This is a genomic window from Actinocorallia aurea (genome assembly GCF_054783995.1).
The window spans coordinates 896,116-952,470 of the sequence record NZ_BAAGPQ010000012.1; the positions used below are offsets into that span (position 1 = coordinate 896,116).

General features: G+C 72.5%; 48 protein-coding genes (2 of these 48 cut by a window edge). 18 read left to right on the top strand and 30 right to left on the bottom strand.

All coding sequences use genetic code 11. From position 1 onward, the window contains the following. The 3 genes in view from ACYVOM_RS16720 to ACYVOM_RS16730 are tightly spaced (at most 5 nt apart) and all read right to left on the bottom strand, a layout consistent with a single transcriptional unit that may run on beyond the window. Positions 1 to 2,787, bottom strand: partial view of an indolepyruvate ferredoxin oxidoreductase family protein gene (locus ACYVOM_RS16720; RefSeq protein ID WP_460304290.1) — the 5' portion only. Its footprint begins 603 nt before the window's first position; only the first 2,787 of its 3,390 coding nucleotides appear in the window; its start codon is at positions 2,785 to 2,787; its stop codon lies beyond the left edge, outside the window. Beyond that, positions 2,784 to 4,031: an amidohydrolase family protein gene (locus ACYVOM_RS16725; RefSeq protein ID WP_460304291.1), complete on the bottom strand. Its 1,248-nt coding sequence runs from the start codon at positions 4,029 to 4,031 to the stop codon at positions 2,784 to 2,786. Before ACYVOM_RS16725 ends, ACYVOM_RS16720 begins: the two co-directional genes overlap by 4 nt. Before the next feature lie 5 nt (positions 4,032 to 4,036). Next, positions 4,037 to 5,281: a cytochrome P450 gene (locus tag ACYVOM_RS16730; protein WP_460304292.1), complete on the bottom strand. Its 1,245-nt coding sequence runs from the start codon at positions 5,279 to 5,281 to the stop codon at positions 4,037 to 4,039. Between the two features lie 165 nt (positions 5,282 to 5,446). On the opposite strand from ACYVOM_RS16730, the gene ACYVOM_RS16735 reads away from it, so the two are divergent. Next, positions 5,447 to 6,934, top strand: coding sequence for an aldehyde dehydrogenase family protein (locus tag ACYVOM_RS16735; protein ID WP_460304293.1), 1,488 nt, complete (start codon positions 5,447 to 5,449; stop codon positions 6,932 to 6,934). A gap of 40 nt (positions 6,935 to 6,974) precedes the next feature. Here the strand turns inward: ACYVOM_RS16735 and ACYVOM_RS16740 are convergent, their stop codons facing one another. Further along, positions 6,975 to 8,135 carry an aromatic ring-hydroxylating oxygenase subunit alpha gene (locus ACYVOM_RS16740; RefSeq protein WP_460304294.1) on the bottom strand — a complete coding sequence of 387 codons (1,161 nt, stop codon included), beginning with the start codon at positions 8,133 to 8,135 and terminating at the stop codon, positions 6,975 to 6,977. A gap of 96 nt (positions 8,136 to 8,231) precedes the next feature. On the opposite strand from ACYVOM_RS16740, the gene ACYVOM_RS16745 reads away from it, so the two are divergent. From ACYVOM_RS16745 to ACYVOM_RS16760, 4 genes are all read left to right on the top strand, one after another. Further along, a complete protein-coding gene (locus ACYVOM_RS16745; protein WP_460304295.1) occupies positions 8,232 to 9,410 on the top strand; it encodes an amidohydrolase family protein in 1,179 nt (392 codons plus the stop codon). Between the two features lie 184 nt (positions 9,411 to 9,594). Further along, positions 9,595 to 10,869, top strand: a complete 1,275-nt coding sequence (gene fxlM / locus ACYVOM_RS16750) for a methyltransferase, FxLD system (protein WP_460304296.1) — start codon at positions 9,595 to 9,597, stop codon at positions 10,867 to 10,869. Positions 10,870 to 10,919: 50 nt separating this feature from the next. Beyond that, complete coding sequence (locus ACYVOM_RS16755; RefSeq protein WP_460304297.1) at positions 10,920 to 11,510, top strand: NUDIX hydrolase; 591 nt, start codon at positions 10,920 to 10,922, stop codon at positions 11,508 to 11,510. A gap of 2 nt (positions 11,511 to 11,512) precedes the next feature. After that, on the top strand, positions 11,513 to 12,508 hold the full coding sequence (locus tag ACYVOM_RS16760; protein ID WP_460304298.1) for a zinc-dependent alcohol dehydrogenase family protein: 996 nt from the start codon (positions 11,513 to 11,515) through the stop codon (positions 12,506 to 12,508). A 56-nt stretch (positions 12,509 to 12,564) separates the two neighbouring features. Here ACYVOM_RS16760 and ACYVOM_RS16765 read toward each other — a convergent pair whose 3' ends face one another. From ACYVOM_RS16765 to ACYVOM_RS16780, 4 genes are all read right to left on the bottom strand, one after another. After that, complete coding sequence (locus ACYVOM_RS16765) at positions 12,565 to 14,730, bottom strand: galactose oxidase-like domain-containing protein (RefSeq protein WP_460304299.1); 2,166 nt, start codon at positions 14,728 to 14,730, stop codon at positions 12,565 to 12,567. 32 nt (positions 14,731 to 14,762) lie between these two features. After that, positions 14,763 to 15,233, bottom strand: coding sequence for a hypothetical protein (locus tag ACYVOM_RS16770; protein ID WP_460304300.1), 471 nt, complete (start codon positions 15,231 to 15,233; stop codon positions 14,763 to 14,765). 276 nt (positions 15,234 to 15,509) lie between these two features. After that, positions 15,510 to 16,949, bottom strand: coding sequence for a glucose-6-phosphate dehydrogenase (locus ACYVOM_RS16775; protein WP_460304301.1), 1,440 nt, complete (start codon positions 16,947 to 16,949; stop codon positions 15,510 to 15,512). Positions 16,950 to 17,061: 112 nt separating this feature from the next. Continuing rightward, positions 17,062 to 17,619 (bottom strand): helix-turn-helix domain-containing protein, encoded by a 558-nt coding sequence (locus tag ACYVOM_RS16780; RefSeq protein ID WP_460304302.1) that lies wholly within the window; start codon positions 17,617 to 17,619, stop codon positions 17,062 to 17,064. Between the two features lie 47 nt (positions 17,620 to 17,666). Between ACYVOM_RS16780 and ACYVOM_RS16785 the strand changes: the two genes are divergently transcribed. Then, positions 17,667 to 18,539 carry a class I SAM-dependent methyltransferase gene (locus ACYVOM_RS16785; protein WP_460304303.1) on the top strand — a complete coding sequence of 291 codons (873 nt, stop codon included), beginning with the start codon at positions 17,667 to 17,669 and terminating at the stop codon, positions 18,537 to 18,539. A gap of 76 nt (positions 18,540 to 18,615) precedes the next feature. Further along, positions 18,616 to 18,795 carry a hypothetical protein gene (locus ACYVOM_RS16790; protein ID WP_460304304.1) on the top strand — a complete coding sequence of 60 codons (180 nt, stop codon included), beginning with the start codon at positions 18,616 to 18,618 and terminating at the stop codon, positions 18,793 to 18,795. Positions 18,796 to 18,915: 120 nt separating this feature from the next. On the opposite strand, the gene ACYVOM_RS16795 is transcribed toward ACYVOM_RS16790, so the two are convergent. Beyond that, positions 18,916 to 20,010 (bottom strand): NAD(P)-dependent alcohol dehydrogenase, encoded by a 1,095-nt coding sequence (locus ACYVOM_RS16795; RefSeq protein ID WP_460304305.1) that lies wholly within the window; start codon positions 20,008 to 20,010, stop codon positions 18,916 to 18,918. Between the two features lie 201 nt (positions 20,011 to 20,211). After that, the gene (locus ACYVOM_RS16800) at positions 20,212 to 21,675 is read right to left on the bottom strand and encodes a pectinesterase family protein (RefSeq protein WP_460304306.1); all 1,464 of its coding nucleotides are present in this window, start codon (positions 21,673 to 21,675) and stop codon (positions 20,212 to 20,214) included. 307 nt (positions 21,676 to 21,982) lie between these two features. Here ACYVOM_RS16800 and ACYVOM_RS16805 point away from each other — a divergent pair, with 307 nt between their 5' ends. After that, entirely contained in the window at positions 21,983 to 24,214 is a 2,232-nt protein-coding gene (locus ACYVOM_RS16805; protein WP_460304307.1) for a sigma-70 family RNA polymerase sigma factor, read from the top strand. Positions 24,215 to 24,259: 45 nt separating this feature from the next. Here the strand turns inward: ACYVOM_RS16805 and ACYVOM_RS16810 are convergent, their stop codons facing one another. The 11 genes from ACYVOM_RS16810 to ACYVOM_RS16860 all read right to left on the bottom strand — a co-directional run bounded on the left by ACYVOM_RS16810 (position 24,260) and on the right by ACYVOM_RS16860 (position 37,099). Beyond that, positions 24,260 to 25,930, bottom strand: a complete 1,671-nt coding sequence (locus ACYVOM_RS16810; RefSeq protein ID WP_460304308.1) for a thiolase C-terminal domain-containing protein — start codon at positions 25,928 to 25,930, stop codon at positions 24,260 to 24,262. Positions 25,931 to 26,029: 99 nt separating this feature from the next. Continuing rightward, entirely contained in the window at positions 26,030 to 27,397 is a 1,368-nt protein-coding gene (locus tag ACYVOM_RS16815) for a cytochrome P450 (protein WP_460304309.1), read from the bottom strand. 31 nt (positions 27,398 to 27,428) lie between these two features. After that, a complete protein-coding gene (locus ACYVOM_RS16820) occupies positions 27,429 to 27,620 on the bottom strand; it encodes a ferredoxin (protein WP_460304310.1) in 192 nt (63 codons plus the stop codon). Positions 27,621 to 27,659: 39 nt separating this feature from the next. After that, entirely contained in the window at positions 27,660 to 28,523 is an 864-nt protein-coding gene (locus ACYVOM_RS16825; protein ID WP_460304311.1) for a mycofactocin-coupled SDR family oxidoreductase, read from the bottom strand. Between the two features lie 39 nt (positions 28,524 to 28,562). Continuing rightward, entirely contained in the window at positions 28,563 to 30,029 is a 1,467-nt protein-coding gene (locus ACYVOM_RS16830) for an aldehyde dehydrogenase family protein (RefSeq protein ID WP_460304312.1), read from the bottom strand. Positions 30,030 to 30,058: 29 nt separating this feature from the next. Further along, positions 30,059 to 30,874, bottom strand: coding sequence for an NAD(P)-dependent oxidoreductase (locus ACYVOM_RS16835; protein WP_460304313.1), 816 nt, complete (start codon positions 30,872 to 30,874; stop codon positions 30,059 to 30,061). After that, positions 30,871 to 31,692 carry an NAD(P)-dependent oxidoreductase gene (locus tag ACYVOM_RS16840; protein ID WP_460304314.1) on the bottom strand — a complete coding sequence of 274 codons (822 nt, stop codon included), beginning with the start codon at positions 31,690 to 31,692 and terminating at the stop codon, positions 30,871 to 30,873. Before ACYVOM_RS16840 ends, ACYVOM_RS16835 begins: the two co-directional genes overlap by 4 nt. Next, positions 31,689 to 32,909 (bottom strand): CaiB/BaiF CoA transferase family protein, encoded by a 1,221-nt coding sequence (locus ACYVOM_RS16845; RefSeq protein ID WP_460304315.1) that lies wholly within the window; start codon positions 32,907 to 32,909, stop codon positions 31,689 to 31,691. Before ACYVOM_RS16845 ends, ACYVOM_RS16840 begins: the two co-directional genes overlap by 4 nt. A gap of 284 nt (positions 32,910 to 33,193) precedes the next feature. Beyond that, the gene (locus ACYVOM_RS16850) at positions 33,194 to 34,693 is read right to left on the bottom strand and encodes a class I adenylate-forming enzyme family protein (RefSeq protein WP_460304316.1); all 1,500 of its coding nucleotides are present in this window, start codon (positions 34,691 to 34,693) and stop codon (positions 33,194 to 33,196) included. A 13-nt stretch (positions 34,694 to 34,706) separates the two neighbouring features. After that, positions 34,707 to 35,960 carry an acyl-CoA dehydrogenase family protein gene (locus tag ACYVOM_RS16855; RefSeq protein WP_460304317.1) on the bottom strand — a complete coding sequence of 418 codons (1,254 nt, stop codon included), beginning with the start codon at positions 35,958 to 35,960 and terminating at the stop codon, positions 34,707 to 34,709. A 5-nt stretch (positions 35,961 to 35,965) separates the two neighbouring features. Further along, positions 35,966 to 37,099: an acyl-CoA dehydrogenase family protein gene (locus ACYVOM_RS16860; RefSeq protein WP_460304318.1), complete on the bottom strand. Its 1,134-nt coding sequence runs from the start codon at positions 37,097 to 37,099 to the stop codon at positions 35,966 to 35,968. Positions 37,100 to 37,386: 287 nt separating this feature from the next. Here ACYVOM_RS16860 and ACYVOM_RS16865 point away from each other — a divergent pair, with 287 nt between their 5' ends. Both ACYVOM_RS16865 and ACYVOM_RS16870 read left to right on the top strand, forming a co-directional pair. Next, on the top strand, positions 37,387 to 37,785 hold the full coding sequence (locus ACYVOM_RS16865) for an ArsR/SmtB family transcription factor (protein WP_460304319.1): 399 nt from the start codon (positions 37,387 to 37,389) through the stop codon (positions 37,783 to 37,785). A 48-nt stretch (positions 37,786 to 37,833) separates the two neighbouring features. Beyond that, complete coding sequence (locus tag ACYVOM_RS16870) at positions 37,834 to 38,631, top strand: enoyl-CoA hydratase/isomerase family protein (RefSeq protein ID WP_460304320.1); 798 nt, start codon at positions 37,834 to 37,836, stop codon at positions 38,629 to 38,631. Positions 38,632 to 38,634: 3 nt separating this feature from the next. On the opposite strand, the gene ACYVOM_RS16875 is transcribed toward ACYVOM_RS16870, so the two are convergent. Both ACYVOM_RS16875 and ACYVOM_RS16880 read right to left on the bottom strand, forming a co-directional pair. After that, complete coding sequence (locus tag ACYVOM_RS16875; RefSeq protein WP_460304321.1) at positions 38,635 to 39,468, bottom strand: hypothetical protein; 834 nt, start codon at positions 39,466 to 39,468, stop codon at positions 38,635 to 38,637. 157 nt (positions 39,469 to 39,625) lie between these two features. Continuing rightward, positions 39,626 to 40,651: a LacI family DNA-binding transcriptional regulator gene (locus ACYVOM_RS16880; RefSeq protein WP_460304322.1), complete on the bottom strand. Its 1,026-nt coding sequence runs from the start codon at positions 40,649 to 40,651 to the stop codon at positions 39,626 to 39,628. A 241-nt stretch (positions 40,652 to 40,892) separates the two neighbouring features. Here ACYVOM_RS16880 and ACYVOM_RS16885 point away from each other — a divergent pair, with 241 nt between their 5' ends. From ACYVOM_RS16885 to ACYVOM_RS16905, 5 genes are all read left to right on the top strand, one after another. Continuing rightward, on the top strand, positions 40,893 to 42,056 hold the full coding sequence (locus ACYVOM_RS16885; RefSeq protein ID WP_460304323.1) for a thiolase family protein: 1,164 nt from the start codon (positions 40,893 to 40,895) through the stop codon (positions 42,054 to 42,056). Between the two features lie 99 nt (positions 42,057 to 42,155). Further along, on the top strand, positions 42,156 to 43,010 hold the full coding sequence (locus tag ACYVOM_RS16890) for a 3-hydroxyacyl-CoA dehydrogenase family protein (RefSeq protein ID WP_460304324.1): 855 nt from the start codon (positions 42,156 to 42,158) through the stop codon (positions 43,008 to 43,010). Continuing rightward, the gene (locus tag ACYVOM_RS16895) at positions 43,000 to 44,433 is read left to right on the top strand and encodes a carboxyl transferase domain-containing protein (protein ID WP_460304325.1); all 1,434 of its coding nucleotides are present in this window, start codon (positions 43,000 to 43,002) and stop codon (positions 44,431 to 44,433) included. The genes ACYVOM_RS16890 and ACYVOM_RS16895 overlap by 11 nt, the downstream gene beginning before the upstream one ends. A 43-nt stretch (positions 44,434 to 44,476) precedes the next feature. After that, positions 44,477 to 44,818 carry a hypothetical protein gene (locus tag ACYVOM_RS16900; protein WP_460304326.1) on the top strand — a complete coding sequence of 114 codons (342 nt, stop codon included), beginning with the start codon at positions 44,477 to 44,479 and terminating at the stop codon, positions 44,816 to 44,818. After that, positions 44,815 to 45,750, top strand: a complete 936-nt coding sequence (locus tag ACYVOM_RS16905) for a VOC family protein (RefSeq protein WP_460304327.1) — start codon at positions 44,815 to 44,817, stop codon at positions 45,748 to 45,750. Before ACYVOM_RS16900 ends, ACYVOM_RS16905 begins: the two co-directional genes overlap by 4 nt. Positions 45,751 to 45,853: 103 nt before the next feature. Here the strand turns inward: ACYVOM_RS16905 and ACYVOM_RS16910 are convergent, their stop codons facing one another. Next, positions 45,854 to 46,282 carry a MaoC family dehydratase gene (locus tag ACYVOM_RS16910; RefSeq protein ID WP_460304328.1) on the bottom strand — a complete coding sequence of 143 codons (429 nt, stop codon included), beginning with the start codon at positions 46,280 to 46,282 and terminating at the stop codon, positions 45,854 to 45,856. Positions 46,283 to 46,299: 17 nt separating this feature from the next. Beyond that, entirely contained in the window at positions 46,300 to 46,833 is a 534-nt protein-coding gene (locus ACYVOM_RS16915) for an FAS1-like dehydratase domain-containing protein (RefSeq protein WP_460304329.1), read from the bottom strand. Between the two features lie 116 nt (positions 46,834 to 46,949). Here ACYVOM_RS16915 and ACYVOM_RS16920 point away from each other — a divergent pair, with 116 nt between their 5' ends. Then, positions 46,950 to 47,726, top strand: coding sequence for an SDR family NAD(P)-dependent oxidoreductase (locus tag ACYVOM_RS16920; RefSeq protein ID WP_460304330.1), 777 nt, complete (start codon positions 46,950 to 46,952; stop codon positions 47,724 to 47,726). A gap of 44 nt (positions 47,727 to 47,770) precedes the next feature. Here ACYVOM_RS16920 and ACYVOM_RS16925 read toward each other — a convergent pair whose 3' ends face one another. Continuing rightward, on the bottom strand, positions 47,771 to 49,030 hold the full coding sequence (locus ACYVOM_RS16925) for an amidohydrolase family protein (RefSeq protein WP_460304331.1): 1,260 nt from the start codon (positions 49,028 to 49,030) through the stop codon (positions 47,771 to 47,773). A gap of 58 nt (positions 49,031 to 49,088) precedes the next feature. Further along, complete coding sequence (locus tag ACYVOM_RS16930) at positions 49,089 to 49,958, bottom strand: LLM class F420-dependent oxidoreductase (protein WP_460304332.1); 870 nt, start codon at positions 49,956 to 49,958, stop codon at positions 49,089 to 49,091. Between the two features lie 236 nt (positions 49,959 to 50,194). Between ACYVOM_RS16930 and ACYVOM_RS16935 the strand changes: the two genes are divergently transcribed. Then, positions 50,195 to 51,529, top strand: coding sequence for an MFS transporter (locus ACYVOM_RS16935; protein WP_460304333.1), 1,335 nt, complete (start codon positions 50,195 to 50,197; stop codon positions 51,527 to 51,529). Positions 51,530 to 51,799: 270 nt separating this feature from the next. On the opposite strand, the gene ACYVOM_RS16940 is transcribed toward ACYVOM_RS16935, so the two are convergent. Next, positions 51,800 to 53,077: a TetR/AcrR family transcriptional regulator gene (locus tag ACYVOM_RS16940; RefSeq protein ID WP_460304334.1), complete on the bottom strand. Its 1,278-nt coding sequence runs from the start codon at positions 53,075 to 53,077 to the stop codon at positions 51,800 to 51,802. Positions 53,078 to 53,151: 74 nt separating this feature from the next. Here ACYVOM_RS16940 and ACYVOM_RS16945 point away from each other — a divergent pair, with 74 nt between their 5' ends. Next, positions 53,152 to 53,976: an SDR family oxidoreductase gene (locus ACYVOM_RS16945; protein WP_460304335.1), complete on the top strand. Its 825-nt coding sequence runs from the start codon at positions 53,152 to 53,154 to the stop codon at positions 53,974 to 53,976. 177 nt (positions 53,977 to 54,153) lie between these two features. On the opposite strand, the gene ACYVOM_RS16950 is transcribed toward ACYVOM_RS16945, so the two are convergent. Both ACYVOM_RS16950 and ACYVOM_RS16955 read right to left on the bottom strand, forming a co-directional pair. Further along, the gene (locus tag ACYVOM_RS16950; RefSeq protein WP_460304336.1) at positions 54,154 to 55,302 is read right to left on the bottom strand and encodes a magnesium and cobalt transport protein CorA; all 1,149 of its coding nucleotides are present in this window, start codon (positions 55,300 to 55,302) and stop codon (positions 54,154 to 54,156) included. 88 nt (positions 55,303 to 55,390) lie between these two features. Then, positions 55,391 to 56,355, bottom strand: the 3' portion of a protein-coding gene (locus ACYVOM_RS16955) for an N-acyl-D-amino-acid deacylase family protein (protein ID WP_460304337.1). 805 nt of this gene lie beyond the right edge of the window; only the last 965 of its 1,770 coding nucleotides appear in the window; the start codon falls outside the window, past its right edge; it ends in the stop codon at positions 55,391 to 55,393.

The window sequence follows — 56,355 nt, forward strand, 5'->3', positions numbered from 1 at the left end:
GGACTCTTCGAGCAGGACCCGGGCCGTCGCCTGCGCCTTGGCCGACGGGTCGGTGAGCCCGCCGCGCGGCGCGCCCGCCGCCAGGGCCGCCTCGACGGCCGCCGGATCGTGGACGGCCCAGCGGCCCCAGGCGAAGGCCGCGAGGCTCGCCTCGCCGGCCCGCCCCGCGCCGAGCGCGGCTTCGAGCGCGGTGAGCGGGACGGGCAGGCCGCCGCGCTGGAAGGCCGCGCCGAGCAGGACGATGTTGGCGGGAAGGTGGTCGGCGAAGACCCTTTCGGCGATCCGCCTGGCCGCCACGAGCACCGTCCGGTCCGCGCCCGTCCGCGCGGTGAGCGCGTCGCATAGGTCGGCGGCGGCGGGGGCGTCGCCGCGCTGGAGCATCGCCGCGGTGGGGGTCAGGGAGGGGTCGGCGACGGCGAGGGTCCGGCCGGGCGCGGTCTTGGCGAGGTGGGCGGGCGATGCCGCCTGGAGGATGTCCCCGGACAGGTACAGGTCGGCGCCGCCCTCGCTGACGGCCGCCGCGGCGAGCGCGCGCCGGTCCGTCGCCAGGTGCAGATGGGAGACGACGGCGCCCGCCTTCTGGGAGAGCCCCGTCTGGTCCATTCCGCCGACGGCCATGCCCGCGCTCTCGGCGGCGCGGGCCAGCGCCCGGACCGCGGTGATCACCCCGGTTCCGCCGATCCCGGTGAAGTAGACGCCGAACCTTCCGTCGATCGGGGCGGGCTCGGGCGTCGGGAGGCCGCCGGAGGGCAGGACGGGGCGGGCGTCCTTGCGCGCGCGCCGCCGCCCGCGCCGCACGGGCCGGAGAGTGACGAACGAGGGGCAGTCGCCGTCCAGGCAGGTGTAGTCGCGGTTGCAGGACGAATCGTGGATCTGCCGTTTCGTGCCGAACTCGGTCTCGACGGGCAGCACGGACAGGCAGTTGCTCTTCGCGGAGCAGTCGCCGCAGCCTTCGCACACCGCCTCGTTGATGGCGACGCGGCGCGGCGGCGTCGGCAGCAGCCCGCGCTTGCGCAGCCGGCGCGCCTCGGCGGCGCAGCGCTGGTCGTAGACGATCACGGTGACGCCGGGCTCGCGGCGCAGCCGCTCCTGGGTCGCGGCGAGCGCGTCCCGGTGCAGCACCTCGACGCCGCGCGCCCACCGAGCCCGCCGCCCGTACCGGCCGGGCTCCTCCGCGCACACCACGATCTTCCCGACGCCTTCGGCCTCCAGCGCGCGGGTGAGCGCGGGCACGTCCAGCAGCCCGGTCACGTCCTGGCCGCCGGTCATCGCCACCGCCGCGTTGTAGAGGATCTTGAAGGTGACGGGTGCGTCCGCGGCGACGGCGGCCCGGATCGCGAGGGTCCCTGAGTGGCTGAGGGTGCCGTCGCCGAGGTTCTGGATGAGGTGCGGTTCGGCGACGAAGGGGGCGAGCCCTATCCACGGCACGCCTTCGGCGCCCATGGGCGTCGGCGGTAGCCGCCGCAGGGACTCCTGCCGGGCCTCGAAGTAGAGGATGCCGTGGCAGCCCACGCCGCCTCCGGCGAGCGCCCCTTCGGGCACGACGGTCGAGCGGTTGTGCGGGCAGCCGCTGCAGTAGCCGGGCGCCCGGGCCGCGATCTGGAGCAGGGGCAGCGCCGGCCTTCGCGCGGGCTCGCGCGCCGCGTCCGGCAGCAGCCGCACGAGGACCGCCGCGACGGACCCCGCGTCCAGCTCCCCTGCGACGGGCACGAGCGGCACGCCCGAGGCATCCCTTTTGCCCCGCACGGGCACGGTGAGCCCTGCCTCATGCAGGATCGCCCGCACCTGGGTCTCCACGAACTGCCGCTTCTCCTCGACGACGGCCACTTCCGCGACGGACCCCGCGAACTCCAGCACGGTCTCGGCGACGAGCGGGAACACCATCCCGAGCTTGAGGATCCGCAGCCCGAGCCGCTCCGGCGTCGTGCCGAGGTCGCCGCACGCCTGGAGCACGTCGAAGTAGGTCTTCCCCGAGCAGATCACCCCGAGGCGGGCGCCGGGCGCCGCGCCGGTGACGCGGTCGAGCCCGTTGTGCCGGGCGTAGGCCCGCGCCGCGCTCAGCCGGTGCTCGGCGATCAGCGCCTCCTGGCCGGGCACCGCGTGCGGCCCGATCGTCCGCTGCGGCACGTGCCGCCACGGTGCTCCGTCGACGACGATGTCCTCGGGATCACGCGGCGTGTGCCTTCCGGGCTCGGGGTCGACGGTGCCGACCCCGTCCGCCACCGCGGTGACGACGCGCAGCCCGACCCACGCGCCCGCGTACCGCGACATCCGGAACGCGTGGACGCCGAGGTCGAGGACGTCCTGCTGGTCGCCGGGCACGAGGACGGGCACGCATGCGTCCTGGAACGCCCACTGGCTGTCGCAGGCGAGGGTGGAGGACTTCGCGGCGGGGTCGTCGCCGCAGAACAGGACCGCTCCCCCGTGCGGGCCCGCGCCCATCGCGTTGGCGTGTTTGAGGGAGTCGCCGCTGCGGTCCAGGCCCGGCCCCTTGCCGTACCAGACGCCCGCGACGCCGTCGACTCCGTCGTAAGGGACCGCCGCGCCCATCTGGCTGCCCCAGACGATCGCGGCGGCGAGTTCCTCGTTGAGGCCGGGACGGTGCGTGATCCGGTTCTCGGCGAGGGCGGGGCCGAGGCCGTCGAGGGCGAGGTCGAACGTGCCGAGCGGCGAGCCCGGGTAGCCGGAGACCATGGTCGCGGTCTTGAGTCCGTCGCGCTCGTCCAGGAGGCGGCGCAGGACGAGCAGGCGCACGAGGGCGTCGACCCCCGAGAGCACCGCCGTCACGGATACAGCCCGGGGTTGAGCCAGGCGAAGGCCCCGTCTTTCAGCACGGCCCTGCGCCGCGCCGGGTCGAGCAGCACGCCGACGTCGGTGGTCGGGTCGCCGTCGACGACGAGGAGGTCGGCCAGGAACCCTTCGCGGACCTGCCCGAGGGGGAGGCCGGAGACCGCGCCCATGGTGCGGGTCGCGGTGTGGATCGCCTCGGCCGGCGTCATCCCGGCGAACTCCACGTACCGCTGCAACTCGGCCGCGTAGGTGCCGTGCCGGGTCCACTGGTGGCCGAAGTCCCCGCCGGAGAGGATCGCGACGCCCGCCTCCCGCAGCCGGTGCAGGCCCTCGACCTGGGAGGCGAACTCCCGGTGGTAGCCGGACGCCTCGATCTTCTCCGGCGGCATCCCGTAGGGTTCGGCGTGCCCGTTGACCATCGCGTACAGGTAGTGCAGACCGGGACAGACCCACACGTCGCCGCGCCGCGCTTCGAGCGCCTTGACCGCGGCGTCGTCGAGGAAGCAGGCGTGGTGGACGATCCGGACGCCCGTCCGCGCCGCCATCGCGACGCTCGCCGAGCCGCGCGCGTGGACGGTGAGGAACGCCCCGTGCCTGTCGGCCTCCGCCACGGCGGCCTCCAGCATCGCGTCGTCCATGTAGACGTCCTCGGAGGGGAACTCGGGCACCACCCCGTCGCCGGAGATGAAGAGCTTGAGCGCGCGCACGCCCTGGTCGCACTGCCGGGCGACGATCTCGCGCAGGCCCGCGGCGTCGGCGGCGACCTGCATCATCTCGCCGTCGCCGCCGAGCCCGTCGAGCGCGGCGATCATCGGCCCGCTCGGCACGATCCGCGGGCCCGGGACGAGGCCGCGCCGGATCGCGTCGTCGATGAGGAGGTCGTCGCGCGGCTGGGTGGTGCCCGCGCCGATGACGAACGTGTAGCCGCTCTCCAGGAAGGTGCGGACGACGGCGGCGACGTCCAGCATGTGCTCGCCGGGCGGGGCCTTCGCGATCGCCGCGTGGTCGAACACGAAGTCCAGCGGCCAGCTCAGGTGGACGTGCGCGTCGCCGAGGCCGGGCAGGACCGTCGCGCCGCGCAGGTCGACGACCCGGGCCGCACCGGGATCGAGGAGGATCCCCGGCGCGACCCGGGAGACGCGGTCGCCCTCGATGAGGACGTCGGCGGCGAAGGGACGCTCGTCGGGGCCGCCGGTGCAGGCGAGGACCCGGGCGTTGGTGAGGAGGATGCGCTCGGCCATGGCGGTCAGGAGGCCGGACTGAGGCGGGGACCGGGGGTGAAGGTGATGGGCAGCGTGTCCGGAGAGCGGGTGAGGCCGCGGTGGTACTTCACCTTCGTGCCTTCCTCGTGGCGTAGGTCGTGCAGCCGTTCCAGCACCCTTTCCAGGGCGACCTTCAGGTTCATCCGGGCGAGGTTCGACCCGGCGCAGCGGTGCGGGCCCGCACCGAAGCTGAGGTGGCGGTTGCGCTCGCGGGCGGGGTCGAAGGAGTCGGCGTCGGGGAACTCGCCGGAGTCGCGGTTCGCCGACGCCCAGTGGATGAGCACCCTGTCGCCCGCCTTCACCGGGCAGCCTCCGAGGTCGGCGTCGCGCATCGCGGTGCGGCCGACCGCGACGAACGACGGGTCGAGGCGCAGCAGCTCCAGCGACGCCACCGGGATCAGCTCGGGCCGCTCGCGCAGCAGCGCGGGGATCGACGGGTCGGCGCAGAACCTGTCGACCATCAGCCCGAGCGCGCCGGCGGTGGTCTCCAGCCCGCCCAGGATGAGGAGCTGGACGGTGCCGATGACCTCCTCCTCGGTGATCGGCCTGCCGTCGACCTCGGCGTGCACGACCGCGTCGACGACGTCGCCGAGCGGCGGCGCGGCCTTGCGGGCCCGGGTGAAGTCGCGGATCCAGGCGTAGAGGCCCTGCCAGCACTCGCGCGCCTCGGGGTCGTCCGGTGTGGACGACTTCGACGCCATATAGGCGACCTTCTCCAGGTCGGCTTCGGGGGCGTTGATGGCGAGCTGGAAGAAGGAGAGGCTGGGGAAGGGCCGCGCGAACTCGTTCATGAACTCGCACCGGCCCGACTCGACGAAGGAGTCGATGAGGCGGTCGGCCAGCGCGCGGGTGGCCGCCTCCCAGGGCGCGACGGCCGCGGGGGTGAAGAAGGGGTTGATGAGCCGCTTGAAGATCCGCTGCTCGGGCGGGTCGGCCTGGACGGGCAGGTTCCGCACCACGAGCGGGGCGCGGGGGATGCCGAGCCCGTGCGCGGAGCTGTACACCTCCCAGTCCTGCGCGACGGCCAGGGCCTCCTCGTATCCGCTGACGACCCAGAACCCTCCGTGCTCCTCGCTGCGCGCGACCGGGTGCAGCGCCCGCATCCGGGCCATCGTCGCGGGCATGGTGGCGGCGAGTTCCGGGGAGAGATGGTCGAAGTGCCGCGAGCACCACTCGTCGGACATCGCGGTGGCGTGCGCGGCGGTGGGAGGCGGGGTGAGCTTCTCCATTCTCGCAACATAACAGGGTGAGCGATCACTTTCTAGGGACTGCCCAAGCCATGACGCTGACCTCTGGTGTGAGACTCGGAGAGACGGTATCTAGTAAGTGAGCATTCTTTTATCTTCGCTCCCGATACCACCCCACCGGCCCGTTCTCCCCGCTAAGGAGCCCCCATGCCGGCACCCGCACCCGCCGATCTCGTCGGCGGCCCGCCCAAGAAGCTGCTCATCGGCGGCCGCTGGGAGGAGGCCGCCTCCGGCCGCACCTTCCCCAGCGTCAACCCGTCCAACGGCGCGGTGATCGCCGCGCTCGCCGAGGCCGACGCGGCGGACGCCGACCGCGCCGTCGCCGCCGCCCGCGCCGCGCTGGACGGGCCGTGGGGCCGGGCCAAGCCGCGCGACAGGCAGGCGCTGCTGCTGCGGATCGCCGACCTCGTCGACGCCCACTACGACGAGCTGCGGCTGCTGGAGTCCCTCGACATGGGCTCCCCCATCGGCAGGCCGCGCTCGGGCCGCAGTCCCGCGTGGGAGGCGGAGGTGCTGCGCTACTTCGCGGGCTGGGCGACGAAGCTGCACGGCGAGACCATCCCGAACTCGCTGCCCGGCCACGTGTTCAGCTACACGCTGCGCGAGCCCGTCGGGGTCGTCGCGGCGATCGTGCCGTGGAACCGGCCGGTGAGCAACGCGATCTGGAAGCTCGCCCCGGCGCTCGCCACCGGCTGCGCGGTGATCCTCAAGCCCGCCGAGGAGGCGTGCCTGGCGGCCGTCAGGATCGGCGAACTGCTGGCCGAGGCGGGCGTGCCCGACGGGGTCGTGGGCGTCCTCACCGGATTCGGCGAGACCGTCGGGGCCGCGCTCGTCGCCCATCCCGGCGTCGACAAGGTCGCGTTCACCGGGTCCACGGCGGTCGGGCAGGAGATCGTCCGGGCGTCGGCGGGCAACCTCAAACGGCTGTCGCTGGAGCTCGGAGGCAAGTCCCCCGACATCGTCTTCGCCGACGCCGACCTGGACAAGGCGGTCCCGGGCGCTGCGTGGGGCGTCTTCTCCAACTCGGGCCAGATCTGCTGCGCCGGCACCCGCGTCTACGTCGAGCGGCCCGTCTACGACGAGTTCGTGGCGGGCATGTCGGAGTTCGCCGCGCGGCTGAAGGTCGGCGACAGCCTCGACCCCGCGACGAAGATCGGCCCGCTGGTCTCCGCCGAGCAGCTCAAGCGCGTCACCGGCTACCTCGACCTCGGCCGCGAGGAGGGCGCCAGGACCGCCTCCGGCGGCGCCCGCCTGGAGGACGGCGCCCTGGCCGACGGGTACTTCGTCGCGCCGACGGTCTTCGCCGACGTCCGCGACGACATGCGGATCGCCCGCGAGGAGATCTTCGGCCCCGTCGCGGCGGTCCTGCCCTTCGACACGATCGAGGAGGCCACCGCGCGCGCGAACGACTCCTCCTACGGCCTGTCGGGGGGCGTCTGGACCCGCGACGTCGGCAAGGCCCACCGGATGGCCCGCGACCTGCGCACCGGCACCGTCTGGGTCAACACCATGCTCCTGTTCGACCCCGCCGTGCCGTTCGGCGGCCAGAAGATGAGCGGCTACGGCCGCGAGATGGGCGCGCACGCCCTGGAGGAGTACCTCGACACCAAGTCCGTCTGGATCGACACCGCCTGACGCCGACGGCGCCCGCGCCGAAGCCCGCCGCGAGCGGGCTTCAGCGCGGTTCCCGGGCCTCCCGCAGTGCCTCTTCGAAGCCCTGGTGGAGGTGCTGGGGGGCGGGTTCGTTGCGGCCGAAGACAACGGTGCCGAGCAGGCCGGTCCGCACGCCCGGCTCGGTGCGGCCCGCGACCCAGAAGTCCTCGCCGTCGACGACGGTCTCGCAGATCCACGGGGCCATCTCGGCGGCCTTCGCCAGCTCTGCCTCGGGCAGGTCGGGCCGGAAGTAGGAGGTGTGGACGACCTCGGAGGTCGCCTCGTCGACGGGAAGGATCTGCCACAGCTCGGCGTGGCGGGCGTCGAGGGTGAGGCTGGTGTTGGGGAACAGGGCGTACTGGTAGCTGAAGTGCTGCCCGACGTCTCCCCACCACTCCTCGGGGACGTCCTTGAGCGCGTCGATCGAGCGCAGCGCCGAGCAGTTGCGCAGGTGGCGGCCGAACGCGTCGAAGGTGAGGACGCCGCCGTAGGCGTAGGTCGCGAGGGTGTTCTTGTGCAGATAGTCGAAGTGGTAGTTCTCGCGGAAGGTGTCGAGGGTGACCTTCCAGTTGGCCCGCACCTTGTGCACGTGGGGTTCGCCGTGCGGGAGCCACGTCGCGAAGTCGAGCATCGCCAGTTCGTCGGCGAGGCCGGGGCCGAGGAACGCCTCCACCTCCGGGAGCGGGCCCGGCGTGAGCCGGCCGATGACGAGCCCGTGCCCTTCGGCCACGGGCAGCTCGACGAGGCCCTTGTCCTCCTTGCACAGGCCGTCGAAGGCCGCCGCGGAGGGCATCCTGAGGAGGTCGCCCTTGAGGTTGTAGGTCCAGGCGTGGAACGGGCAGGTGAACCTGACCGCCTCCCCCGCCCCGTCGGCGACCCGGACGCCCCGATGCCGGCACGCGTTCAGCAAGGCGTGCACGCGCCCGTCGGCGTCCCTCGTCAGCAGGATCGGGGTGCCGAGGAGGTCGACGGTCCGGAAGCAGCCCGGTTCGGGCAGGGCGCCGGACAGGCACAGCACGAGGGGCTGGTCGCGGAAGAGGACCGCGACCTCCTCGGCGTGCCGTTCCGGCGCGTAGATGTCGGCGGGGAGTTCCACCACCGCGTCGGCGAGGTCGGTGGTGCGCTGCGCGATGTGGTCCAGCAGGCGGCGGACGAGACCGCGCTCCAGGGCTTCCCTATCCACACCTCCGACGCTAACAAGTAATCACTCACTCTACAAGGCCGCGCACTTTGTGAGTGAACGCTTGCTTCTCTAGCAGGAGAAGCTTATTTTCGTCTCATGCCGAAGACTGAAACGCCCCCTTCCAGGGACTACGTGGTAGACGCGGACTCGCACTGGTGTGAGCGCCCCGACCTGTTCACCAGCATCGCCCCGCCCGCATACCGCGACCGGGTCCCCCGGGTGGAGGACGTCGACGGCCGGCTCATGTGGGTCTTCGACGGTGTTCCGTCCGGCAACTTCAGCGCCGGCGGCGTCGTCGCCCGCGACGGCTCCAAGGAGGAGTCGGAGATCGCGCTGCACGAGTGGACCATCGACCAGATCCACGAGGGCGCCTACGACCCGAAGGTCCGCCTCGGCGTCATGGACGACCAGGGCATCGACGCCCAGGTCATCTTCCCCAGCACGATCGGCCTCGGCGGCCAGGGCCTGGCCGGGACCACCGACGAGAAGCTGCGCCGCCTCACTATCGAGCTGTACAACGACCGGCAGGCGCAGATCCAGGCCGAGTCGAGCAACCGGCTGCTCCCCCTGCCGCTCATGCCCGCCTGGGACGTCGCCGCCTGCGTGCACGAGGCCAAGCGGGTCGCCGCGCTCGGCGCGCGCGGCGTCAACATGACCTCGGACCCGAACGACCTCGGCGCGCCCGACCTCGCCGACCGCGCCTGGGACCCGTTCTGGGAGGCGTGCGCCGAAGCGCAACTCCCGGTGCACTTCCACATCGGGGCGAGTGTCACGAACATGACGTTCTACGGCAAGTACCCCTGGCCGTCGCACCCGCCGAGCACCCGTCTGGCCATCGGCGGCACCCTGCTGTTCATCGGCAACGCCCGCGTCGTCGCCAACGTGCTCGTCTCCGGCATCTTCGACCGCCACCCCGACCTCAAGATGGTGTCGGTGGAGAGCGGCTGCGGCTGGATCCCCTTCATCCTCGAAGCGCTCGACTACGAGATGACCGAGAACGCGCCGAGCGACCTCGCCAAGCTGGGCCGTCTGCCGTCGGAGTACTTCAGGACGAACATGTACGCCACCTACTGGTTCGAGAGCAGCCAGGCGAAGCTGCCCGCGCTCGTGGAGTCCGTCGGCGAGGACAGCATCCTGTTCGAGACCGACTTCCCGCACCCGACGTGCCTGTACCCCAACCCGGTCGAGCGGGCCACCGAGACCATGAAGTCGCTGTCCGACACCGTCCGGCGCAAGATCCTCGGCGAGAACGCCCGCGGCCTGTACCGGTTGTGAACCCGCCCGCCTGAGCCCGCGAGGCGCGCCCCGGCGCGCCTTCGCGGCGGCGCCGCACCCGTGCGACTTGGGGGCGGTGCGCGCGAGCGTCTTCGCCGACCGTGTGCCCCGGTGGGGCACCCGGAAACCGGCCGATCCGGCGAGTCCAGTGTCACACGTCGTGTCGTTAGGTAACGTCACCGTAGTGGGCATCAGCACAGACTCCGGAAGTCCGGCGGCCATGCGCGGCACCCTCGTCGACGCGCTGCGCAGGCACGGGATGGTCCGAAGCGAGCCGGTGGAGCGGGCGCTTCGCGCGGTACCGAGGCATCTCTTCGTGCCGGGCGTCCCCCTCGCGCGCGCCTACGGCCACGAGGCCGTCGTGACCTACCGGGACGAATCCGGCGCGGCGCTCAGTTCGCTGTCCGAGCCCGGCCTGGTCGCCGCGATGCTGGAGCAGCTCGACGTGCAACCCGGGCACCGCGTCCTGGAGATCGGGACGGGCACCGGGTACAACGCGGCCCTCCTCCGGCACCTCGTCGCGCCCGGCGGGCACGTCACGTCCGTCGACATCCTGCCCGGCGCCGTCGCGGTGGCGCGCCGGGGCCTCGCCCGCGCCGGCTACCCCGACGGACCGGGCACCCGGCTGGAGACCGTCGTCGCCGACGGGCTCCGCGGGCATCCCGCAGGCGCGCCGTACGACCGCGTCATCGTCACCGGCGGCGCCTGGGACCTGCCTCCGGCGTGGGCCGAGCAGCTCGCGCCCGACGGCCTCCTCGTCGTCCCGCTCCGGCTGCGCGGCGTCACCCGGTCGGTCGCGTTCACCCGCCGCGAAGGGGTGTGGACCGGGACGGGGCCGGTGCTCAGCTGTGGTTTCGTCCCGCTGCGCGGCGAAGGCGAGGTCGCCGAGCACCAGGTCGCCCTCGGCGAGCCGCCGGTCCTGCGGCTCCGCGCCGACGAGGACCGCGCCCTCGACCCGCAAGCGCTCCAGCGTGCCCTGGACCGGTCCGAGACCCTCGTCTGGACGGGGGTCCGGCCGCCCGGCGGCGAGAACCACCTCGACTTCGGGCTCGCCGCGCTGCCCGCGTGCTGCCGCGTCATGCCCGACCTCGACGCGGTCCGCTCCGGCACGCTCACCGCGGCCCTCTACCCGTGGGGCAGCATGGGCGCGGCCACCGGCGACACCTTCGCCTACCTCACCCGGCGCGGCATCGGCGAGACCGCCGAGATCGGCGTCAGCGCCCGCGGCCCGGCCGCCGCCGAGCTCGCCGGCACGCTGGCCGGCGTCGTCGCCGCCTGGGACCGCACCCGCCACCACGTCCTGCGGATCGACGCCCACCCCGTGGACGCCGCCCCGTCCGACGCGACCTGGACCATGCCGAAGCGGCACACCGCCGTGGCCGTCCACCTCGACCCGCCCGCGCCGACGCCGCTCCCGCCGGCCCGCGCCCTCATCCCGCCGGCCCGCGACGCGCGGTGACCCCGCGCCGCCCGCACCGGCCCGACTCCCGCCGACAGGAGGCGAGCAGCATGACCCCCGACACCGACCCCCGCGAGAACATCAGGGCCCTCATCCGGGCCATCCCGCCCGGCGACGACACCGAGGCCGCCGACATCGCCCGGACCCTGGCCTGGATCGACTCCGGCGCTCCCCTCTTCCGCACGGCCTGGCCCGCGACGCCGCCCAAGCACCTGGTCGTGTACTCGGCCCTCCTCGACGAGTCCGCGGGCACGCTCCTGCTGGTCGACCACGTCAGGTCGGGCCTGTGGCTTCCGCCCGGCGGGCACGTCGACGACGACGAGGACCCGCGCCTCGCCGTGCTGCGGGAGCTGCGCGAGGAGCTGGGCCTGCGCCCGCGCTTCCACCCCGCCGCGGGCGCCGCGCCGTTCTTCCTCGCCATCAACGAACGGGTCCCGCCGCACGCGCACACCGACGTCTGCCTGTGGTTCCTGTTCGTCGGCGACGAGCGGGCCCCGGTCGTCCCCGACCCGTCCGAGATCTGCACGACCCACTGGTTCCCCGTCGCCGACGCCGCCGGATGGGCCACGGACTCCGACCCGGCGGTCGAGCGGTTCCTCGCCAAGGTCGCGGCCGTCGGCGCCGCCTCGACGGGACGGTGACGATGCGGGCGTGGAGCGTGCGGAGCCCGGGGCCGATGGCCTCCGGGCCGCTGGCCTGGATCGAGCGGGACGTCCCCGAGCCCGGACCTGGCGAACTGCTCCTGCGGGTGCGGGCGTGCGGGGTCTGCCGGACCGACCTGCACGTCGCGGAAGGGGATCTGCCCGTGCACCTGGCCGGCGTGACGCCGGGACACGAGATCGTCGGGGACGTCGTCCGGGCCGGGCCCGGCGCGCACCACGCGATCGGCGCGAGGGTGGGAGCCGCCTGGCTGCGCTCGACCTGCGGGAGGTGCGCGTACTGCCGGCGCGGCGCGGAGAACCTGTGCCCGAAGTCGCGCTACACCGGGTGGGACGCGCACGGCGGCTACGCCGAGTACGCGCTGGCCGAGGACGCCTACGTGTACGCGCTTCCGCACGGGCTCGGCGACGTCGAGGCGGCCCCTCTGCTGTGCGCGGGGATCATCGGCTACCGGGCGCTGAAGCTCGCGGCGCTGCCTCCCGGCGGACGGCTCGGGATCTGGGGGTTCGGCGGCTCGGCCCATCTCGCCGCCCAGATCGCCCTCGCCCAAGGCGCCCGCGTGCACGTCTTCACCCGCGCCGAGGCCGCCCGGCGGCTGGCCATGGACCTGGGCACCGACTCGGCGGCCGGCTCCTTCGACCCCTCCCCCGAACCGCTGGACTCCGCGATCATCTTCGCGCCCGCGGGCGACCTCGTCCCCTCCGCGCTGGAGCGCCTCGACCGCGGCGGCACCCTGGCCATCGCGGGCATCCACCTCAGCGACATCCCGGCGCTCGACTACCAGCGCCACCTCTTCCAGGAACGCCGCGTCACCTCGGTCACCTCCAACACCCGCGCCGACGGCGAGGAGTTCCTCCGCTTGGCCGGCCGCCTCCCCCTCCGCGTCGAGACGACCGCCTACCCCCTCGCCGAGGCCGACCGGGCCCTCGGCGACCTCGCCGCCGACCGCGTCAACGGCGCGGCGGTCCTCACCGTGTGACGCGAAGAGGCCGCCTCCGGAAATCGGGGGCGGCCTCTTCGACGTGCGGGCGGCGGTCAGCCGATGTGCACCCACTTCGCGACGGAGGGGACGCCGTTGGCGTCGGTCGCGAACAGCATGTAGTAGCCGGGCGGGGCCACGTTCGGGTTGTTGGTCAGCTTGAACTTCACGGAGTTCCCCGTGACCGTCAGCTTCTGCGGGGCGACCGCGCGCTGGTTCGGGTCGGAGGAGTGCGTGACGGCGATCGGACGGATCAGCCACGCCGACGCGATCTGGCGGCTGGTCTTGAAGGTGTGCGTCGAGCCGTAGGCCCAGTTCTTGGAGTCCAGACCGGAGATCTTAGGCCGCGGCCCCTTGAAGAGGTACGGCGGGGAGTAGACCGACAGCCGCGTCTCGTAGAACGAGTTGGCCGGGTTGGAGCCCGCGGTCAGGACCCTGCCGTCCGGCAGGAGCACCGCGGTGGCATGGTAGGTCCGGCCGACCGGGTCGGGGGCCATGGCCGTCCACTCGTTCGGCTTCTTCGGGTCGAACACGGCGGCCTCGTACACGTAGCCCGCCCGGTCGCCCACCGAGCCTCCCGTCTCGAAGACCGTGCCGTCCGGCAGCAGGACCGCCGAGACGTACGCCTTCGCTGCGTTGAGATCGGGTCCCGGCTTGTACGCCGGCGTCGCCTTGTTCAGGTCGACGATGTCGGTGTGCGCGTGGGCCTCGCTGGGCTTCTCGTCGAAGTCCATGCCGCCCATGATCATCACCTTCTGGCGCTGCGCGGGCGGCAGCAGCACCGAGGCCGCCTGGTCACGGGCGAATTTCTCCGTCAGCCCGCCCACCGGCCGGAAGTCGTCGGTCTTCGTGTGGTCGAGGACTCCCGGGCCGAGGAAGGCGTTGTCGTTCTGCCCGTAGTTGCTCTGGTCGGACTTGCCGACGGGGTGGCCGAAGACGCTGCTGCCGGTATAGAAGAGCCTGCCGTTCTGCATCAGGATCAGCGACGGGTAGGTCGCCCAGTTGATGCCGGTCTGCGGGACCTTGTTCTTCGGCTGCCAGGCGCCGCCGTAAGGCGACTTCTTGCTGTACTTGAACAGCTCGGCGACCCGGGAGACCACCTGGTTCTGCTCGGCGTTGTAGTTCTTGGCGTAGCCGCCGACCGAGTACACGTCGCCGTTGCCGAGGACCGTCGCCGACGGGTACCAGTGCCCGTCGCTCATCGCGGTCTTGACCTGCGTGTACTTGTTGGTCGCCGGGTCGAAGACATAGGACTTGTCATCGCCCTGCCAGCCGAGGTAAGCGCCGCCGTTGTCGGCGTACTTCAGGGTGCCGCCGAGGACCAGGACGCGGCCGTCGGAGAGCTGGACATGCCCGGCGCAGAACATGTCGTTCGGGGTGTCGATCTTGGTGTACTTCCCGTTCTTCGGGTTGTAGACCATGCTCTTGAAGTACCCGGCCTGGAAGAGCTCCTTGTTGTTGCCGGAGCCCGCGATGAGCAGGACCTTGCCGTTCTTCAGCAGGACGGTGTGCATGGCGCGCACACCCTTCTTCTCCCGCACGTCCGCGCCGTCGCCGTAGTCGGCGTTCACCTCCTCGGGCAGAGCGTCGCCGAAGTCCCGGACCTTCCACTCGCCTTCGGCGCAGCCCACCTCGTCGGTGCACGTGGCCGACGCGCCGGCCGCGGCGGTGAGCACGTAGTCGTCCGTCGTGATGGCGCCCTTGCCCGAGATCGCCACGCCGAACCGCACCGCCCGGGTGCCCGCCGGGACCGGAGCCGTCTTGACGGACCGCTTGTGCCAGGCCGCGTTCTTGCCCCCCGCGCCGTACTCCGCCCACTTCGTCCAGGCGCCGTCGGCCTTCTGGCGGTAGAACTGGACCGAGATCTTCGCCGTCGTCGCCTTCAGGTAGAACGACAGCGACAGGCGCTGGCCCGGCTTCACCTTCCTGATCGCGCACGCCTTGGTCTGCACCAGCGCACGCGCGCCCGTGACGCGCATCGTCTGCTTGATCTGCACCGCGCGCTTGGAGACGCGGCCGGCGACGACCTTCGCCGAGCCCTCGTTGCGCCCGGTGGCCTCGACGGCCCAGCACTTGGGCAGCTTGCCCGCCGGCGTCTCCAGCTTGGGGTTGGGCACCAGGTTGGGAGCGGCGTGAGCGGGCACGGACCCCTGGACCACGGCGGTCGTCAGGAGCGCCGAGCCGACCAGGATCGAGCGGATCCTCGGCCTGCGGAACCTCATGGGGGGAACTCCTCGGGGGGTGTGCGGCGGGCTCAGCCGTCGCATGCGATCTTGTTTCCGTCGGGGTCGAGGCGCTGCGGGTCGCCGCCCTTGACCGCGACCGCGTCGCCGAACCCGTTGACCTCCAGCCAGAGGCACTTGTCGGCGTACTCGGTGATCCCGTCGGGGAACACCGCGGGGACGCACTGCGTCGACTCGCCGTAGTGGCGGTCGCAGGCGCCGGAGTCGAGCGCTCCGTCGCCCTGGGCCGGCGCCTCGTCGAGGTCGACGGGGTCGAGGCCCTCGGCCTGCGGCGTCACTTCCGGGGTCTCGCTCGGGACGGTGTCCGGCGGGATGGGCGGCGCGCTGGGCGGGTCGGTCTCCAGCGTGGGGACGTCGGGATTCGCCGCGGAGTGCTCCGGCTCTCCGCCACGGGCGAGCAGCACCCCCGCGACGACGGCGATCACCACCACCGCGGCGGCGATGCCGACCCACAGGGCTCTGCGCCCACCGGGGAACGACATGTGCGGACTTCACCTGCTTCGTGTTTCATGGATCGGCTCCGGACCGGAAGGCCGCGAGGCGGTCCGGTGAGGGGCCGACGTGAGGGGCGCCCCTCGCCGGCGGAATCACGAAGATCGCGCCCTGCGCCGGAGCGAGCCCGAACCTACCAAGGGTCATCACACGGTGTTAAGAGATCGCCGGTAACGGTTTTCCGGCGGCACTCCGCGTGACGGGAGGTCTTCGCGCGGCCGCGTCGATGCACCGTGAGAATGACGGCGGGCGCTCACGCGATCCGCTCAGGGCACCAGGGGAACGTGCCAGGAATCGTCGCTCGTCAGGCGGACCGATTCCGGCGGGCCCCACGTGCCTGGCGCGTACGAGATCGGGGCGAAGGGGGCGGGGAGCAGGTCGGAGACGACGCGCCAGCACTCGGTTATGGCCTCCATCGTGGAGAACCGGGTTGGGTCGCCGGTGACGGCCCCGGCCAGCACGTGCTCGTACGGGCGCGACCTGGACAGGCGCGGGAACCGCAGCGTGTTCGTCAGCTCGTCCACGACGGTCTCGTCGGCTCCGCGGCGGGCGAGCAGCTGGAAGGTGACGCCCGCGTGCGGCTCGAAATGCAACCGCATGAGGTTCGGCGCGGCCTTCTGCGCGCAGACCGTGTGGTGGTAGCCCGCGACGGGCCTGGCGAACTCCACCGCGATCTCGGTCGCGCTCGCGGCGAGGCTCTTGCCCGCCCGCAGGGCGAAGGGGACGCCCGCCCACCGGTCGGTGTCGATGTACAGGCGCAGGGCCGCGTACGTCTCGGTGTCGGAGTCGGGCGCGACGCCCTCGGTGCCGCGGTAGCCCTCGTACTGGCCGTTGAGGTAGTCCTCCGGCAGGACCGTGCGGATCGCCCTCAGCGCGCGGGTCCGCTCGGCCAGGACGTCCTCGGGCGATCCGCTGCGCGGGGTGTCCATGACGAAATAGGCGAGCATCTGCAGGAGGTGGTTCTGGACGACGTCGCGCAGGCAGCCCGTCGCGTCGTAGAAGCCGCCGCGGTCGGCGACGTCGAAGCTCTCGGCCGCGGTGAGCTGGACGCTCCGGACGTAGTGCCGGTGCAGGATCGCATCCACCATGGTGTTGGCGGCGCGGAACGTCAGGAGGTTCTCCACGGATTCCTTGCCGAGGTAGTGGTCGACCCGCCGGATCGCCTCGTCAGGGAAGTACTTCGTCAGCTCGGCCTGAAGCGCGCGGGCCGAGGCGAGATCATGGCCGAACGGCTTCTCGACGATGAGGCGCGCGTTCTCGTTCAGGCCCGCCTCGGCCAGGCAGCGCGCGGCGGGCTCGTACAGGTCGGGCGGAAGCGCCAGATAGTGGGCGAGGACCCGGCGGCCTTCGGCCTCATGCGCGATGCTCTGGAAACTCGCCGGGTCGGTGTAGTCGACGCGGGCGACGCGGAGCAGTCCGAGGAGTTCGTCGAGCGCGGCCCCGTCGACCGTGCCGTGCTCGGACACCGCCTGCCTGACGTGGGCGCGCAGCCGGTCCACCGACCAGTCGCTCCGCGTCACGCCGATGACCCGGCCGAGCGCGAAACCCTGGTTCACCAGGCCGTAGAGGGCGGGCAGCACCATCTTCTCGGCGAGGTCGCCGGTGATCCCGAACAGGACGAGCGCGTCGGCCCGTTCCCGGCCCGGTGGCGGACTCCCCGGCGAAGCCGGGCTCTCCAAGAGTCCCGCGGATTCCGTCTCGGCCATCGCGGCGCCCCCCTCCGCGCGGTTCGCGCCGACGCCCTCGCGCGACGGCCCAGTCCTCGTGGAACGTTCCCAGATCCGCTCCCGCGGAAAACAGGCGGTGTCGCGCGGCAGGTCAGGGGCCCGGGTGGAGGTGGGTGCGGCGGCCTCCATGATCGAGCATGGCGAGGATCTCGGCGGGCCCCCCGTGGGCGCCGAAGGCGTGCGGGACCATGGTGGAGAACTCCGCGGCCTCCCCCGCGCGGACGATGACGGAGCGCTCGGCCAGGCGCAGCTCGACCGCGCCGGACAACACGATGAACCAGTCGTGGCCGGGGTGGACCTTGAGATCCGCCGGCACCGGCCCGGTGATCCGCATCTTCGCGACGGTCAGGCCCGACTCGCGGCTCACCAGCCAGGTGGTGGTCCCCCGTTCCGGATCATGGTATGGGCGGATCACCACGTCAGCGTCGCCCGCGGGCTCGACCAGCTGGTCCAGGGTGGCGCCGAGGGCCCGGGCGATCGCGGTGAGCTGGTCGAGGCCGAGTCTGCGGTGCCCGGTCTCGATCCGGCTGAGCGTCGACGGGCTCAGGTGGCAGCGGGCGGCGAGTTCGTCGAGCGACCAGCCCGCGGCCGTGCGCAGGCCGCGGATCCGGGCCCGGACGAGGACGTCGATCTCATCGTCTTGCTTCATACGCAAGATGGTATGCCGGTGCCGCAAACGACGTTTACGCTGATGACATGGCGAACCACCACGAGCACCATCAGGAACACAAGGCGCACGGCCACGGGCATGGCCATGGGCACGAGGTCGAGGAGTCGGCGCTGCTGCGCATCCTCGACCTCGACGCGGCGGTGTTCGCCGGCCTCCTCGACGAGGCGACGGCGCTGATCGCGGAGGAGGCAGGAAGCACCCCGCCGAAGGAGATCCTGGATCTCGGCGCGGGGGCCGGCGCGGGCACGTTCGCCCTGCTGCGGCGCTTTCCGGAGGCGTCGGCCGTGTGCGTCGACGCCTCAGCGCCCTACCTTCGGCATCTGCGCGAGCGGGCCGTCGATCTCGGCCTCCTCGGCAGGATCTCCCCCTCGCTCACCGACCTCGACGGGACCTGGCCGCGGTTCGAGCGGCCCGATCTCGTCTGGGCGTCGAACTCGCTGCACCACTTCGCCGATCCGGCGCGGGTGCTGCGCGACCTCGGCGCCCTCCTGGCCCCGGGCGGTCTCCTCGCCGTCCTGGAGATGCCCGGTTTCCCCACGTTCCTCCCCGACGACGGGGCGGGTCTGGAATCCCGCGTCCAGGAGGCCCTGTCCGCCGAGAACGCCGCACACCTTCCGCACCGCACCGCCGACTGGAGCGCGCTCCTCACCGAGGCCGGCTTCACCATCACGGCGCACCGCGACCTGGAAGCCGATCTCCCCGCCCGCACGGACGCCGACGCCCGCACCTACGCCGAACTCAGCTTCCGGCGGCTGTCCACCCACCTCGCGCACCGCCTCTCCCCCGAGGACCGGGCGGCCCTGGACGCCCTCGTCACCAACGGCCTCGCCGAGACCCCGCTCCACCTGCGCACGTCCCGCACCCTCTGGCTCGCCCGACCCGACGTCTTTACGCAGTAAGGTACTTTCGGAGTGGTCCGAGGCCTTCGTTCCTGCCAGTGACCACCACGCCGACGGCGCCGACCTCATCGTCACCATGCCGGGCCGGACCGGCGACGGCACCGTCTTCGCCCTTTTCGCGGGGGCAAGCGCCTCACCCAGCGCTGGACCTGGACCGCGCGGGGCCACCGCTCCTACCCAACCCACCTCCAACACCATCGTCGTCCACATCGGCATGCCCACCCTCGCCGACGTCGCCGCCTCCCCCACCCCCTGACCCCGGGCCATGAGACAGCGGGTGTGGACGGAGTGAAGCGCTGCAGGTCGGAGGCTGCGGCGCCCCGGGTGCTTCGCGTTGAGCGGCGAAGCACCCGGGTGGGGCCGGGCCTTCGGGGGGTCAGGGCATGAGGAGGACGGGCTTGATGGCGGTGCCCTTGTGGGTGTCGGCCTCGGCCTGGTTGATGTCGGTGAGGGGGTAGGTGGTGATGAGTTTGTCGAAGGGGAAGAGGCCCTGCTTCCAGAGGGTGAGGAGGCGGGGGATGAAGAGGTGGGGGATGGCGTCGCCTTCGTAGACGTAGGTGACGGTCTTGCCTACCAGGCCTGCGGGGTGGACGGTGAACATGTCCATGCCGGCGCCGACGAGGATGCAGCGGCCGGGACGGCCGAGGACGTCGACGGCGGCGCTCATCGCCGAGGTGACGCCGGTCGTGTCGAAGGAGACGTCGAGGCCGGGGCCCGCGCCGCGGATCTCGGCGACGAGGTTCGGGTCGGCGCCGTCGACCGCGCGCGTCGCGCCGAGTTCCAGGGCCGCCTCGCGGCGGGCGGGGTTGAGGTCGACGGCGACGATGTCCGTCGCGCCGGACGCCTTCGCGGCCATGATCGCGGCGAGGCCGACCGCGCCGGTGCCGAACACCGCGATGGACTCGCCGGGCGCGAGCCTCGCGGAGTTGAGGACGGCGCCCGCGCCCGTCTGGATGCCACAGCCGAGCGGGCCGAGCAGCTCCAGCGGGATGTCCTTGTCGACCTTCACCATGTTCCGCTCGGTGGCGAGCGTGTACTGGGCGAAGGACGACTGCCCGAACCAGCGGCTGGTGAGGGGCGCGCCGGAGGCGTCCTGGGCCGAGCCGGTGCCGTCGGGGCGCAGACCGGTGAGATTGCTCAGCTCGAACAGCGCGCAGTTGGCGGGCTGCCCGGAGATGCAGGCCGCGCACTTGCCGCAGTACTCGAAGGTGAGGACGACGTGGTCGCCGGGCGCGACGGCGGTGACGCCCTCGCCGACCGCCTCGACGACCCCGGAGCCCTCGTGGCCGAGGATCGCGGGCAGGAACGTCTCGCCGAAGACCCCGGCGCGGCCGAGCTGGTCGGTGTGGCACATGCCCGCGCCGACCACGCGGACGAGCGCCTCTCCCGGCTGCGGCGCGTCGACGGTGACGGTCTCGATGCTGAACGGTGCGGCGGTGTCGCGCAGGACTGCGGCGCGGGACTCGGTCATCCGGTGATCCAATCTGGGGTGGGGCGGCTCACGTTCCGGCCACTCTTAACCCCGAACCATGTTCTGTCAACGATCACTTACTCGTGTTCGCCGGAGAACACCGAGGCCCGCGCGTCCTCTGACCGGCGGGGGCCGGACGGGAACGCGCGGGCGGGAGGGACGTGCCGGACCAGACGGGCACCCGGTCCGGCACGCCGGGCCTCAGCCCACGGGGTTCCAGCCGTCGGAGCCCGCGAGGTACTTCTGCGGCGTGTACTCCCCCGCCTTGGAGGCGGCCAGCTGCGGGCGGTTGCCGTTCGTGCCCGCGCCCGCGCCGGTGTTGCGGTACTCCAGGAAGCGGGCCTTCTTCCAGGACGCCGACGACATGTCGATCCACGGCTGGGAGCCGCGGATCGTGTTCGTCAGGTTCGACTCCCGGTAGAGCACCTGGGCGTTCTGCCGCCACGGCCGGCCGAGGGTCGTGGTCCCCGCGGTCGCGCCGGTGACCGTCGACTTGTAGATGAGGAAGCCGTACTTGCGGCCGGCGGGAGTGCTCGCCGCGGTGATGGGCCCGCCCGTCGTCCGCTTCTCGTGGATCGTCGAGGAGTGGAAGACGGCGATGCCGCCCCCGTAGATGAAGTCGACGGTCCCCTCGATGTAGGAGCCCACGAAGTAGACCCGGGCCGAGTCGTTCACCAGGAGCGTGTCCTGGTTGCTCAGCAGCCGGACGTTGCGGAAGGTCCCCCGGTCGACGTTGAGGTTGAGCGCGAGGGTCTGGACGCCGACACCGTAGTCGTTGGAGATCGTCAGGTTCGTCGCCGTGAAGTCGTGCCCGAACACCGCGGCGGTCGCCCCGTTGTTCGCGCTGCCGTCGGCGGCGGTCCGGTTGTTCACGATGACCGTCTTGGACGGGCCCGAACCGAGGCCCTGAAGGGTGATGTACGGCTTGTTCGCGGGGACCGTCACGCGCTCCCGATAGGTACCGGCCTTGACGGTGATGACCGTCCTTGCCTTGTTGTTGGCCGGGACGGCGTCGATCGCCGCCTGGACCGTCCGGTACTTGCCGGTGCCGTCCGCCGCGACGACCGGCTTGGCCGTCGAGGGCGGCTGCGTGGTCGTGGGGGGCGGGGTGGCGCCGACGGCGTTGAAGGCGATCTGCATCCGGGCGATGTCCGAGCACCGCTCCTGGACGATGGGGTTGCCACCCGCTGTCGATCCGTCCTTCGTGCTCAGGCACTGCCCGCTGGACAGCGCCGACACCCGGTACTTGCCCTTCGCCGCCGACGACGCGGTGAAACTCCACAGCTGGTTCGCCTTGTTCGCCCCGCAGTCCCACTGGAGCAACGGCACCCCGGACACCGCCGAGTAGCCCGGCACGTCGAGGCACAGCCCGCTGTTCACGTTGACGAGCTGGAACCTGCCCGACGCGGCGACGGCACGCCACTGCTGCCGGGCCGCCCCGGCCGCGCACGCCGCCTGCGCGAGGACCGCGCCCTTGGCCTTGGCGGAGCCGACGACCTCGACGCACTTGCCGCTCGCCCCGGGCACCAGCGTGTAGACGCCGCCGTTCACGGGCGCGACCGGCGCCGCCGCCACGGGTGCCGCAAGGAGCGGCAGGACAAGCGCGCTCACCGCGGCGGCGCACACGGCGGCGGCCTTCGCGGAGAACCGACTGCTTCGGACCATGATCGGACCTTCCCGCCCGCGCCGTGCGGCGCGGGCAGTACGGGAGCCGGCGGCCCGCCCCTTCGTACGGGGTGGGAACGGGCCGTGGCTCGGGGGTTCGGAGCGCGGCTTCCCTGGGGCCCCTGGGGTCGCCGCGGTCAGGAGACGGGTCCGGCGCCGCGCGGATAACGCTTTTGCGCGAAGTTTTTTTCGGACGCTCATCCCGATCCGTCCCGGCATGCTCAGAAACAGCGTCTCTTTACAGGAAACGCACGGCTCTGCCAGGATCTCGCGGCGTCCGCCCCAACGTCCCCGGGAGCCAGCGTCGATGCACCCCGCCGTCACCGATTCCGCGCTGGTCCGGGCTGCCGGGTCCGGCGACCGGCAAGCCCTGGAAGACCTCCTCAGCGCGCATCTTCCGCTGGTCTACAACGTCGTCGGACGGGCGCTCGACGGGCATCCGGACGTCGATGACGTGGTCCAGGAGACGATGCTGCGCGCCATGACCGCGCTGCCCGGGTTGCGCGATCCCGCGCGCTTCCGCTCCTGGCTGATCGCCATCGCGCTGCGCCAGACCCAGGAACGCGGCAGGAACCGGGGCGCCGCGCTCGCCCGGCAGCGCCCCCTGGAGGAAGGCGCGGAACTCGCCGACCCCGGCGCGGACCCGTTCGGCGAGACGCTGGTCAAGGTCGCGCTGAGCGAGCAGCGCCGCGAGATCGCCGCGGCGACCCGCTGGCTCAGCCCCGACGACCAGCGGCTGCTCGCGCTGTGGTGGCAGGAGGTCGCCGGGACGCTCAGCCGCGCCGACCTGGCCGGAGCGCTCGACATCAGCCAGGCGCACGCCGCAGTCCGGGTGCAGCGGATGCGGGCCCAGCTCGACCTCGCGCGAGGGCTCGTGCGGGCCTGGCGCGCGACGCCGCGCTGCGCCGGACTCGGCTCGACGGGCGGCGGCCGGGGCAGCCGCGAGGCATTGTCACTCAAGCGGTTCGCCAAGCACCTGCGCGAGTGCGAGGTCTGCGCAGCGACGCACACCGCGCACATGCCCGCCGACCGGCTGCTGACCGCGGCCGCGGTGCTCCCGGTGCCCGCGCTGCTCGCCGCGAAGATCGCGGCGCTGCTCAAGGCCGGGGCCGTCGCGCCGGCACTCGCCTCGGCCGCGCAGAGCGGGGGCGGGTCGGCGCTGCTGCTGCCGCCGAAGGCCGCCGCGATCGGTGGGTCGGTGGTGGTGGCCGCCGCCGCGTCGTTCGTCTTCGCCGTCAACGTCTCGCCCGCGCGGACGCCGCTGGAGCCCGGCGGCCCCGACGCCGCGGTGCCCGAGGTCGTCTCCGTGCTGCCGCCCGTGGTGGGACCGACCGAAAAGCCCTCACCGAAGAACAAGGGCACCAAGCCCGAGAGCGCGGCGGGGCAGACCGGCACGGCCGACGACGCGGGTGGCGACGACGGCGGGAACCCTCCGGCCCCGGGGGTCACCGGGGTCTCCAAGGCCGACCTGTACGTCGCGCCGAACGGCAGCGACACCAACGCCGGCACCCTCGACGCTCCCCTGGCCAGCCTGAAGAAGGCCGCGGAGGTCGTCGAGCCGGGGCAGACGATCGCCTTGCGCGGCGGCACCTACCGGCCCGCCGAACCCGTCGCGATCTCCACGAGCGGCACCGCCGACCGGCGGATCACGCTGAGCGGCTACCGCGACGAGGAGCCCGTGATCGACGCCTCCCTCATCCGCGGCAACCAATGGTTCGTCACCCAGCGTGCCTCATTCTGGACCGTCCAGAACCTGGCCGTGCACAGCGCGAAGACCTACCCGTGGGTGTGCTTCAGCTGTACCGGCACGGTGTTCCAGCGGCTGGAGATGTACGAGAACGGGGCCACGGGGCTGATGCTGCGCGGGGAGGGCACCTCGGGCAACAGCGTCCTCGACTCCGACTTCCACGACAACCACGACGACGCGAAGAACGGCGAGAACGCCGACGGCGTGCAGTTCAAGGACGGCTCCGGCACGGGCAACGTCATCCGGGGCGTGCGGGCCTACCGCAACTCCGACGACGGCGTGGACCTCAGCGGGTTCGCCTCGCCCGTCGAGGTGCGCAGGTCGTGGGCGTTCGGCAACGGGCACAACCGCTGGGGCCTGCCCGACTTCGCCGGCGCGGGCACCGGCTTCAAGCTGGGCGGCGGCGACCCGGTGCCGGACGTCGCGCACGTCGTCACCGACAACGCGGCCTGGGACAACGCGAGCTTCGGCTTCACCGAGCAGAACAACAAGGCGGCGATCGTGATCACCCGCAACACCGCCTACCGCAACGGCGACGACGGCTTCGCGTTCTGGTACTCCAAGGCCGTCATGCGGGCGAACCTGGCCCTCGGCAACGGCCGCGACGACAACCGCGGCGACGAGACCGTCGAGTCGGGCAACTCCTGGGACCAGCAGGGCTGGGACACCGCCGACCTCGCCAGCACCGACCCCTCCTCCGCCGAGGGCCCCCGGCCCCCGGACGGCTCCCTGCCCGCCACCCCCTTCCTCACCCCCACCCGCCCCGACGCCGGAGCCCCGATGATCGACTGACCCGGGCGGGGGGCGGGGAACGTGCTTCTGCGGACCCGTGGTCCTTCAGGAGTCCGTGCGCAGGAGGAGGACGCCGCTCGGGGTCAGGCCGCCGCTGCTCACCGCGGCCACCCGCGCGTCCGGGATCTGGCGGTCGCCGGCGTCACCGCGCAGTTGCGCGACGGCCTCGTAGACCAGGCCCATGCCGTGGGTGCGACCGTGGGAGAGCTGGCCGCCGTGGGTGTTGAGCGGCAGGACGCCGTCGCGGGCGATGTTCTTGCCTCCGTCGAGGAAGTCCTTGGCCTCGCCGATGCCGCAGAAGCCGAGCGCCTCGATCCAGGACAGGCAGTTGAACGTGAACCCGTCGTACAGTTCGGCGACGTCGACGTCCGAGGGGCGCAGGTCGGTGCGCGTCCACAGGTGCGCGGCCGGGCCCAGCACCTGCGGCTCGTGCGTCGAGGTGCTCTGGTCCCACTCCAGGCGTTCGACGATCTGCGTGCCGACCGCCTCGACCCGCACGGGCCGCACCCGCAGGTCGCCGGCGGTCTCGGCGGCCGAGACGACCACCGCGATCGACGCGTCCACCGGCACGTCGCAGTCGTACAGCCCGAACGGTGTGGTGATCGGCCGCGCGGACAGGTAGTCGTCCATCGTCATCGGCTCGCGGTAGACGGCCGTCGGCTCCAGCGCGGCGTTCGCGCGCTGGTTGAGCGCGATCCAGCCGAGCGTCTCGCGGGTCGTGCCGTACTTGTGGAAGTGGCGCTGGGCGGTCTGCGCGAGCGTGTGCGCGGCGGAGGTGCCGCCGAACGGCATGCTCCAGCCCATGTCACCGGCCGACCGCCCGCCGGACGGGGCGGGCATCGCGCCCGTCCGCATCAGCGTCTCGGACGTCGACTGCCAGACCGTCCGGAAGCACAGGACGTGCCGGGCCAGCCCCGCCGACACCGCGAGCATCGCCGCGATCATCGATCCGCCCGGCCCGAATGTCTCGCCGCCGCCGTTGAACCAGGTCGGCCGGATCCGCAGGGACGCCTCCAGCGCGGTGACGCCGCCCTCGCCCATCCCGTGCTCCAGGCCGCCGCCCGGGTAGGTAGAGAGGCCGTCGATGTCGGCCATGGTGAGCCCGGCGTCGGCGACGGCCCGCTCGCACGCCTCGACGGTGAGGGCGAGCGGCTCGACCATGAGCCGCCGCCCCGAGACCGAACGGCCGATGCCCGACAGGACGACGTCGTCCTCGAACTTGCGGGTGGTCGGCGCGGGCCTGACGAACTCGCGGACCCGCTCGGCGGGCAGCTCGTCCTCCGGCAGCGGGGCGGGCTCGGCCGGCTGCTCGGCCGAAGGCCGGAAGTTCGGCAGCCACACGTCGTCGACCTGCTCGAAGACGACCTCCACGGCCATGCCGAGATGGAGGTCGTCCGCGGCGCACTCGACCATGCGGGTGGTGAGCTTGACCCGGGGGTCCTCGTCCAGCGCGACCTGGGCGACGATCACGGGAGAGGGGACCCCCGGGAGCTGGAACCGGTGGCTCATCGTGAAGCCGAACAGCGAACCGCGCCCGGAGACCTCGCGGACCTCCGGCTCGGCGCTCCGGCACGACGGGCACACCGGCTTCGGCGGGTGGATCAGGGCCGAACAGGACGCGCACCCTTTCAGGCGCAGCACCCCGTCGGCCCCCGACCGCCAGTAGTACTCGTTGAACGGAGTGACGAAGGGAAGTGGTCTGCCTTGCGCGCTCATGCTCCAGCCTCCTTGCCCGGCGTGGAACCGCCCCGCTCTTCCGGAACGGACACTTCGTCGTAGATGACCACGACGCACTCCCCTTCGTCGATGGTGCGGCTAGATCTTCGCCGTGGCGGCGCGGACGGTGACGGGCTCGGCGAGGCGCTGGGCGTCGCAGATCTCCTGCATGCGGGCGATCGTCTCGTCCAGGCCCGGGCCGAGGCGCTTGCCGGGCGTGAAGGTCGCCGGAAGGTGCTTCATGCCGTTGATGACCCCGGTCGTGTCGTAGTGGACCGCCTCACCAGGCGTGCACACGAAGTCCGGCATCCGGTCCAGCACCTGGGTGAGCATGATCTTGAAGACCGCGCGCGCCACGTTCGACCCGATGCACCGGTGGATGCCGAGCCCGAAGCTCGCGTGCCGGTTGCCCTTGCGGTCGAGGTGGACGTTGTGCGGGTCCTCGAAGACCTTCTCGTCCCGGTTGGCCATCGCCCAGGACAGCCAGAGCCGGTCGCCCTGCCTGAACTCGGTGCCGTTGACGACGCAGTCCTGCGAGATCGTGCGCCCGTCGCCCACGGCCGGGGTGTAGAAGCGCAGGAACTCCTCGGTGGCGCTGTCGAGGAGCGTGTCCCGCTCCCGGCTGAGCCGCGCGCGCTCGTCGGGGTGCTCCGACAGCCACTCCAGGGAGTGCGCGGTCAGCGCGGTGGTCGTGTCGAAACCGCCGCCGATGAGCAGCATGACGACGCCGAGGATCTCGATGAGGCCGGGGTTGGCGCCGTCGATCTCGGCGTTCCACAGCGCGTCGATCAGGCCGGGGCGCGGGTCGGCCTTGACCTCCTGCAGGCTCTCCATCATGCGCATGCCCATGCGCTGCTGCAGCGCCTGGATCCTCGGGTAGTCCGGCGAGTCCGGCGAGGTGTAGACGCTCGCGTGGGTGGGCTCGCAGTAGATGTCCCACTCCTTGAGCGGAAGGCCGAGCATCGCCAGGGTGAGGACGGCGGGCACGATGTTGGCCAGGTCGTCGACGAAGTCGATCCGGCCGGTCTCGATCCGCTCGTCGAGGCAGGCCCGGGTGAGTTCCTCGATCACGGGCTTCCACCGCGCGACCGCGGCGGGCGACAGGTACGGGTTCAGCGTCTGCCGGTAGTGGCGCTGCCCCGGCGGGTCCATCTCCAGGAAGCCGCCGATCTGCCCGATGGGCGACGGCTCCGGGTGGGGGATGCTGATCCCGACGTAGCCGTCCTCGTGATTGGGGTCGCGGCGGTTGGACACGAGGTCGGCGCGCCGCGCGAGGTCGAACAGCTCCTTGTTCCCCGAGGCGAACCAGTAGCCGCCGTGGGTGTCGTTCCAGGCCACCGGACACTTGCCGTGGTACTCGCTCGCGAGTTCTTCGAACCCGACGCGGTAGTCCGGGCTGTGCCGGTTCAGGCTGATCTTGGGGTTCTTGCGCTCCGCGTCCGCGGACAGCGCTTCTTCAGTGCTCAAAGGTGTCGTCTCCAGCCGGGATCGGTCGGATTCAGAACAGGACGATCGCCTGTTCGGGGCACGAGCGCGCGGCCTCCTTGGCCTCGCCCTCCAGGTCGGCCGGCACGTCCTCCGCCAGCGCGTAGGCGTGGCCGTCCTCGTCGCGCAGCGCGAACAGCGCGGGGGCGTTCATCGCGCACAGGGTGTGGCCCTGGCACAGTTCGCCGTCGACACGGACCTTCATGGGAACCTCCGTTGCTTCTTCGGATCAGAGGCGGGCGGATCAGACGTGGAAGTCGTGGAACTTCAGGTAGGAGCCGCCGTCCACGCGCAGCTGGAGGCCGGTGACGTAGCGGGCCTCCTCCGACGCGAGGTAGACGACGGCGTTGCTGATGTCGACCGGCTCGATGTACGGGATCGGCATGGCCTGCTGCGCGGGGAACGCCGGGAGCGCGTCCTCACGGGTCGGGTTCTCCAGGTCGGGCCGGAATGCCTTGTACATCGGGTCGCTGTTGAGCATGTCGGTGTTGCAGTTGGTCGGGTGGACGGCGTTGGCGCGGATCGAGCGGGGCGCGAGGTTGCGGGCCAGCTCGTGCACGAACTCCGACAGCGCGCGCTTGGCGTACTGGTAGCCGGCGCCGCCCGGGTCCTTGCCCGGCTCGGCGATCTGCATGCCCGTCATGAAGGCCGCGGCCGAACCTGTGGCGATGAAGACGCCGCCCTCCTTCAGGTGCGGGATGGAGGCGTGCGCGGCGTTGATGACGCCGAGGAGGTTGGTGTCCACGACGTCGATCCAGCCGAGCATCGTCGGCGGCTCGCCGTGCGACGGCATGATCCCGGCCTGGGCGACGACCACGTCGAGGCCGCCGAGTTCGGCGATGCCCCGCTCGATGGCCGCGGTCAGCTGCGAGCGGTCCCGCACGTCGGCCTCGACCGCGACGACGCGGCGGCCGAGCTTCTCGACGAGCCGGGCGGTCTCGCTGAGGTCCTCGGACGTCGCCAAGGGGTACATGTTCGTCTCGATGTCGTGGCAGATGTCCACGGCGATGATGTCGGCGCCCTCCTCGGCCAGCCGGACCGCGTGGCTGCGGCCCTGGCCGCGGGCGGCTCCGGTGATGAACGCGACCTTGCCTTCGACTCGGCCCATGATGGTGCCTCTCTTTCTGTGGGGTGGGGGGTGTGCGGGTCAGCCCGCGACGGGGGGACGGGAGATGGTCTTGACCTCAAGGAAGTCCTCAAGGCCCTCGGTGCCCCATTCGCGGCCTATGCCGGACTGCTTGTAGCCGCCGAACGGGGACTCGACGTCGAACCACTGGGCGCCGTTGACGCTGACGGTGCCGGTGCGGAACCGGCGGGCCATCGCCATCGCCCGGTCGGTGTCGGCGCTGAAGACCGCGGCGGACAGACCGAAGATGGTGCCGTCCGCGATGCGGAGCGCGTCCTCGTCGTCGTCGTAGGACAGGACGACGAGGGCGGGTCCGAAGATCTCCTCCTGGGCGACGGACGCCTGGGGGTCGATGTCGGTGATGAGGGTGGGCTCCACGAAGTAGCCGCGGTCGAACCGCTCGGTCGGCCTGCCGCCGACGACGACCCTGCCGTCGCGGGCCGCGGACTCGTAGTAGCGCAGGATGCTGTCGCGCTGGGCTGCGTTGATGACCGGGCCCATCAGGTTGGCCGGGTCGGTCGGGTCGCCCCACGGGATGTTCGGCATGACGGAGGCGGCGAGGCCGACCGCGTCGTCCAGGCGGGAGCGCGGGACGAGGAGCCGGGTGAGCTGGGTGCAGCCCTGGCCCGCGTGGGTGCAGACGCCCCCGGCGAGGCCCGGGATGATCGCCTCCAGGGGCGCGTCGTCCAGGAGCACGGCGGCGGACTTGCCGCCCAGCTCCAGCGTCACCCGCTTGACGGTCTCGGCGGCGGCGGCCATGACCCGGCGGCCGGTCACCGTGGAGCCGGTGAGGGTGACGGCGTCGACGTCGGGGTGCGAGGTGAGCAGGGAGGCGACGCGGGTGTCGCTGGTGCTGATCACGTTGAGCACGCCCGCGGGGATGTCGGTGTGCTCGGCGGCGATCGCGCCCAGCGCGAGGGCGCTCCACGGCGAGTCGGGGGCGGGCTTCAGCACGACGGTGCAGCCCGCGGCCAGCGCCGCGCCGACCTTGCAGATGTTCAGGTAGAACGGGTAGTTCCACGGGGTGATCGCGGCGACCACCCCGACTGCCTCGCGCCGGATGATCCGGTCGCTCGGCATGCCGAAGATGTCCTTGGTCGGCAGGGTCCGCTCGAACGCGTAGGTGTCGAGCAGGCCGATGTAGTGGTCGAAGTAGCCGATCGCCGCCTCCAGCGCGATGCCGCCGGTCAGCATGACGGGCACGCCGATCTCGGCGACGACCATCGACCGCAGCTCCTCGACGTTGGCCCGCAGCGCGTCGCGGAGCTGGACGAGGCAGCGGCGGCGCAGGTCGGTGTCGGTGGACCACGAGCCGGTGTCGAAGGCGCGGCGGGCCGCGGAGATCGCCCGCTCGACGTCGGCGGCGGACGCCTCGGGCGCGGTGCCGATGACCTCTTCGGTCGCCGGGTTGATGTTGTCGAACGTGCGGCCGCCGGCGGCGGCGACCAGCTCGCCGCCGATCAGCATGCGCTCACCGAGTTTGGTCACAGCGGTACTCCTGGGGGTGTGGGGTGGTTTCAGGCGTTCTGGCCGGGCCAGAGCAGGTGCTCCAGGACCGCGAGGGCGCCGTTCAGCGCGCCCAGATCCGCGCCGAGGTCGGCGGCGGTCTCGCGGACGACGGTGAGGTCCTTGCCGAGGAACTCCGCGACGGAGGAGGCGAAGCCCGCGACCGAGCCGCGCGAGGCGATCCCGGCGAGGGCCCGGCTCGCGCCGCTGCCGTGCTCCAGCGCCTGGAGCAGCGCGCCCTCGGCGACGCCGAGCTTCTCGGCGACGGCGACGGCCTGGCCGACGACGCCGATGTTCGCGGCGAAGACCGCGTTGTTCAGCAGCTTGATCCGCTGCCCGTCGCCGAGCCCGCCGAGGTGCAGGATCGGGTCGCCGTAGGCGGCGAGGAAGGGCCTCACCCGCTCGAACGCGTCGGTGGAGCCGCCGACCAGCAGGGTGAGCGTTCCGGCGGCGATGTCGTGCGGGCCGCCGCTGATCGCGGCGTCCACGACGGCGACGCCGCGTGCGGCCGCGTGCCTGCCGAGCAGATCGACCGTGCGCGGGCTGCACGTGGTGTGCACGACGAGCACGGACCCTTCGGCGAGGGTGTCGAGCAGCCCGCCGTCGAGGCAGACCGACCGCACCTGCGCGTCGGTGTGCACGCACACGCCGACGATCCCGGCCGCGGCGAGGTCGGCCACGGTCGCGGTGGTCCGCGCGCCTTCGGCGGCGAGCTCCGCGCGGGCCTCCTCGGACGCCTCCAGCACGGTCACCTCGTGGCCGGCGGCCAGGAGGCGGCGGACCATCTGGCCGCCCATCCGGCCCGCGCCGACGAAGCCGACCCTCATCGGGCGCACCCCATCGACTCCAGGGCCGCGTCGGCGGCGGCGAAGACCGGGCCGGCCTTGAGGCCGTTCTCCTCGGCGAGGTCGGCGATGATGCGGGCGTCCTTCTGGAGCAGCGGGCCCGCCTTGTCGCCCATCGGGCCGAGCACGAACCCGGCGCGGGGCAGCATGCCCGTCGCGAAGCTCGATCCCGAGCCGCGCGCCAGGACGATGGCGAGCTGGGCGGGGTCGACGCCGAGTTCACGGGCGAGGGCGAACGCGCTCTCGGCGACGCCGAGGTTGGCGGCGAGCAGCAGGTTGTTGATGAGCTTGGCCCGCTGCCCGGCCCCGACGGGGCCGAGGTGCACGATCGGGTCGCCGTAGGTCGCGAAGACCGGGCGGCAGCGCTCGACGGCCTCGGTGTCCCCGGCGGCCATGACGAGCAGCGCGCCCTGGTCGGCGGCGGGGCCGCCGCCGCTGACGGGGGCGTCCACCAGCGCGACGCCGCGCTCGGCGGCGCGCTCGGCGAGCCGGGCGCAGGTCTCGGGGTGGACGGTGCTGTGCACGGCGATCACACCGCCGGGCCGCATGCTCGCCAGCAGCCCGGCGACGATCTCCTCGACGCCCGCGTCGTCGAGGACGCAGACGCAGGCGAGGTCGACGGCCGCGCCGACCTCGGTGGGCGAGGCGGCGACGGTCGCGCCGGTGCCCGCGAACGGCTCAAGGGTCTCCTGGCGGCGCGCCCAGAGCGTCGTGGGGAAACCCGCCTCGATGATGCGGCGGGCCATGGGCGCGCCCTGGCTGCCGAGGCCGATGAAGCCGACCGTCCGGATCGCGCTCATGTGACGGCACCCGCGATCTTCAGCTGGATCAGCTCCTCGTCGCTGAGGCCGAGGTCGCGCAGGATCTCGTCGGTGTGCTCGGCGAACTGGGGCGCGCGCTTCAGCTCGATCGGCCGCCGGTCGAACACGACGGGGCTGGCGACGAGCTTCTGGGTGCGGCCCTCGGCGTCGACGACGTCGGCGATCTGGCCGATCGCGCGCAGCGCCGGGTCGTGGCCGACCTCGAAGTTGTTCTGGACGACCGACCACTGGCCTTCCAGGTGCTCGAACGCCTTGACCCACTCGTCCTTGGTGCGCTGGACGATGATGTCCTTGATGATCTGGACGGCCTCGGCGGAGTTGGCCGTCAGCTTCTCCGCGGAGTCGAAGCGCTCGTCCACGGCGAGGTCGGGGCGGCCGACCTTCTCGCAGAAGTCCGCCCAGTAGCGGCCCGGCTGGAGCATGATCAGGCTGATCCAGCGGTCGTCGGACGTCAGGTAGTTGTTCGACAGCGGGTTCGGCACGGCCTGCGCCTGGCGCGGGTCGTACTTGGGCAGCGGGCCGCCCGCGAGCAGCGCCATGTTGACGTTGAGCTGGTTGGCCCAGGCGCCGACGCCGAGCAGGGAGATGTCGACGGTCGGCGCGCCCTGGCCCTGGGCGCGGGCGAACAGGGCGGCGGCGATGCCTCCCGCGATCGTCATCCCGCCGATGTTGTCGCCGAAGGCGCCGCCGGGCTGGTTGATGATCCGGTCGTAGCCGGGCGGGGTGGAGCTGTCGGCGTTGCCGGCGCGGGCCCAGAAGGCGGTGCCGTCGTAGCCGCCGTTGTCGGATTCGGGACCGCTGTGCGCGAAGCTGGTGCCCGAGGCGTAGATGATCTCCGGGTTGAGCGCGCGGATGTCCTCGACGTCGATGCCGAGCCGCTTGCGGGCGCCCGGCAGGAAGTTGGTGAGGAAGACGTCGGCGCCGCGCACCAGCTCGGCGAGGATCGCCTTGGACTCGGGCTTCTCCAGGGACAGGCCCAGGCTGCGCTTGCCGCGGTTCGGGCCGTCCATGATCGGGGCGAAGGTGGAGGCGTCGTCCACGACGCTCTGGCCGTAGACCTTCACCAGGCCGCGCTGGGCGTCGCCCTTCTCCGCGTGCTCGATCTTGATGACGTCGGCGCCCCAGTCCGCCAGAACCGCGCCGGCCGACGGCACGAACGTGAACTGGGCGACCTCGATGACACGGACGCCTTGCATCGGTAGGAACACAGGAAGAGACCTCGACTTCCTCACGCCGGCCTTGGGGGCGACGAAGACTGCGGAATCGGAAGGGGCGGACGGGACCGGTTCCGGGGCCGCTGCCGCGGCGTCCCGGTGAACTTCGGTTCGATAGAACAATATCCATCGAACTATTTAGTGAGCAAGACCTCATGTGACGGCTCTTGAAAAATATTTCGATGGTGTTCGAAGCATCGCAGCACGAACGCCCTCTCCGGCATGCGCACGTCTGCCGGAGAGGGCGTCGGGAGCCCGTCAGGGGGCTAGGCGGTGGCCTGCGCCTCGGTGCGGACGAGGGCCACGAGGTCGCGGCGCAGGACCTTGCCGGTCGGGTTCACCGGGAACTCCGCGACGAACTCGACGTACCTGGGCGTCTTGGAGCCGCGCAGGCGGTCGCGGACCCAGGCGCGCAGTTCCTCGGCGGCCACGGACGCGCCGGGCCGGACGATGACGAAGGCCGCGATCTGCTGGCCCCACTCGACGTCGGGAACGCCCGCGACGACGGCCTCCCGGACGGCAGGGTGGCCGCTCAGGACGTCCTCGATCTCGGCCGGGGCGATGTTCTCGCCGCCCCGGATGATGGTGTCGTCGGCGCGGCCCCGGACGAAGAGGTAGCCCTCGGCGTCGAGATAGCCGCGGTCGCGGGTCGGGAACCACCCGTCCGCGCGGACCCTGCTGCCCGCCTCCAGGTACTCCCCCGCGACCTGCGGGCCGCGCACCACGATGTCGCCGACGACGCCGGGGGCGCAGACGGATCCGGCCTCGTCCTGCACCTCGATCTCCACCGAGGGCAGGGCGCGGCCGACCGAGCCGAGCCTGGCCCGCGTCGCGGGATCCGCGGCGGAGACCGCGGCCCGGTGGTCGTCGGGGCCCAGCACCGCGATCGACGACGCGGTCTCGGTGAGCCCGTAGGCGTTGACGAACCCGGTCTCCGGGAAGCGCGCCAGCGCCTCCTCGATGACCTCGGGCGCGACCTTCGCCCCGCCGTAGGACAGCGACCTCAGGCAGGCCGGTCCCTCGGCGTCGCGGGCGCGCAGCTCGGCGACGAGCCGGGCGAGCATGGTCGGCACCACCATCGCGTGGGTGACGCGCTGGCCTTCGACCGTGTCCAGCCATCCGGCCGGGGTGAACTGGTCGAGGTAGACGATGCGCCGCCCGCTGTAGAGGTTCGACAGCGCGTTCGCGACGGCCGCGATGTGGTACGGCGGCACGCTCACCAGCGTCGCGTCCGTCTCGGGCACGGACGCGAACTCGACCGAGCCGAACAGGTAGGCGGTGAGGTTCTCGTGGCGCAGCACCGCGCTCTTGGGCGCGGCCGTGGTGCCGCTGGTCATGAGCAGCACCGCGACGGAGGCGGGATCGGTCGTGGCGGCCGCGTCGCCCGCCGCGCCGGCCTCGGGGAGCGCCAGGAACTCGGCGATCCCGAGCGTCGGCGCGCCCGGCACCCGCTCGGGCGTGTCGGTGACGACCAGGGGGGCCTCCTGGCGTCCCATGATGTCGGCGAGCTGGTCGTCGCCCAGCCGGTAGTTCACCGGCAGGAACGGCACGCCCGCGAGGCTCGCCGCGAACAGCGCGACGGGGAACGCGGGCCCGTTCGGCCCGAGGTAGACCAGCCGCCGCGCGCCCAGCCCGGCGACCTCGGCGGCGCCGGCCCTGGCCCTGTCGCGCAGCGCGGATCCGGTGAGCCCGGTCTCGGGATCCCCGACGAGGACGCGGTCGGCCATGCCGTCGGCGACCATGTCGAGGATCATCGCGAGGTTCATCTCGAAGTCCCCCTCAGCGTCCGCGCTTGACCTGGTTGAACGGGACGTCGCGGTCGAGCGCCGTCTCGCGGGGCATGCCGAGGACGCGTTCGCTGATGACGTTGCGCGCCATCTCGGTGCTGCCGCCGCCGAGGCTGCCGCCCTGGCGCATCAGGTAGCCGATGGACGCCCGGCCGGTGACGCCCTGCTCCGCGCCCGAGCCGAAGCCGATCCGCGATCCGGCGATCCGCACCGACAGGTCGTCGTTGAGCTGGGCGTACTCGGCGTGCAGCAGGCGCAGGAGGGAGGCCGCGGTGGGCGGCAGCAGGCCCGCGGCGATGCCGCGCGTGACGCGCGCGGCGGTCTGCTCGGCCACCTTCTCCATCGCGATGCTGCGGCCGACCAGCTCACGCACGCGCGGGTCGGCGCTCCGGCCCGACACGGCGGCGACCTCGAACGGGGTCGTGTGCGACATTCCGCCGCGATCGCGCTGCCCGCTCACGTAGGGCGAGCCGCCGCCCATCGAGTTGCGCTCGTGGAAGAGCTGGCGGGACGCCACGGCCCAGCCGCCGTCGACCTCGCCGACGACCGCGGACGCGGGCAGGACGACGTTGTCGAAGAACTCGTCGCAGAACTCCAGGGAGCCGTTGACCATCCGGACCCGGTTCATGGTGATGCCCGGGGCCTTGGTGGGCATGAGGAACATCGTGAGGCCCTGGTGCTTCGGCACGTCCCAGTTGGTGCGGGCCAGGCAGAGCGCCCAGTCGGCGGCGTAGGCCGAGGTGCTCCAGGTCTTCGAGCCGTTGATGACGAAGTTCTCGCCGTCGCGGTCGGCGCGGGTGATCAGGCCGGCGAGGTCGGAGCCGCCGCTGGGCTCGGACAGGAACTGGCAGAGGATCTCCTCGCCGCGGATGGCGGCGCCGATCCTGTCGCGCTTCTGCTCCTCACTGCCGCAGTCGAGGATCGTCGCCGCGCAGATCGCGAACGAGGGAAGGTTCAGCGCCAGCGGCAACTCGTAGCCGGCGCTCTCCTCGTTGAACGCCCGCTGGTGCGCCGGCGTCAGGCCGAGGCCGCCGTACTCCGCGGGGAAGCAGATTCCGGCGAAGCCCCCGGCGTGGAGCATCTGCTGGAGTTCGCGGGCCCGCAGCCAGTCGCCGATGTCGTCCTCGGCCAGCTCCACCGGGGCGGCGGCGCTCACGCGCGGCATGTGCGCGGCGAGCCAGGCCCGCGCGCGCAGGCGGAAGGACTCGACGCTCTCCATGCCGGTGCTCTCCATGGTGTCGGTCATACGGATCAGCCCTTCGGGGAGGCGAGGTCGGCGAGGCGCAGGCGGTGGTCCTCAGGGGTCCCGTACAGGGCCTGGTCGACCGTCGTGCGGCGGAGGAAGAGATGCAGGTCGTGCTCCCAGGTGACGCCGATGCCGCCGTGGATCTGGACGCAGTCCTGCACGATGAGCAGGGACTTCTCGCCCACGAACGACTTGGCGACGCTGGCCAGCTCGGCGGCCTCCGGCGAGCGCTCCTGGACGGCGGCGGCGGCCGCCTGGGTGGTGGCGTGGCAGGCCTCCAACCAGGTGCGCATGTCGGCGAAGCGGTGCTTCAGCTCCTGGTAGGAGGCCAGGGGGCGGCCGAAGGAGTAGCGGTCGAAGGCCCACTGGACGGCCATCGCGAAGACCCGCTCCAGGACCGCGCAGACCTCGGCGCACTGGATGACGACGGCGATCTGGAGCTGCCTCTCGATCACGTCGGTCGCGCCGGGGGCGCCCACGAGGGCGTCCGCGCCGACGCGGACGCCGGAGAAGGCGACCTCGCCGTAGGAGCGGGACAGGTCCACGTTCCACTGCGGGGTGATCGCCACGCCGTCGGCGTCGGCCGGGACGAGGAACTGCGCGACGCCGTCGGGGGTCAGGGCCGTGACGAGCAGCAGGTCGGCCTGCTCGGCCTCCTGGACCCGGTCCTTGCGGCCGTCGAGGACGTAGCCGGCGCCGTCGGGGGCCGCGGTGACGGCGGGGGCCAGCGGCGACCACTCGCCGTCCGGCTCGTAGACGGCCCAGCTCGCGACACGCTCGCCCGCGACCAGCGCCTCGATCGTCTCGGCGTGGTCGGGCCCGGCCCCGTGCGTCTCGACGAGCGCGGCGAGGACCACGTTCACGGGCAGGAGGGGGCCGGGGGCGAGGCCCGCGCCGAGTTCCTCGGCGAGGACGGCCAGGTCGCGCACGCCCTCGCCGGAGACGCTGCCGCCGCCCAGCTCCTCGGGCACGATCGCGGCGGCCCAGCCCAGCTCGGCGCCCTGCCGCCACCAGCCCCGGCTCCAGCGGGGCTCCGCGTCCTTCATGGCCCGGATGCGGTCGAGCGGGTACTCCTTTTCGAGGAGCCTTCTGGCCGACGTCTGGAAGAGCTTCTGGTCCGACGAGAGCTCCAGCTCCATCGCGACTCCTCTCACTTGCGCGCGAAGGGCGCCCGGACGCGGGTGCGGACACGCGTCGGCCCGGGTGCCCCAGGGGGAACGCCCTCACTGAACACCGGTGACCAACACTTGTCAATCTATCGAAGTATCTGGAAGTGTGCAGAAGCGATAACTTTCCGCAGGAAAGATCACCTTTGTGGGAGGGGTCACTCCGTGAACCGGGGTCGTATGCTTTCCGTTGAGATAAGTTCATGGTTGCCGATGAATGAAAGCGTCGGCTGCTGACCCGGTCGAGAGGAGGGGCGGCCATGCCGCGCGAGACCGTCGCGACGACGGAAGTGCTGAAAGCGCTGAGCGACCCGATTCGATGGAACATCGTCCAGCAGATCGCGCAGGAGGAGGAGTTCGCCTGCAGTGTCCTGGAGGACACGCTGCCCGTCTCCAAGACCACGATCTCCTACCACACCAAGATCCTCACCCAGGCGGGGCTGATCGAGGTGCGCAAGCGCGGCAGGAACTACTTCTACACGCTGCGCCACGAGGTCCTGCGCGAGGTCATCGACGAGCTGTGGAAGCTGGCTCCCGGACCCCGCCTGGTCGAGGCCCCGGCGCCGGCCGAACCGGCCGCCCCCGTGCGCGCCGAGCAGGCGCGCCTCGCCGCCGCCTCGGGCGACGCCGACGGGGCCGCGGGGCTCCTCACCTGGTAGCGACGGCGCCGACGGCACGTCTGCCCACGACGCGGAAGGGACCCGTTCATGGCGTCCGCCCCCAGCGGCGCGGTGGTGCTCAGCGAGCCCGGACCCGGTGTCCGGCTGGTGACGCTGAACCTCCCCGGCGTGCGCAACGCGATGACCGAGGAGATGACCCGGGCCTGGGACCTGGCCATAGACGCGGTCGCGGCCGACCGGGAGACCCGGGTCCTCGTGGTGACCGGCGCGGGCAGCTCGTTCTGCTCCGGCGCCGACCTGTCCTGGCTCGACCAGGGGGCGGCCGAGGACGTCACCATCGACCGCCTGCGCGAGCGGATGCTGCCCTTCTACCGGAGCTGGCTGCGCCCCCGCGCCCTGCCCTTCCCGGTGATCGCCGCGGTCAACGGCCCCGCCGTCGGCGCGGGCGTGTGCCTCACCCTCGCCTGCGACCTGCGCTACGCCGCGCGCACCGCGCGCTTCAGCGTCCCGTTCATCTACCGCGGCACCCACGGCGGCATGGCCTCGACATGGCTGCTGCCCGAAGCCGTCGGCGTCACCCGCGCCCGCGAGATGCTCTACACCGGCCGCGAGATCCCCGCCGCGCAGGCGCTGGACTGGGGCCTGGTCACGGGGGTCGGCGACGACGCGCTCCAGGAGTCCCTCGACGTCGCGGCCCGGATCGCTGAGGCGGCCCCGATCGCGCTGCGCCTCACCAAGACCGGACTGGAGCAGTCCGCGGCCGGCCTGGAAGCCTCCCTTCAGTGGGAGGCCCTCGCCCAGCCCGTCACCATGACCACGTCCGACCTGCACGAGGGCATCGCCGCCTTCCGCGAGAACAGGGCGCCGCGCTTCCGCGGGCGCTGAGCGTCACCCGACGGCCTGGATGCGGGCACCGTGCCTGCCGTCGGTGTTCACCGCGCAGCTCCCGGCCCTGCGGCCCGCCGTCATGACGGCGTGGGCGCCCGGGTCGGCGGCGTGCGCGCGGCAGGTCCGGACCGCGGCGTAGAGACCGGGGACCGGGAGACGGCCGTCCACGAGGATCGCACCGGTCTCCTCGTCGACGCCCAGCTCGCTCCGCACCTCGCTCAGGGAGCCGTCGCCCCGGGCGCACCAGGCGCGCACGGCGAGTTCGGGTGTGGGGCCGTCGGCCGGGAACTCGGGCCAGCGCGAGCGCAGGGCGGGAGCCGCCGCCTCGGCACGGGCCGTGTGCGCGGCGGACCAGGTCGCGGGCCCGACGAACTCCCAGTGCCGGGAGTCCATCGCGAGGACGACCGACCGGCAGTCGACCTCGGCGACGTCGAAGCCCGCCTCCCACACGGCCTCGGCGGCCCTGGCGAGCACGGGGCGCGTCCGCGCGGTGGCGAGCCCGCCCATCCTGCGCAGCCACCGGTGTCCGAAGGCCGCCCGCGAAGACAGCGTGGCATAGCCGAGCCCGCACACCTCCCCGCCCGCGACGAGCAGCTCGTGCGCCCGCGCCTGCGCGCGCACCTGGACTCCGGCCTCCCGCGCCGCGGCGCGCAGGCCCGCGCGCAGCAGCTCGCGGGGCCGCGGGGCGCGCCGGACCGGGATCCTGCGCTCGATCAGCGGGTCCTGGTCGAGGACCAGCACGCGGGCGTCCGCGTGCGCCGCGGCGAGCGCCGCCGCGGCTCCGGCCACGCCGAATCCGACGACGACCACATCGACCTGTCCGTCCAGCGCCATCGGCCAGCCTCCTCGCCAGCACGGGCCCGCGGGGTGGGGTGGCCCCGCGAAGCTGTCTTCGTCGACGCGGCTCACCCTACGAACCTCTGGTGACACGTGTCAACGGCTGGGCGGAAGCTGCCCCGCCCCGGAATTCTCCGGATGGGGGAAGCGCCGGTCAGGTGGTCTGGCCTTGGAGGACGCGGAAGGCCTCCTCCGCGGTGCTCCGCTTGAAGGCGGCGGCGCCGGAGCCGCCGAAGCGCTCCTCGAGCGCGCTGATGATGTGGCCGAGCGAGGCGGGGACGTCGGCCGCGACCGTGCTCAGGCGGGGCGTCATCACCTGCCCGAAGGGGGCGTTCTCGACGCCGATCACCGCGACGTCGTGCGGGACGCGCAGGCCCAGCGACTGCGCGGCGTCGACGAGGGCGAGGGCCACGAGGTCGTTGTAGCAGGCCAGGCCGAGGGGGACGCCGGTGCGCGGCAGCGCCTCCGCCAGGACCTTGCGCGCGCCTTCCTGCTCCAGGGGAACGCGCAGGTACAGCGGCGGCGCGAGGGCCTCGCGGGCGCAGAAGGCCGCGACGGCGTCGGCGCGCATCTGGCCGTAGGGGTCGTCGCGCGCGTCGGACAGGAAGCCGTAGGCGAGGGTCCCGTATCCGCGCGCCTTGAGATGCGTGGCCTGGAACTCGCCGATCGCGGTGTTGTAATCCGGCTGGCCTTCGCCGGCGACCATGAAGCAGCCGGTCTCGGCGACGAACTCGATGTCGCGCGGAGAGAGGCCGCCCAGGTCGATCACCCCGGCCGGGCGCAGCGTCTCGACCATGTGCTGGAGCCGCCTGGAGGTCTCGCTGCGGGAGCGGGGGACGCTGAAGTGCACGACGGGACTGAGGCCGATCTTCTCGACCTCGTCCGACAGCACCTCGATGACCTCCTGGACGTTGGTGAACGTCGTGTAGGGGACGACGAGGAGGACGAAGTCGCTGCGGCCCATGACCAGGGCGCGCCCGGCGGCGGAGCGGACGTAACCGAGGGACAGGGCCGCCTCGCGGACCCGCTCGACGGTCTCGGCGCTGAACCGCTCGACCTGGTTGTTCAGCACATGGCTGACGGTCGCGCGGGAGACCCCGGCGCGCCTGGCGACGTCGGCGCTGGTGGCGGGGCGCGCGCGCCCGGCCGGGGCGTCCCCGTCCGTCGGCTGCCTGGGCACATCGTCTCCTGAAGGTCCGCGCGGGACGGCGCCCTTGTGGGGGCGGCTGCCCGCAACTCCCACCGTACGGCAGACGGCCCTCGCGGCGCGCATCGGTGTCCGCGATCACCGGCGTCCCGTCCGAACTGCGACCATCGATACATTTACGACTTTAGAAATATCGGTTATGGTTCGAGTCGTCGCCGGGCGGCGCCGCGCCCGGCGACGATCCACGACCCCCAGGAAGCTGTGAGGTGGCCCCGTGCCCGAAGCCGTGATCGTCAGTGCGGTCCGCACCCCCATCGGAACCGCGAGGAAGGGCACGCTCGCCGCGACCCCCGCCGAAGACCTCGCCCTCCACGTCCTGCAAGAGGCGGTGCGCCGCTCCGGCCTCGCCGCCGAGCGGTTCGACGACGTGATCTTCGGCGAGACCCTGTACGGCGGCGGCGACCTCGCCCGCCACGCCGCGGTCGCCGCGGGCATGACCCGCGTGCCCGGCGTCGCGGTGAACCGGCACTGCGCGAGCAGCCTCACCGCCCTCGGCCTCGCCGCCGCCGGCATCCGCGCCGGATCCGAGCGCGCCGTCGTCGCGGGCGGCGCCAACTCCTCCTCCCTCGGCCCCGCCCTCACCTGGGCCCCGCCGCACTCCCCCGAGCGCCGCACGCCCCCGACGTTCCCCTACACCGACGACGCCAACGACTTCACCGACCTGACCGTCGGCTGGAACGTCGCCCAGAAGTACGGCCTGACCCGCGAGGAGATGGACGCCTGGGCACTGCGCTCGCACCAGCGCGCGGTCACCGCGACCGCCGTCGGCCTGTTCGCCGACGAGATCGCGCCCATCAAGGTGACCCGGCCCGACGGCGAGGTCGTCGAGTTCGCCGCCGACGAGCACCCCCGGGCGACGACCACCGCCGAGAAGATGGCCGCGCTGAAGCCGCTGCGCCCCGAGATCGAGGGCTACTCCATCACGGCGGGGAACGCCTGCGGCTCCAACGACGCCGCCGCGGCCCTCGCCGTCGTCGCCGACGACCTCGCCCGCGCCGAGGGCCTGACCGCCCTCGCCACGGTCCGCGCCTGGGCCTCGGTCGGCGTCGACCCGAAGTACACCGGGGTCGGCGCGATCGACGCCGCGACGAAGGTCCTGGACAAGGCGGGCCTCGCCGTCGCCGACATCGACCTGTGGGAGATCAACGAGGCGTTCGCCTCGGTGCCCGTCGCCGCCTGCAAGGTCCTCGGCCTGGACGAGGCCCGCGTCAACATCTACGGCAGCGGATGCAGCCTCGGCCACCCGATCGCCGCGTCCGGCGCCCGCATGGTCACCACGCTGGTCCACGAGCTGCGCCGCCGCGGCGGCGGCCGGGGCCTGGCCACGATGTGCGCGGGCGGCGGCCAGGGCGGCGCCGTCATCGTCGAGGTCCCCTGACGCCAGGCCCCTGAACCCGGCCCCGGCCGCGCCGGAACCTGCCGCGCCGAGGCCGGCACGGCCGCCCTCCCCTGCTCACCTTCTTCCGAGGCAGACATCATGGACATCAGCAAGATCGCCGTCATCGGCGCCGGGACGATGGGCGGCGGGATCATCCAGCTCGCCGCCCAGAACGGCCTCGACGTCGTCGGCGTCGAGACCTCCGAGACCGCCGCCGAGGCGGCCCGCGCGCGCATCCGCGCGGGTCTCGACGCGACCGCCGCCCGCGGCAAGATCACCCCTGAGCAGGCCGAACGCGCCGGCTCGGCCTTCCGCATCACCACCGACCTGACCGAGATCACCAAGGCCGACCTCGTGGTCGAGGCGGTCTACGAGGACGTCGAGCTGAAGAAGCGGCTGCTCGGCGAGATCGACCGCCTCGTCGGCCCCGACACGCTCATCGCCTCCAACACCTCCACCATCCCCCTGGTCATCCTCGCCGCCGCGACCTCCCGGCCCGAGCAGGTCGTCGGCCTGCACTTCTTCAACCCCGTCCCGGCCATGCGGCTGGTCGAGGTCATCAGGACTCCCGTCACCGAGCAGCACTGCATCGACACCCTGACGGCGTTCGCGACGAGCCTCGGCAAGTCGCCCGTCCTCGTCAACGACGTGCCCGGCTTCGTGGGCAACCTCCTCATCGTCCCCTACCTCCTCGACGCCATCCGCGCGTTCGAGCGCGGCGTCGCCGACATGGAATCCATCGACTCCGTCATCACCCTCGGCTTCAACCACAAGATGGGACCGTTCCGGCTGTCCGACCTCATCGGCCTCGACATCGTCCACGACATGGCCGCGTCGATGTACGAGGAGTACAAGGACCCGCGCTACTTCCCGCCGCCTCTGCTCAAGCAGTACGTGCGCCTCGGCTGGCTGGGCGCCAAGACCGGGCGGGGCTTCTACACCTATGACGGCTGATCCGCTCCCGCCCCCGCGGTGCCCCGTCGAGGTCGTCGAGGTCGTCGAGGTCGTCGAGTCTTGGGATGACGACCTGCGCTCGGCCGACGTCCTGGAGTTCCCCGGCTACACCGCGCCCGCCGCGTCCGACGAGTCGGTCCGCACCGCCCTGGTGGACCTCGCCGGCTCCCCGGCCGCCTGGATCGACTGCGACTTCCGCAGGTCGGGCGGCACGATGGGCGCGGTCGCCGGGGTCCGGATCGTCCGGGCCTTCGACCGCGCGGCGGCGGCCGGGATCCCGGTCGTCCAGACCGTCTCGACGGGCGGCGCGCGGCTCCAGGAGGGGATGATCTCTCTGCTGCAGATGCCGCGCACGGTCTCGGCGGCGGCCCGGCACACCGCGGCGGGCCTCCGCTCGGCCGCCTACCTCCGCTCCCCCACGACCGGCGGCGTCTTCGCCTCGTTCGCGTCGCTGACTGACCTGCGGGCCGCCCAGCCGGACGCGACCATCGGGTTCGGCGGCCCCCGGGTCGTCGCCGAGGTGACCGGCGCGTTCCCGCCGCCCACGTCGCACACCGCCGAGTCGGCGCTGGCCAACGGCCTCGTCGACGCGATCGTCCCGCCGGAACGCTGCTGGGAGTGGCTCGCGTCGGCGGTGGGCGCGGCCGACGGGTTCCCGCTCGCGCTGCCGCCCGGCCGCCCCGCCGCGCCCGATCCGAGCCCCGCGCGGCCCGACCCCTACGACCACCTGCTGCGGGCGCGCGGCCCGCACCGGCCGTCCGGCCTGGAGTGGGCGGCGTGGCTCACCGACTCCTGGGTGGAGATCGGCGGGTCCGACCCGGCGGTCCGGGCGGGCATCGCCGCCGTCGGCGGATGGCGCGCGGTCGTCGTCGCGATGGACAGGTTCGCCGGACGAACCCCGGGCGCGCCGGGCCCTGGCGCTTTCCGGCTCGCCCAGCGCGCGGTACGGCTCGCCGACCGGCTCGGCCTGCCCGTCGTCACCCTTGTCGACACCCCCGGCGCGGACCCCCGGCCGGACTCCGAGGCGGGCGGGGTGGCGTCCGAGATCGCCCGGACCCTGCTCGCCCTCGCCGAACTCGCCTCCCCGAGCGTCTGCCTCGTGGTCGGCGAGGGCGGCAGCGGCGGCGCGATGGCGCTCGCCCACACCGACCGGCTGCTGGTCCTGGACGGGGCCGTGTTCTCCGTCATCGGGCCGGAGGCCGGAGCCGCGGTGCTCTACCGCGACGCCGGGCGCGCGCCCGAACTGACCAGGGCGCTGCGGGTGACCCCGCGCGACCTGCTGCGGCTCGGCGTCGCCGACGCCGTGGTGCCCGAGGACGTGGCGGCGGTCCGGGAGGCCGTCTGCGCGGCCCTCGCCGGCTCCCGGCCGGGCACCCGCGACGGCAGGCCCGACGCGGCCACCGCCGCCGCCGTGACCTCCTAGGCCTTCGCACCACCCCGCACACCCAACGAGAAGGAGGCCCGAGATGGGCAGATCAGTGCTGCTCGCGTGGAGCAGCCCGGTGCCGGACGGCGCCGCCGAGCTGGCGCGATGGTACGACGAGGTGCACATCCCCGACGTCCGGGCCGCGATCCCGGCGATCGACCGCGTCGTGCGTTACCGCGTCGCGGCGGAGCCCGGCGAGCCGCCGAGGTTCCTCACCGTCTACGAACTCGCCGACGACGATGTGGCGACCGCCGCCGCGCAGTTGGGCGAGGCCGCCAAGGCGGGCCGGCTGACGCCGTCGGCGGCGATGGACCTGGCGACCCGGCCGCCCGTACTGGAATGGGCCGTCGCCGAGCCGGCCGCTCAGGAGGAGACGCGATGAGGCAGCAGCCCAAGCAGACCGGCGACTTCGGGATCGGCCGGATGGTCCACGTCGTGCACATGTCCGACGACGCACAGGAACTCCGCGAATGGTACGAGCGGGTCTTCGGCGGGTTCGTCTACATGGGCGTCGAGGAACCGAACTACCTGCCGTGGGAGGACCGCCACGCGACCCTCCTGATGATCGGCGACCTGTGCGTCGAGACGATGTCGCCCGCCGCGCCGGTCAATCCGAAGCTGCCGGTCGGCAAGTTCTACACGAAGTTCGGCAGGCACCTGCACTCGGTCGGCTACAAGGTCGACGACCTCGTCGGCCTGGCCGAGCGGATGCTGGACTCCGGCATCTACATCGGCAAGCCCGGCGGCGGCCGGATCGAGACGTTCGACCCGGAGACCGCCTACGTCTTCCCGAGCCCGCGCGACACCGCGGGCCTCATGGTCGAGCTGTGCCGCACGGACATGCCCTCGGACCCGCGCGACCTGGACACCTGGACGTCGCTGGAGAAGATGTGGCGCACCCACCCGCTCACCCTTGAGCGGTTCCAGTGCGTGACCCTCGGCGTGAAGGACCTGGAGTCGGCCGTGAAGATCTACGCCGACACGATGCAGGCCGTGCCGATCCGCTCCGGCACCGACGCCGACCTGGAGGCGAAGTCCGAGGTCCTGCGCCTGGGCGACTGCCTCCTGCAACTGGTCGAGCCGCTGAACGACGACTCCGACCTGGGCCGCCACGTCGCCCGGTGGGGCAACATGATCTACAGCCTGCGCTTCAAGGTGACCGATGTCGACGCCGCCGAGTCCTGGCTGAACGCCAACGGCGTCCGCACCGCCCGCCCGCGCCCGGAACTCCTCGTCACGAACACCGAGGACTCCTTCGGCGCGCCGCTGTACTTCAGCAGCGAGGCCTTCGAGGTCGATCCTCGCAGCGCCTGACGTGAGGGGCGGGCCGGCGCTCGCCGGTCCGCCCCTCACGACGAAGAGAAGGCCCCTGGGACGGATTCCGTCCCAGGGGCCTTCTCTTCGCTTCGTTCCCGTGTCAGCCGGTCACGAGGACGCGGGCGGTGCCGGTGACGAGGCGGTCGCCGTTCCGGCGGTCGGCCCAGACCGCGACGGTCAGGGCCGTCGAGCCGTCGCGGGCGGTCTCCAGAGCGGTGACCACGCCGCCGCAAGTGACCTCGTCGCCCTTGAGGGCGGGGGCCTTGAAGCGGCAGTCCAGGTGTTCCAGGCGGCCGCCCAGGGGGCGGGCCCAGTCGTCGGCCATCCGGTGGAGCCAGCTCCAGATGAGGTTGCCCATCCCGATGGCGCCGGGATAGCCCGCGGCCCTGCCGGCCTCGTCGTCCATGTGGATGCCGACGTACTCGTCGTTGACCGCGGCGAAGCGGTTCCACATCTCCAGGCCCGTGGTCCGGGTGAAGCCCGGGATTGCGGTGCCTTCGGCGAGGGGGCGCACTGCGGTTTCGGTCATCGGTTCCTCCCGGTGGTTCAGTAGCGGATGAGGGTCATGCGGAACGTCTTGACCTCGTCGCCGTCCTGGTTGGTCCAGACGGTGGCCGTGTCGGTCATGAGCATCCGGCCGAGGCGGCCGGTGCGCTCGGAGTACCCGGTGACCGCCGTGGTGGTGCTGATGACGTCGCCGAGCCGCATGGGCACGCCGGTGTAGTCGGCGGCGACTCCCCCGTTGAGGGCGCGCTTCAGCTCGGGCGGGCGGACGCCGAGGAAGTGCTCCATGGCGCCGGAGGCGCGGTAGGACGGGTCGAGGTCGATCTCGACGCCCGTCCCGGTGGTCTCGGCGGCGCCCCACGCGAACGGGTTGAAGTCCAGCGGGGCCACGAGGGTGCGGTCCCGCTCGGCGGCCGGGTCGGTGTAGCGCGCGGGGGGCCTGTCGGGGAAGTGGACCGCGGCCGCCCAGCGGCGGATGTCGGACGCGCCGACCGGGTACGACGTCAGGCGGCGGTAGGGCCTGCCGACGATCTCCAGCATGTCGGGCCGGATGAGGCTCTCGTCGCGTTCGCTCATGTGCCCTCTGTTCTCTTTCCCTCGGCCGGGCGGCAGGGCGCGGCCGAGTCGTGCGGTCAGGGTGATCGTACTCTATAGTTCGATAGATTGATAACTTTCACAGGAAGGCCCCCCACATGACTGCAGAGCAGACGCACACGGGAAGGCGCGCCCTCGTGACGGGCGCCGGCCAGCGGCTGGGCCGCGTCCTCGCCCGGGAACTGGCCGCCCGGGGCGCGGACGTCCTCGTCAACGACCTCGACCTCGCCCGCGCCGAGGCGGTCTCCGCCGAGATCCGCGACGCCGGAGGCAAGGCCTCCCCCGCCGTCTTCGACGTGACGGACTTCGCCTCCGTGATGGCCGCCGCCGAGGCCCTCGGGCCGGTCGACGTCCTGGTGAACAACGCGGGCAACGCCGGCCGCCTCGGCGGCCCCAGCCGCGACGATTTCGCCCCGTTCACCGCCACCGGCCCCGAGGACTGGCACGGTTTCCTGAGCGTCAACCTGTACGGGGTGATGCACTGCGCCCGCGCCTTCGTGCCCGCGATGACCGAGCGGTCCTGGGGCAGGGTGGTGACGATCATCTCCGACGCCGGACGCCTCGGGGAGTCCACGATGGCCGCGTACTCCGCCGCCAAGGCGGGCGCCGCCGGGTTCAGCCGGGCCCTGGCCCGCGAGGTCGGCCGGCACGGCGTGACCGTCAACTGCGTCTCCCTCGGCACCGTCGGCCCCGACCGGGCCGAAGGCGAGCCCGACGCGCCCGAGCTCGCCCCGTCCGTCAGCAGGTACGTGATCCGACGCTCGGGACGGCCCGACGAGGTGGCCGCGATGGTCGCGTTCCTGTCCGGCCCGCAGGCCGGATGGGTGACCGGCCAGACCTACCCCGTCAACGGCGGCTACTCCTTCGCCCTGTGAGACACGTCGGCGCGCGGCGGGGGCCGCGCGCCGACGGACCCCGCTCAGGCGGAGTGGTTGAGCTCGTACAGGCGGCGCCACTCGTGCTTGGAGCGCACCGTGGTGTCGACGTCAGGGGAAAGCGCGCGCAGCGCCCCGACGTTCGCCTGCTCCTTCGGGATGACCGCGAACGGGTCGATGTCGAAGAAGCGGCAGGTGTTCTGCCAGGTGATCATGTCGATCTCGTGGTCGGGCACGCCCGAGCCGCGCATCTCGGCCAGGACGAACTCCGGCGCGTTCGGCCAGATCGAGTCCGAGTGCGGGTAGTCGCACTCCCACGCGATCATCTCGATGCCGATGTCGTGGCGGACCTTCAGCGCGGTCGGGTCGGTGACGTAGCAGGCCAGCGAGTGCTCCTTGAAGATCTCGCTGGGCAGCTTGCCGCCGAAGTCGTGGCCCAGCCACTTCTGGTTCGTGTAGTGCCGGTCGCAGCGGTCCAGGTAGAACGGGATCCAGCCGATGCCGGCCTCGGACCAGGCGATCTTCAGGTCGGGGTACTTGCGCATCGCGCCGCCCCACAGCAGGTCCTGCGCGGCGAACGTGGAGACCTGGGTCGCGAGGATGATGAAGTTGTCGACGGGCGCGCCGGGCGCGCCGTTGATCGCGCCGAAGCCCTGGCCGATGTGCAGGCACATGACGACGCCGGTCTCGGAGACCGCGCGGAAGAACGGGTCCCAGTACTCCAGGTCGTGGTAGCTCGGCAGGCCCTGGATGTGCGGCAGTTCCGGCATCGTCACGGCCTTGACGCCCTTGGCCGCGACCCGCCGGACCTCCTTGGCCAGCTCCTCAGGGTCCCACACGGGGCCGAGCGCGATCGGGATGAAGCGGCCCGGGTACGTGGCGGCCCACTCGTCGATGTGCCAGTCGTTGTAGGCCTTCAGCATGATCAGGGCCAGGTCCTTGTCCTGGGCCTCCTGGAAGAAGCGGGCGCTGAAGCCGGCGAACGACGGGAAGCACATCGAGGCGAGGATCCCGTTGCGGTTCATGTCCTTGACGCGCTCGTGGATGTCGTAGCTGCCGGGGCGCATCTCGGCGAAGGTCGAGGGGTTGAGGCCCCACTCCTCGTTCGGCCAGCCGACGACCGCGTTCAGGCTGCTGGACGCGCTCGGGACGCCCTGGAACCACCACTTCTCGTAGCCGTTCTCGTCCATGATGGACTTGGGCGCCTGGTCCTTGTACTTCTCGGGCACATGGCCGTCGAACATGTCGCGCGGCTCGACCACATGGTCGTCGATGCTCACCAGGATCAGGTCTTCGACGTTCACTGGGGTTTCCTCTCTGGGTCCGGTCGGGGATGTCGCGGGCGGCGCGCCGGGGCGCCGTTCACCACCGGGAGATCTCGGGGATGACCTTCGCGCCGAGCGTCTCCAGCGGGGTGAGGGAGGCGACGGCGGGAAGCGCGCAGTAGACGGTCGTGAAGCCGAGGTCGTGGAGCCGGCGCAGCTCCTCCAGCAGGGTGTCGACGGCGCCGGGCTCGTCGACCGCGACGGGCAGCACCGCGGTGTTCTCGATCTCGGCGGGGTCGCGGCCGAGGACCGCGCAGTGCTCGCGCAGCCGCGTGATCTTCTGGCCGGCGTCGGGGCCGCCGAACACGTTGAAGGCGTCGGCGTACCGCGCGGCCAGGCGCAGGGTCTTGCGCTCGCCTCCGCCGCCGACCAGCACGCGCGGACGCGGCGCGGAGACGGGGCGCGGCTCGTTCAGGGTGCTGGCGAGCTTGTAGTGCTCGCCGACGTAGGAGCCGTTGTCGTCGCCCCACATCTGGAGGCAGATCTGCAGCGTCTCGGCGAGGCGCTCGAAGCGCTCGCCCTGCGGGGCGAACGGGAGCCCGAGGCCCTGGGCCTCCTCGTCGTTCCAGCCCGTGCCGATGCCGAGCCAGGCCCTGCCCTCGGACAGGACGTCGAGGGTGGTGACCATCTTGGCCAGCAGGCCGGGCGCCCGGTAGGTCGCGGCGGTGACGAGCGTCTGCAGCTCGATCTTCCGGGTCTGCCCGGCGAGAAAGCCGAGCGCGGTGTAGGCCTCCAGCATCGGCTCGTTCTCCTCGCCGATGAGGCTGATCTGCCACAGATGATCGGTGAGGCTCAGCCGGGCGAACCCGGCGTCCTCGGCCGTCCGCGCCACCCGACCCAGCGCCCCGGCCATCTGCCGGGGCGCGCCGAAGCTCGCGTAGTCATTGATGTGCAGTGCAAGTCTCATGCGATACCCCGGGCCGTCCCACTACGCAGAACATTTCGAAATCCATCCATCTATCGCATCATTGCGCACCAAGCGCGCAGAACGCAACGGGCTTGACAGACCCGGCAGGGCGTTCCTTAGATTTAAATCTCTCGATCTGTGAGCTGAGTCACCGGAGCTGCCTCGGCCGGGATCGTCCCGACAGACCCCCCCACCGGCAGGCGTCGAACGCGCCAGCCTCTCTTCGGGAGACCCCCATGCCACGCGATCCCCGCCGCGCACCCCTGCCCCCGGCCGCCCGCAAGGCCGCCCTCGCAGGATTCGTCGGCACCTTCATCGAGTACTACGACTTCGCGCTCTACGGCGTCCTCACCGTCTACTTCTCGCCGCTGTTCTTCCCCGCCGACGACACCTCGACGTCCCTGCTCACCGGCCTCGCCGTGTTCGGCGCCGGCTTCGTCGCCCGACCCGTCGGCGGCATCATCTTCGGCCGGATCGGCGACCGGCACGGCCGCCGGCCCGCGCTCGTCGCCAGCGTGCTGCTCATGGGCCTGTGCAGCACGCTCGTCGCGCTGCTGCCGACCTACGAGACCCTCGGGATCGCCGCGCCGATCCTCCTGGTGATCCTGCGCCTCGGCCAAGGCGTCTCCGCGGGCAGCGAAATGCTCGGGTCCATCACCTATGTCCTGGAGTCCGTGCCCAGGTCGCGGCGGGTCCTCCTGGCCTCGCTCACCCCCATGGGCGCGCTCGCGGGCGGCACCGTCAGCTCGGTCGTCGCCGCGATCCTCGCGGGCGCGCTCGGCGGCGACGCCATGGCGTCCTACGGCTGGCGGATCGCGTTCCTCCTCGCCGCGCCCCTCGCCGTCTTCGCCCTGCTCATCCGCTCGCGGCTGGAGGACTCGCCCGAGTTCACCGAGGTCGCCGCGCAGCGCGAGGTCGTCAAGACGCCGCTGCGCGAGATCTTCCGGTCGCACCGCCGCAACCTGCTCATCGCGGGCGGCATCGCGATGGCCGCCAACGGAGCGCCGAACACCGCGATCTGGTTCCACTCCTACCTGGTGGGCGAGCGCGGCATCCCCGGCGAGCAGGTGTTCGCCGCCAGCGCGCTGATGGGCGTCCCGATCGCGCTGCTCTCCCCCGTCGCCGGACGCCTCTGCGACAGGTTCGGACAGCGCCGCGTGCTGGTCGCCGTGCTCATCGGGTACCTGGTGGTCTCCTTCCCGGTGCTGCATTTCATCTCGTCGGCGAGCGGCGTGCTCCAGCTCATCGTGGTGATGGGCTCGTTCAGCCTCCTCGGCGCCCTCGTCCAGGCCCCCGCGTTCAGCTACATCGCCGAACTCTTCCCCGCCCCCGTCCGCTACACCGGCGCCAACTTCGGCCAGAACATCGGCACCGTCTTCGGCAGCGGCGTCGCCCCCTTCGTCGCCGCCCTGCTCGTCACCGCCACCGGCTCCACCCTCGGCCCGGGCCTCTGGATCGTCACCGTCTGCCTCATCGCCTTCACCGCCCTGTCCTTCCGCGCCGTCCACTACATGGCCGGCGTCGACTCCGCCGACACGGCCCGCGGCAAGCCCGCCGCCGAGCCCGCCTGACCCCGCCGGAAGGCCGGTTCCGTCATCGCCGCGGCGCTCGCCGTCGCGGCGATGACGGCCGTGGTCCCCCGCCGGGCGGCTTCGTCGTGTTCCCCGCGGTCAACGCACCCACCGGCGGGGACATCGACGGGCCGACCTTCCGCCGCCTCGGCAGATGCTCATCCTCGTCGGGCCGCCGAACTCGTCGTGGGTGCTCACCGCGGTCCCCACTCGGCTCGACGGACAGCGACCGTGGCGCGCCGGGCCTGGCCCGCCCGGCGCGCGAGGGTGTCAGGCGGGGGTGAGGACGCGGAGGGCGCCTTCCACGAGGGCTCGGCGGGCTTCGTCGGGGGGTAGGGGGACGCTTGAGCTGCCGGCGCTGCCTATGACGAGGGTGCCCAGGGCCATCCAGGCGCGCATGCGGGTCGCGGGGTCGGCGGAGCGGCCCGCGAGGGAGGTGACGAGGAGTTCTCCCAGGTCCAGGCCGTCCTCCACCTGGACGGCGCCGGTGGTCTCGGCCACGTCGGACAGCAGGAGGCCGACCTGGCGGCGGTGGCGCAGGGCGATGTCGGCGAAGTCCCGGACGACGGCCTCGGCCACCCGCTCGTCGGGGACGAGGGCGAGCCGCGCGGCCATCGCGGTGATCTCCTCGACGGCGGGGGCGAGCAGCTCGCGGAGGATCGCCTCCTTGTCGGCGAAGTGGTACAGGACCGAGGCCTTGGAGCAGCCGACCTCCGTGGCCAGGTCCTGGAGCGAGGTGCCCCGGTAGCCGCGCGCCACGAACAGGCGCAGCGCCGCGTCGAGGAGCCTGTCGTGCAGCACGCCGCGCCGGTGCCTGACCTCGGCCCGCGGCGGGGTCCGGGGCCCTTCGGGGACCTCCGAGCCCTGCGCCTCGGCCGGGCCGCGCCGCGCCGACGGTGCGGCGGCGGACGCGGGCCGCTCGGCGAAGAGCGGCGGAAGATCAGGACCGAGGTGACCCGGGAGGAGGGCGGCGAGGGCCGGGGCCACGCGGGCGGCGAGTTCCTCGGGCGACTCGGGCCGGGGGCGGTGCAGCCAGTCGGTGGCGGCGGAAAGGAGCGTGCCGGCGAGGAGGGCGGAGGTCGGGTCGTCGGGAATGTCCGCCGGGTCGTCGGCGTGGCTGGCGGCGGACGGGCTGGTGAAGTTGACGTGGATGGCGATCGTGAGGCGGCGGCGCAGGTGGTCGATGACGCGGGCGCTGCCGGTCGGGCCGAGCAGGGCGCGGTAGAGGTCGGCGCGTTCGCCGATCCGGGCGAAGAGCTCGGCGAGGGCGTCCCCGCCGCGGCCGACCACCTCCGGCGGGGACCCCGGGCCGACGACGGGGGCGGCGGCGATGATCTCGTCGAACAGCGCGGTGCAGGCGTGCGCGGCGAGGTCGTGGGCGTCGGTGAAGTGCTCGTAGAAGGTCGAGCGGTTGACGCCCGCGCGCTTGGTGACGTCGGACACCGAGATCTGGTCGAGGTCGCGGGAGGCCACGAGGTCGAGCAGCGCGTCCTGGAGGCGGGCGCGGGTCCGCTGCGCGCGCGGGCTGACGGTCGGGTGTTCGGTCACCCTCCCAGGGTATTATTCCAACGCCTGTCGGGAATACAACAGGTGTTGGAATTCACCCCCGAAGGGAAGCAATCATGGCCGACCAGGTCGTAGTCGTCATCGGCACCGGAGGCATGGGCGAGGCCATCGCCCGGCGTGTCGGCTCGGGCGCGCACCTCCTCCTCGCCGACTTCAGCGCGGAGGTCCTGGAGGCCGCCGCCGCCCGGCTGTCCGGCGAAGGCCAGCGGGTCACCTCCCAGATCGTCGACGTGACGTCCCGCGCGTCCGTCGCCGCCCTGGCGAAGACCGCGGCGGGCCTCGGCGACATCGCCAAGGTCGTGCACACCGCGGGCCTGTCCCCCGTCCAGGCCCCGGTCGAGGCGATCCTCGCGGTGGACCTCCTGGGCGTCGCGCTCGTCCTCGAGGAGTTCGGCGAGGTCGTCGCGCGCGGCGCGGCCGGGCTGGTGATCTCCAGCATGGCCGGCTACCACATGTCCGGCCTGGCGCCCGAGGAGATCGCGCAGCTCGCGACGGCCCCCGCCGACGACCTGCCGGCCCTGCCCGTCGCCGACCCCGCGAAGTTCGCCGGCAACAGCGGCTTCGCCTACGTCTTCGCCAAGCACGCCAACCACCTGCGGGTGCGCGCGGCGAACGGGGTGTGGGGCCGCCGGGGCGCGCGGGTCAACTCGATCAGCCCCGGCGTCATCGCCACCCCGATGGGCATGCAGGAGCTGTCCGGCGAGAGCGGCGCGCACATGCGGCAGATGATCGACGGCTCGAACGCCGGACGCGTCGGCACCCCCGAGGACATCGCCGCCGCGGCGGCGTTCCTCCTCGGCCCCGACTCCACCTTCGTCTCGGGCACCGACCTCCTGGTCGACGGCGGCGTCACCGCCACCCTGACGACCCCGCGGACCTGACCCCGGATCACCCCTGCCGACCGATCGGTCAGAGTTGACCGATCGGTCATAGGCAGGGACGGCCGTCAGACGGGCACCGGCGTCGAGGACGTGATCCGGCTGGTGCCGAGGTGGTCTGCGCCCAGCGCGCGCGTCCTCGGACCCGCCGTCGGCGGGCTGCGCGCCCGCTGAGGTCCGCTAGAGCCAGTCGCGGCGTTTGAACAGCAGATAGAGGGTGACGCAGGTGGCGGCCATGAGGCACAGGGCGAACGGGTAGCCGAAGTTCCAGTGCAGCTCGGGCATGTGGTCGAAGTTCATGCCGTAGACGGTGCCGATGAGGGTCGGCGCGAAGAGGATCGCCGCCCAGGACGAGATCTTCTTGATCTCCTCGTTCTGCGCGGTGTTGGCCAGGGCCAGGTTGCGCATCTCCTCGTTCTGCGCCTGGGTGACGAGGGTGGCGTTGACGGTGAGGATGTCGCTGAGGTTCTGGCGGAACCCGTCGACGCGCTCGGCGACGATCGTGGCGTGGTCGGCGACGTCGCGCAGGTAGCGCTGGAGCTCCTCGTCGGTGCCGTACTTGGCGAACCCTGCCGACAGGTTCTCCAGCATCCGCAGCAGCGGCCGGGTGGCGCGCTGGAACTCCACGACCTCGCGGGACAGCTCGTAGATGCGCCGTGACACGCCGGGCTCCAGGCGGAAGACCTCGGTCTCGATCTCGTCGATGTCGTTCTGCAGCCCGGCGACGACGGGCGCGTACCCGTCGACGACGGCGTCCATGACGGCGTAGAGGATCGCCTCGGGGCCGAGCCGCAGCAGCTCCGGGTCGTCCTCCATGCGGCGGCGCACGACGGACAGGTCGGGCGCCTCGCTGTGCCGGACCGTCACGACGAAGTTCGGCCCGACGAACACGTGCAGCTCGCCGAAGTCGACCTCCTCCTCGGACTCGACGTAGCGGGCGGCGCGCAATACCGCGAACAGGGTCTCGCCGTACCGCTCCAGCTTGGGCCGCTGGTGCGCGACGATCGCGTCCTCGACCGCGAGCTCGTGCAGCCCGAACCGCTCGGCGAGGGTGAGCAGCTGGGAGTCCGCGGGCCGGTACAGCCCGATCCAGGCGACGGTCCCCGGCCGCTCCTGGAGCCGCTGGAACGTGTCGGCGAGCGTCGGCGGCGAGTCGGTCCGCCGCCCCCCGAAGTACAGGGCGGTGTCGACGAGGCTGTGCTCGACCGGCGGCCGGTCCTCCTCCCGGGCCTCGGGATCCATGTCCCGCTCCGGAGCCCGCCCCGCCCCCGCCCCGCCGGCCCCCAGCCGCTTGGGCAGCAGCCCCCGCAACCGATGCTGATCCGCCAACACCCTCACCTCCCGCCCCCATGATCCCTTCTGCGCCGTCCGCCCGGCCACCCGGCTCCCCCGACCGGCCGTTCGACGGGCTCGGGCGTCAGGCGAGGCGGGCGGGGAGGGTGGCGGGGTCGACGGTGCCGGCGGGCTCGCCGGCGCGCAGGAAGCGGCCGGTGCGGCGGGTGCCGAAGTCGGGGGTGAAGGCGCCTTCTCCGTAGAGTTCGGTGCCGGCGACGAGGACCGCCGTGACCGCATCGTCGTTGCGGTTGACCATGCGGACGAGGCCGTCGTAGGCGTCGGCCGGGGCCTCGTGGACCTCGTCGAGGCGGGCGTCCAGGGCGGCGGGATCGACGATGACGAGGTCGGCGCGGTCGCCTTCGCGCAGGAAGCCCGCGTCGATGCCGTACCAGGCGCCGAGCTCGCCCGTCAGGCGATGCACGGCCCTCTCGACCGGCATGAAGCCCTCGCGGTGGGCGCGGCGCAGCAGGCGCAGGCCGAAGTTGTAGAAGGCCATGTTCCGCAGGTGCGCGCCCGCGTCGGAGAAGCCCATCTGGACCTCCGGCAGGCTGCTCAGCTTGTTCAGCGCGGCGGGCCGGTGGTTGGAGATCGTCGTGTGCCAGCGGACCTTGGGGCCGTGCTCGACCACGAGGTCGAGGAACGCGTCGACGGGGTGGATGCCGCGCTCGTCGCCGACCTGTCCGAAGGTCTTGCCCACGACGGACTCGTCAGGGCAGGCGACGATGTGGGCGTCGTAGAAGTCGCGGTGCCAGACGCGCGGCGTCCACTTGTTCTCGTAGTCCCGCCGGAAGCGGCGCCTGTACTCCTCGTCCTGGAGGAGGGCGTTGCGCTCGACCTCGTCCTTCAGGTGCAGGGCCGCCGCGCCGGAGCCGAACTCCTCGAAGACGACGAGGTCGATCCCGTCGGCGTGCACCTGGAACGGGACGGGCAGGTGCTGCCAGCGGAAGTCCGCGCCGAGCCGGTTCACCAGCCGGGCCAGCGGGCCCATCAGGTGCATCGCGGCAGGGTTGGCCTTGACGTCCGCGGCCGTCAGGAAACTCGTCTTCA

Coding starts and splice junctions, on each gene's coding strand:
- ACYVOM_RS16895 (WP_460304325.1), top strand. CDS start 43,000: ATGACGGCTGATCCGCTCCCGCCCCCGCGGTGCCCCGTCGAGGTCGTC.
- ACYVOM_RS16910 (WP_460304328.1), bottom strand. CDS start 46,282: ATGACCGAAACCGCAGTGCGCCCCCTCGCCGAAGGCACCGCAATCCCG.
- ACYVOM_RS16890 (WP_460304324.1), top strand. CDS start 42,156: ATGGACATCAGCAAGATCGCCGTCATCGGCGCCGGGACGATGGGCGGC.
- ACYVOM_RS16770 (WP_460304300.1), bottom strand. CDS start 15,233: ATGTCGTTCCCCGGTGGGCGCAGAGCCCTGTGGGTCGGCATCGCCGCC.
- ACYVOM_RS16735 (WP_460304293.1), top strand. CDS start 5,447: ATGCCGGCACCCGCACCCGCCGATCTCGTCGGCGGCCCGCCCAAGAAG.
- ACYVOM_RS16915 (WP_460304329.1), bottom strand. CDS start 46,833: ATGAGCGAACGCGACGAGAGCCTCATCCGGCCCGACATGCTGGAGATC.
- ACYVOM_RS16840 (WP_460304314.1), bottom strand. CDS start 31,692: ATGAGCGCGATCCGGACGGTCGGCTTCATCGGCCTCGGCAGCCAGGGC.
- ACYVOM_RS16845 (WP_460304315.1), bottom strand. CDS start 32,909: ATGCAAGGCGTCCGTGTCATCGAGGTCGCCCAGTTCACGTTCGTGCCG.
- ACYVOM_RS16855 (WP_460304317.1), bottom strand. CDS start 35,960: ATGACCGACACCATGGAGAGCACCGGCATGGAGAGCGTCGAGTCCTTC.
- ACYVOM_RS16805 (WP_460304307.1), top strand. CDS start 21,983: ATGCACCCCGCCGTCACCGATTCCGCGCTGGTCCGGGCTGCCGGGTCC.
- ACYVOM_RS16810 (WP_460304308.1), bottom strand. CDS start 25,930: ATGAGCGCGCAAGGCAGACCACTTCCCTTCGTCACTCCGTTCAACGAG.
- ACYVOM_RS16780 (WP_460304302.1), bottom strand. CDS start 17,619: ATGAAGCAAGACGATGAGATCGACGTCCTCGTCCGGGCCCGGATCCGC.
- ACYVOM_RS16785 (WP_460304303.1), top strand. CDS start 17,667: ATGGCGAACCACCACGAGCACCATCAGGAACACAAGGCGCACGGCCAC.
- ACYVOM_RS16860 (WP_460304318.1), bottom strand. CDS start 37,099: ATGGAGCTGGAGCTCTCGTCGGACCAGAAGCTCTTCCAGACGTCGGCC.
- ACYVOM_RS16835 (WP_460304313.1), bottom strand. CDS start 30,874: ATGAGGGTCGGCTTCGTCGGCGCGGGCCGGATGGGCGGCCAGATGGTC.
- ACYVOM_RS16765 (WP_460304299.1), bottom strand. CDS start 14,730: ATGAGGTTCCGCAGGCCGAGGATCCGCTCGATCCTGGTCGGCTCGGCG.
- ACYVOM_RS16850 (WP_460304316.1), bottom strand. CDS start 34,693: ATGAACCTCGCGATGATCCTCGACATGGTCGCCGACGGCATGGCCGAC.
- ACYVOM_RS16870 (WP_460304320.1), top strand. CDS start 37,834: ATGGCGTCCGCCCCCAGCGGCGCGGTGGTGCTCAGCGAGCCCGGACCC.
- ACYVOM_RS16865 (WP_460304319.1), top strand. CDS start 37,387: ATGCCGCGCGAGACCGTCGCGACGACGGAAGTGCTGAAAGCGCTGAGC.
- ACYVOM_RS16800 (WP_460304306.1), bottom strand. CDS start 21,675: ATGGTCCGAAGCAGTCGGTTCTCCGCGAAGGCCGCCGCCGTGTGCGCC.
- ACYVOM_RS16920 (WP_460304330.1), top strand. CDS start 46,950: ATGACTGCAGAGCAGACGCACACGGGAAGGCGCGCCCTCGTGACGGGC.
- ACYVOM_RS16900 (WP_460304326.1), top strand. CDS start 44,477: ATGGGCAGATCAGTGCTGCTCGCGTGGAGCAGCCCGGTGCCGGACGGC.
- ACYVOM_RS16775 (WP_460304301.1), bottom strand. CDS start 16,949: ATGGCCGAGACGGAATCCGCGGGACTCTTGGAGAGCCCGGCTTCGCCG.
- ACYVOM_RS16725 (WP_460304291.1), bottom strand. CDS start 4,031: ATGGCCGAGCGCATCCTCCTCACCAACGCCCGGGTCCTCGCCTGCACC.
- ACYVOM_RS16930 (WP_460304332.1), bottom strand. CDS start 49,958: ATGAGACTTGCACTGCACATCAATGACTACGCGAGCTTCGGCGCGCCC.
- ACYVOM_RS16945 (WP_460304335.1), top strand. CDS start 53,152: ATGGCCGACCAGGTCGTAGTCGTCATCGGCACCGGAGGCATGGGCGAG.
- ACYVOM_RS16760 (WP_460304298.1), top strand. CDS start 11,513: ATGCGGGCGTGGAGCGTGCGGAGCCCGGGGCCGATGGCCTCCGGGCCG.
- ACYVOM_RS16935 (WP_460304333.1), top strand. CDS start 50,195: ATGCCACGCGATCCCCGCCGCGCACCCCTGCCCCCGGCCGCCCGCAAG.
- ACYVOM_RS16730 (WP_460304292.1), bottom strand. CDS start 5,281: ATGGAGAAGCTCACCCCGCCTCCCACCGCCGCGCACGCCACCGCGATG.
- ACYVOM_RS16795 (WP_460304305.1), bottom strand. CDS start 20,010: ATGACCGAGTCCCGCGCCGCAGTCCTGCGCGACACCGCCGCACCGTTC.
- ACYVOM_RS16905 (WP_460304327.1), top strand. CDS start 44,815: ATGAGGCAGCAGCCCAAGCAGACCGGCGACTTCGGGATCGGCCGGATG.
- ACYVOM_RS16875 (WP_460304321.1), bottom strand. CDS start 39,468: ATGGCGCTGGACGGACAGGTCGATGTGGTCGTCGTCGGATTCGGCGTG.
- ACYVOM_RS16820 (WP_460304310.1), bottom strand. CDS start 27,620: ATGAAGGTCCGTGTCGACGGCGAACTGTGCCAGGGCCACACCCTGTGC.
- ACYVOM_RS16790 (WP_460304304.1), top strand. CDS start 18,616: ATGCCGGGCCGGACCGGCGACGGCACCGTCTTCGCCCTTTTCGCGGGG.
- ACYVOM_RS16745 (WP_460304295.1), top strand. CDS start 8,232: ATGCCGAAGACTGAAACGCCCCCTTCCAGGGACTACGTGGTAGACGCG.
- ACYVOM_RS16755 (WP_460304297.1), top strand. CDS start 10,920: ATGACCCCCGACACCGACCCCCGCGAGAACATCAGGGCCCTCATCCGG.
- ACYVOM_RS16825 (WP_460304311.1), bottom strand. CDS start 28,523: ATGGGCCGAGTCGAAGGCAAGGTCGCGTTCATCACCGGAGCCGCCCGC.